57 protein-coding genes and 1 pseudogene (2 of these 58 running past the window's edge) are annotated in these 55739 nt (G+C 73.1%); 26 read left to right on the plus strand and 32 right to left on the minus strand.

The window, feature by feature from the left end; all coding sequences use genetic code 11:
• Window positions 1–456: the 3' portion of a hypothetical protein gene (locus tag ABZ809_RS17650; RefSeq protein ID WP_357563559.1), read on the plus strand. It extends 2175 nt beyond the left edge of the window; 456 of the gene's 2631 nt are visible here — the last part of the coding sequence; the start codon falls outside the window, past its left edge; it ends in the stop codon at window positions 454–456.
• A 49-nt stretch (window positions 457–505) separates the two neighbouring features.
• Here ABZ809_RS17650 and ABZ809_RS17655 read toward each other — a convergent pair whose 3' ends face one another.
• The 7 genes from ABZ809_RS17655 to fdxA form a co-directional block, all read right to left on the minus strand.
• Window positions 506–1162: a nucleoside/nucleotide kinase family protein gene (locus ABZ809_RS17655; protein WP_357563560.1), complete on the minus strand. Its 657-nt coding sequence runs from the start codon at window positions 1160–1162 to the stop codon at window positions 506–508.
• Window positions 1162–1809, minus strand: coding sequence for an SIMPL domain-containing protein (locus ABZ809_RS17660; protein WP_357563561.1), 648 nt, complete (start codon window positions 1807–1809; stop codon window positions 1162–1164). The genes ABZ809_RS17655 and ABZ809_RS17660 overlap by 1 nt, the downstream gene beginning before the upstream one ends.
• 66 nt (window positions 1810–1875) lie before the next feature.
• The gene (locus tag ABZ809_RS17665) at window positions 1876–2901 is read right to left on the minus strand and encodes a prephenate dehydrogenase/arogenate dehydrogenase family protein (protein ID WP_357563562.1); all 1026 of its coding nucleotides are present in this window, start codon (window positions 2899–2901) and stop codon (window positions 1876–1878) included.
• Window positions 2901–3512 (minus strand): hypothetical protein, encoded by a 612-nt coding sequence (locus tag ABZ809_RS17670; protein ID WP_357563563.1) that lies wholly within the window; start codon window positions 3510–3512, stop codon window positions 2901–2903. Before ABZ809_RS17670 ends, ABZ809_RS17665 begins: the two co-directional genes overlap by 1 nt.
• A gap of 1 nt (window position 3513) precedes the next feature.
• Window positions 3514–4494, minus strand: coding sequence for a prephenate dehydratase domain-containing protein (locus ABZ809_RS17675; RefSeq protein ID WP_357563564.1), 981 nt, complete (start codon window positions 4492–4494; stop codon window positions 3514–3516).
• 156 nt (window positions 4495–4650) lie between these two features.
• Window positions 4651–5757: a succinyldiaminopimelate transaminase gene (dapC, locus tag ABZ809_RS17680; protein ID WP_357563632.1), complete on the minus strand. Its 1107-nt coding sequence runs from the start codon at window positions 5755–5757 to the stop codon at window positions 4651–4653.
• The gene (gene fdxA, locus ABZ809_RS17685) at window positions 5754–6080 is read right to left on the minus strand and encodes a ferredoxin (protein WP_091078915.1); all 327 of its coding nucleotides are present in this window, start codon (window positions 6078–6080) and stop codon (window positions 5754–5756) included. The genes dapC and fdxA overlap by 4 nt, the downstream gene beginning before the upstream one ends.
• A gap of 79 nt (window positions 6081–6159) precedes the next feature.
• Here fdxA and ABZ809_RS17690 point away from each other — a divergent pair, with 79 nt between their 5' ends.
• Window positions 6160–7119 (plus strand): GNAT family N-acetyltransferase, encoded by a 960-nt coding sequence (locus tag ABZ809_RS17690; protein ID WP_357563565.1) that lies wholly within the window; start codon window positions 6160–6162, stop codon window positions 7117–7119.
• Window positions 7120–7542: 423 nt separating this feature from the next.
• On the opposite strand, the gene ABZ809_RS17695 is transcribed toward ABZ809_RS17690, so the two are convergent.
• The 3 genes from ABZ809_RS17695 to mshB all read right to left on the minus strand — a co-directional run bounded on the left by ABZ809_RS17695 (window position 7543) and on the right by mshB (window position 9479).
• Window positions 7543–8010, minus strand: a complete 468-nt coding sequence (locus ABZ809_RS17695; RefSeq protein WP_357563566.1) for a hypothetical protein — start codon at window positions 8008–8010, stop codon at window positions 7543–7545.
• Window positions 8011–8091: 81 nt separating this feature from the next.
• Complete coding sequence (locus ABZ809_RS17700; RefSeq protein WP_357563567.1) at window positions 8092–8541, minus strand: hypothetical protein; 450 nt, start codon at window positions 8539–8541, stop codon at window positions 8092–8094.
• A gap of 11 nt (window positions 8542–8552) precedes the next feature.
• On the minus strand, window positions 8553–9479 hold the full coding sequence (gene mshB, locus ABZ809_RS17705) for an N-acetyl-1-D-myo-inositol-2-amino-2-deoxy-alpha-D-glucopyranoside deacetylase (RefSeq protein WP_357563568.1): 927 nt from the start codon (window positions 9477–9479) through the stop codon (window positions 8553–8555).
• Between the two features lie 86 nt (window positions 9480–9565).
• Between mshB and ABZ809_RS17710 the strand changes: the two genes are divergently transcribed.
• A complete protein-coding gene (locus tag ABZ809_RS17710; RefSeq protein WP_357563569.1) occupies window positions 9566–11707 on the plus strand; it encodes a prolyl oligopeptidase family serine peptidase in 2142 nt (713 codons plus the stop codon).
• A gap of 245 nt (window positions 11708–11952) precedes the next feature.
• Here the strand turns inward: ABZ809_RS17710 and ABZ809_RS17715 are convergent, their stop codons facing one another.
• The 5 genes from ABZ809_RS17715 to ABZ809_RS17735 form a co-directional block, all read right to left on the minus strand.
• Entirely contained in the window at window positions 11953–13698 is a 1746-nt protein-coding gene (locus tag ABZ809_RS17715; protein ID WP_357563570.1) for an ABC transporter substrate-binding protein, read from the minus strand.
• Between the two features lie 111 nt (window positions 13699–13809).
• On the minus strand, window positions 13810–14796 hold the full coding sequence (locus ABZ809_RS17720; RefSeq protein WP_357563571.1) for an ABC transporter permease: 987 nt from the start codon (window positions 14794–14796) through the stop codon (window positions 13810–13812).
• 12 nt (window positions 14797–14808) lie between these two features.
• A complete protein-coding gene (locus ABZ809_RS17725) occupies window positions 14809–15810 on the minus strand; it encodes an ABC transporter permease (RefSeq protein WP_357563572.1) in 1002 nt (333 codons plus the stop codon).
• Window positions 15807–16883 (minus strand): dipeptide ABC transporter ATP-binding protein, encoded by a 1077-nt coding sequence (locus ABZ809_RS17730; RefSeq protein WP_357563573.1) that lies wholly within the window; start codon window positions 16881–16883, stop codon window positions 15807–15809. Before ABZ809_RS17730 ends, ABZ809_RS17725 begins: the two co-directional genes overlap by 4 nt.
• Window positions 16880–17983 carry an ABC transporter ATP-binding protein gene (locus ABZ809_RS17735; RefSeq protein WP_357563574.1) on the minus strand — a complete coding sequence of 368 codons (1104 nt, stop codon included), beginning with the start codon at window positions 17981–17983 and terminating at the stop codon, window positions 16880–16882. Before ABZ809_RS17735 ends, ABZ809_RS17730 begins: the two co-directional genes overlap by 4 nt.
• Window positions 17984–18696: 713 nt before the next feature.
• Here ABZ809_RS17735 and ABZ809_RS17740 point away from each other — a divergent pair.
• The 6 genes from ABZ809_RS17740 (at window position 18697) to ABZ809_RS17765 (ending at window position 26072) form a co-directional block, all read left to right on the plus strand.
• Entirely contained in the window at window positions 18697–18867 is a 171-nt protein-coding gene (locus ABZ809_RS17740; RefSeq protein ID WP_357563575.1) for a hypothetical protein, read from the plus strand.
• Between the two features lie 110 nt (window positions 18868–18977).
• Window positions 18978–20414 carry a TldD/PmbA family protein gene (locus ABZ809_RS17745; RefSeq protein WP_357563576.1) on the plus strand — a complete coding sequence of 479 codons (1437 nt, stop codon included), beginning with the start codon at window positions 18978–18980 and terminating at the stop codon, window positions 20412–20414.
• A 5-nt stretch (window positions 20415–20419) separates the two neighbouring features.
• Window positions 20420–21847: a metallopeptidase TldD-related protein gene (locus tag ABZ809_RS17750; protein WP_357563633.1), complete on the plus strand. Its 1428-nt coding sequence runs from the start codon at window positions 20420–20422 to the stop codon at window positions 21845–21847.
• Between the two features lie 355 nt (window positions 21848–22202).
• Window positions 22203–23009, plus strand: a complete 807-nt coding sequence (locus ABZ809_RS17755) for a hypothetical protein (RefSeq protein ID WP_357563577.1) — start codon at window positions 22203–22205, stop codon at window positions 23007–23009.
• 12 nt (window positions 23010–23021) lie between these two features.
• Window positions 23022–24971, plus strand: coding sequence for a fumarate reductase/succinate dehydrogenase flavoprotein subunit (locus ABZ809_RS17760; protein ID WP_357563578.1), 1950 nt, complete (start codon window positions 23022–23024; stop codon window positions 24969–24971).
• Window positions 24972–24974: 3 nt separating this feature from the next.
• Complete coding sequence (locus ABZ809_RS17765; RefSeq protein ID WP_357563579.1) at window positions 24975–26072, plus strand: succinate dehydrogenase/fumarate reductase iron-sulfur subunit; 1098 nt, start codon at window positions 24975–24977, stop codon at window positions 26070–26072.
• 76 nt (window positions 26073–26148) lie between these two features.
• On the opposite strand, the gene ABZ809_RS17770 is transcribed toward ABZ809_RS17765, so the two are convergent.
• Window positions 26149–26586: a (deoxy)nucleoside triphosphate pyrophosphohydrolase gene (locus tag ABZ809_RS17770; RefSeq protein ID WP_357563580.1), complete on the minus strand. Its 438-nt coding sequence runs from the start codon at window positions 26584–26586 to the stop codon at window positions 26149–26151.
• 183 nt (window positions 26587–26769) lie between these two features.
• Between ABZ809_RS17770 and ABZ809_RS17775 the strand changes: the two genes are divergently transcribed.
• Window positions 26770–27075, plus strand: a complete 306-nt coding sequence (locus tag ABZ809_RS17775; protein WP_357563581.1) for a 4a-hydroxytetrahydrobiopterin dehydratase — start codon at window positions 26770–26772, stop codon at window positions 27073–27075.
• On the opposite strand, the gene ABZ809_RS17780 is transcribed toward ABZ809_RS17775, so the two are convergent.
• Window positions 27062–27508, minus strand: a complete 447-nt coding sequence (locus tag ABZ809_RS17780) for a VOC family protein (protein ID WP_357563582.1) — start codon at window positions 27506–27508, stop codon at window positions 27062–27064. The genes ABZ809_RS17775 and ABZ809_RS17780 overlap by 14 nt on opposite strands.
• Window positions 27509–27593: 85 nt before the next feature.
• Here ABZ809_RS17780 and ABZ809_RS17785 point away from each other — a divergent pair, with 85 nt between their 5' ends.
• Window positions 27594–28478: a LysR family transcriptional regulator gene (locus ABZ809_RS17785; RefSeq protein WP_357563634.1), complete on the plus strand. Its 885-nt coding sequence runs from the start codon at window positions 27594–27596 to the stop codon at window positions 28476–28478.
• 72 nt (window positions 28479–28550) lie between these two features.
• Window positions 28551–28913, plus strand: a complete 363-nt coding sequence (locus tag ABZ809_RS17790; RefSeq protein ID WP_357563583.1) for a PH domain-containing protein — start codon at window positions 28551–28553, stop codon at window positions 28911–28913.
• On the opposite strand, the gene ABZ809_RS17795 is transcribed toward ABZ809_RS17790, so the two are convergent.
• The 4 genes from ABZ809_RS17795 to ABZ809_RS17810 form a co-directional block, all read right to left on the minus strand.
• Complete coding sequence (locus tag ABZ809_RS17795; protein WP_357563584.1) at window positions 28906–30141, minus strand: sigma-70 family RNA polymerase sigma factor; 1236 nt, start codon at window positions 30139–30141, stop codon at window positions 28906–28908. The two genes, ABZ809_RS17790 and ABZ809_RS17795, sit on opposite strands and share 8 nt — an antisense overlap.
• Window positions 30134–30457: a YciI family protein gene (locus tag ABZ809_RS17800; RefSeq protein ID WP_357563635.1), complete on the minus strand. Its 324-nt coding sequence runs from the start codon at window positions 30455–30457 to the stop codon at window positions 30134–30136. Before ABZ809_RS17800 ends, ABZ809_RS17795 begins: the two co-directional genes overlap by 8 nt.
• Before the next feature lie 91 nt (window positions 30458–30548).
• Complete coding sequence (locus tag ABZ809_RS17805) at window positions 30549–30797, minus strand: hypothetical protein (protein WP_357563585.1); 249 nt, start codon at window positions 30795–30797, stop codon at window positions 30549–30551.
• A gap of 254 nt (window positions 30798–31051) precedes the next feature.
• Window positions 31052–32053, minus strand: coding sequence for a hypothetical protein (locus ABZ809_RS17810; protein ID WP_357563586.1), 1002 nt, complete (start codon window positions 32051–32053; stop codon window positions 31052–31054).
• Between the two features lie 326 nt (window positions 32054–32379).
• On the opposite strand from ABZ809_RS17810, the gene ABZ809_RS17815 reads away from it, so the two are divergent.
• Both ABZ809_RS17815 and ABZ809_RS17820 read left to right on the plus strand, forming a co-directional pair.
• Window positions 32380–32502 (plus strand): hypothetical protein, encoded by a 123-nt coding sequence (locus ABZ809_RS17815; protein WP_357563587.1) that lies wholly within the window; start codon window positions 32380–32382, stop codon window positions 32500–32502.
• Window positions 32503–32634: 132 nt separating this feature from the next.
• On the plus strand, window positions 32635–32970 hold the full coding sequence (locus ABZ809_RS17820; RefSeq protein ID WP_357563588.1) for a YnfA family protein: 336 nt from the start codon (window positions 32635–32637) through the stop codon (window positions 32968–32970).
• Between the two features lie 52 nt (window positions 32971–33022).
• On the opposite strand, the gene ABZ809_RS17825 is transcribed toward ABZ809_RS17820, so the two are convergent.
• Window positions 33023–34672 carry an FAD-binding dehydrogenase gene (locus ABZ809_RS17825; protein ID WP_357563589.1) on the minus strand — a complete coding sequence of 550 codons (1650 nt, stop codon included), beginning with the start codon at window positions 34670–34672 and terminating at the stop codon, window positions 33023–33025.
• A 90-nt stretch (window positions 34673–34762) separates the two neighbouring features.
• Between ABZ809_RS17825 and ABZ809_RS17830 the strand changes: the two genes are divergently transcribed.
• Window positions 34763–35983, plus strand: coding sequence for a helix-turn-helix domain-containing protein (locus ABZ809_RS17830; RefSeq protein ID WP_357563590.1), 1221 nt, complete (start codon window positions 34763–34765; stop codon window positions 35981–35983).
• Between the two features lie 5 nt (window positions 35984–35988).
• A complete protein-coding gene (locus ABZ809_RS17835) occupies window positions 35989–36927 on the plus strand; it encodes an MBL fold metallo-hydrolase (protein ID WP_357563591.1) in 939 nt (312 codons plus the stop codon).
• Between the two features lie 14 nt (window positions 36928–36941).
• Here ABZ809_RS17835 and ABZ809_RS17840 read toward each other — a convergent pair whose 3' ends face one another.
• On the minus strand, window positions 36942–37166 hold the full coding sequence (locus ABZ809_RS17840) for a hypothetical protein (RefSeq protein WP_357563592.1): 225 nt from the start codon (window positions 37164–37166) through the stop codon (window positions 36942–36944).
• Window positions 37167–37541: 375 nt separating this feature from the next.
• On the minus strand, window positions 37542–37763 hold the full coding sequence (locus tag ABZ809_RS17845; RefSeq protein WP_357563593.1) for a hypothetical protein: 222 nt from the start codon (window positions 37761–37763) through the stop codon (window positions 37542–37544).
• 462 nt (window positions 37764–38225) lie between these two features.
• Between ABZ809_RS17845 and ABZ809_RS17850 the strand changes: the two genes are divergently transcribed.
• Entirely contained in the window at window positions 38226–38435 is a 210-nt protein-coding gene (locus tag ABZ809_RS17850; RefSeq protein ID WP_357563636.1) for an undecaprenyl diphosphate synthase family protein, read from the plus strand.
• Here the strand turns inward: ABZ809_RS17850 and ABZ809_RS17855 are convergent.
• The 4 genes from ABZ809_RS17855 to ABZ809_RS17870 form a co-directional block, all read right to left on the minus strand.
• Window positions 38421–38897 carry a hypothetical protein gene (locus ABZ809_RS17855; RefSeq protein WP_357563594.1) on the minus strand — a complete coding sequence of 159 codons (477 nt, stop codon included), beginning with the start codon at window positions 38895–38897 and terminating at the stop codon, window positions 38421–38423. The genes ABZ809_RS17850 and ABZ809_RS17855 overlap by 15 nt on opposite strands.
• A 47-nt stretch (window positions 38898–38944) precedes the next feature.
• Window positions 38945–40030: a redox-regulated ATPase YchF gene (gene ychF, locus ABZ809_RS17860; RefSeq protein ID WP_357563595.1), complete on the minus strand. Its 1086-nt coding sequence runs from the start codon at window positions 40028–40030 to the stop codon at window positions 38945–38947.
• A 145-nt stretch (window positions 40031–40175) separates the two neighbouring features.
• Window positions 40176–40943 carry a peptidase E gene (locus tag ABZ809_RS17865; RefSeq protein ID WP_357563596.1) on the minus strand — a complete coding sequence of 256 codons (768 nt, stop codon included), beginning with the start codon at window positions 40941–40943 and terminating at the stop codon, window positions 40176–40178.
• 46 nt (window positions 40944–40989) lie between these two features.
• Window positions 40990–41493 (minus strand): MarR family transcriptional regulator, encoded by a 504-nt coding sequence (locus ABZ809_RS17870; protein ID WP_357563597.1) that lies wholly within the window; start codon window positions 41491–41493, stop codon window positions 40990–40992.
• Window positions 41494–41585: 92 nt separating this feature from the next.
• Between ABZ809_RS17870 and ABZ809_RS17875 the strand changes: the two are divergent.
• Window positions 41586–42404 (plus strand): annotated as a pseudogene (locus tag ABZ809_RS17875) (EamA family transporter); the annotation flags it as partial.
• A 53-nt stretch (window positions 42405–42457) separates the two neighbouring features.
• Here the strand turns inward: ABZ809_RS17875 and ABZ809_RS17880 are convergent.
• The gene (locus ABZ809_RS17880) at window positions 42458–42940 is read right to left on the minus strand and encodes a hypothetical protein (protein WP_357563598.1); all 483 of its coding nucleotides are present in this window, start codon (window positions 42938–42940) and stop codon (window positions 42458–42460) included.
• Window positions 42941–43082: 142 nt separating this feature from the next.
• Here ABZ809_RS17880 and ABZ809_RS17885 point away from each other — a divergent pair, with 142 nt between their 5' ends.
• The 8 genes from ABZ809_RS17885 to valS all read left to right on the plus strand — a co-directional run bounded on the left by ABZ809_RS17885 (window position 43083) and on the right by valS (window position 54260).
• Complete coding sequence (locus tag ABZ809_RS17885) at window positions 43083–43592, plus strand: SigE family RNA polymerase sigma factor (RefSeq protein WP_357563599.1); 510 nt, start codon at window positions 43083–43085, stop codon at window positions 43590–43592.
• Window positions 43589–44020 carry a hypothetical protein gene (locus tag ABZ809_RS17890; RefSeq protein ID WP_357563600.1) on the plus strand — a complete coding sequence of 144 codons (432 nt, stop codon included), beginning with the start codon at window positions 43589–43591 and terminating at the stop codon, window positions 44018–44020. The genes ABZ809_RS17885 and ABZ809_RS17890 overlap by 4 nt, the downstream gene beginning before the upstream one ends.
• A 99-nt stretch (window positions 44021–44119) precedes the next feature.
• Window positions 44120–45619, plus strand: coding sequence for an AlkA N-terminal domain-containing protein (locus ABZ809_RS17895; RefSeq protein WP_357563601.1), 1500 nt, complete (start codon window positions 44120–44122; stop codon window positions 45617–45619).
• Complete coding sequence (locus tag ABZ809_RS17900) at window positions 45616–46116, plus strand: methylated-DNA--[protein]-cysteine S-methyltransferase (protein ID WP_357563602.1); 501 nt, start codon at window positions 45616–45618, stop codon at window positions 46114–46116. Before ABZ809_RS17895 ends, ABZ809_RS17900 begins: the two co-directional genes overlap by 4 nt.
• Before the next feature lie 48 nt (window positions 46117–46164).
• Entirely contained in the window at window positions 46165–47979 is a 1815-nt protein-coding gene (locus tag ABZ809_RS17905) for an ABC transporter ATP-binding protein (RefSeq protein ID WP_357563603.1), read from the plus strand.
• A complete protein-coding gene (locus ABZ809_RS17910) occupies window positions 47976–49844 on the plus strand; it encodes an ABC transporter ATP-binding protein (protein ID WP_357563604.1) in 1869 nt (622 codons plus the stop codon). Before ABZ809_RS17905 ends, ABZ809_RS17910 begins: the two co-directional genes overlap by 4 nt.
• 178 nt (window positions 49845–50022) lie before the next feature.
• Entirely contained in the window at window positions 50023–51609 is a 1587-nt protein-coding gene (locus ABZ809_RS17915) for a trypsin-like serine protease (protein ID WP_357563605.1), read from the plus strand.
• An 86-nt stretch (window positions 51610–51695) separates the two neighbouring features.
• On the plus strand, window positions 51696–54260 hold the full coding sequence (valS, locus tag ABZ809_RS17920) for a valine--tRNA ligase (RefSeq protein WP_357563606.1): 2565 nt from the start codon (window positions 51696–51698) through the stop codon (window positions 54258–54260).
• Between the two features lie 36 nt (window positions 54261–54296).
• On the opposite strand, the gene ABZ809_RS17925 is transcribed toward valS, so the two are convergent.
• The 3 genes from ABZ809_RS17925 to ABZ809_RS17935 all read right to left on the minus strand — a co-directional run.
• Window positions 54297–54947, minus strand: coding sequence for a hypothetical protein (locus tag ABZ809_RS17925; RefSeq protein WP_357563607.1), 651 nt, complete (start codon window positions 54945–54947; stop codon window positions 54297–54299).
• Window positions 54948–55018: 71 nt separating this feature from the next.
• Entirely contained in the window at window positions 55019–55729 is a 711-nt protein-coding gene (locus ABZ809_RS17930) for an ABC transporter permease subunit (protein WP_357563608.1), read from the minus strand.
• 4 nt (window positions 55730–55733) lie between these two features.
• A protein-coding gene (locus tag ABZ809_RS17935; protein WP_357563609.1) for an ABC transporter ATP-binding protein crosses the window boundary here: on the minus strand, window positions 55734–55739 show its end. It continues 951 nt past the right edge of the window; 6 of the gene's 957 nt are visible here — the last part of the coding sequence; the start codon falls outside the window, past its right edge; the stop codon is at window positions 55734–55736.

Here is a 55739-nt window from a genome sequence, read left to right on the forward strand (position 1 = left end):
CGGGCCGTGGACGGGATCATCCTCTCCGGGCACAGCCAGGGGACGGTGATCTGCGCGGCGGTGCTCCTCCAACTCCCGGCCCGGGTCCGCCGACGGATCTGGTTCTTCTCCTACGGCTGCCAGCTGACCCGGCTCTACGGGCGGGTCTTCCCCGGATACTTCGGGCCGGACCGGCTGCCGGCGCTGGCCGAGGCGCTGACCACCCCCGGCGACCGGACCCGCTGGACCAACTTCTGGCGGGACACCGACCCGCTCGGCTGGCCGGTGACGGCGGTGGAACGGGACGTCGCCGTCCGCGACCCGGAGGCGCTGCACCCCGGTGACGGCGAGGTGGCCGACCCTCCGATCCGCAACCACAGCGGCTACCCGGAGGCGCCCGAGTTCCACCAGGAGCGCTCGCGGGTGGCCCGGTTGCTGCGGCAGAGCGTGCCGGCGCCCCGGCGCGGAACCGGCTGACCCGCGCGCCGCATGGGCTGTCAGGAGGGGGCTTTTCCTGACAGCTCGGTCAGCCCGCCTCGACCGGCGGTGGCTCGGCGAGCCGGACGACCAGGTCGGCGCGGTGCGCGGTGCCGGCCACCAGGATGGCGTTGGTCTCGTCGCTGCCCGTCGCCCACGCCCGGGCCTGCTCCGCCGACCGCCCGTAGGCCTCGTGCCGGGCCGTCAGCCGGCGCCGCCGAAGCTCGGCGTCGAGGTCGAGGAACCACACCTCGTGCAGGAGCTGCCGCACCTCGTCCCAGGGCGGCTCGGACATCAGCAGGTAGTTGCCCTCGGTGACCACCAGCCGCACCGACGGCGGCACCTCGATCGAGCCGGCCACCGGTTCCTCCAGGTCCCGGTGGAAGGCCGGAGCGTATACCGCCGTCGGCTCCAGCCGGCGCAGGCGGCGCAGGATCGAGACGTACCCGTTGGCGTCGAAGGTGTCCATGGCACCCTTGCGCTCCACCCGGCGCAGGCGGCGCAGCTCGGCCTGGGCCAGGTGGAAGCCGTCCATCGGCACCAGCCGGGCGGCGGGACCGACCGCCTCGACGATCCGTTCCGCCAGCGTGGACTTTCCCGCCCCGGGCGGCCCGGCGATGCCGAGCAGTTGCCGGGGGCCGGCCTCGGCGAGGGCCCGGGCCCGCGCCACCAAATCGTCGGTCCCGACGACCCGGGCGGCCACCATCAGCCGAGGACCGGCTCGCTGATCGCGAACCGTGCCCGCACCGCTGCGTGCACGGTCTGCGGCTGCGGGTCGAGGGCCAGCTCCGGCGTGCCGCCCTCGGCGCCACCGCCTGCCGCGAATGCCATCCGGCTCATCATCGGCTGCTCCGCCGCGCCCTCGTCGGCCAGCTCGATCAGGGCGGTCACCCGGGCGCCGAGTGCCTCCGCGTACTCGCGGGCACGCAGCAGCGCGTCGGCGATCGCGGCGTGCCGGGCCTCCCGGTGGGCCGGGCTGCCCGGCCGCAACGACCACCACGGCCCGGCCACCTCGACCTGGTCCTGGTCGGCCAGGCGCAGCATCAACTCGCCGAGCGCGGTGAAGTCGCTGACCGTCACGGTCGTGGTCACGCTGCCGTGGTACGCCACCACCCGCTCGCCGGAGCGCCGCGTCTCGGGCCAGACCCGCAACTCGCCGGTCTCCCGCCGCTCGATGCCGGGATCCTCGGCGTCGAGCAGCACCCGGACGGCGGCGGCCCGCTCGGCGAGCCGGGTCAGGGTGGCCTCCCGGTCGCGGTCGCGGGCCGTGGCGGTCACCGTGAACCGGGCGAGCTCCGGAGCGACCTCCTGGTACGCCTCACCGCGCACCGCCACCACCGGCCCGTCCACCATGCCCTCACCCTAGTGGTACGCCCGCCCCGCCCGGGCCTGGTGCGTGGGGGATGAGGCCGCTCGGGCTCAGGTCGCGTCGGCTGTCGCCGGGAGATGGCCCGTATAGCCCACCCGGTCGCCACCGACCTGGCACCTGGTCAGGTAGCCGCCGGCGGTCCCCAACTCCAGCAGGTACGCCAGCTCGGCACCGTGGTCGCCGCCAGCGGGGAACTCCCGCCGGTGGGCGAGCAGGTCACGGTCGAGGAGGGCGGTGCGCAGGCCCCGCGCCCGCTGGAAGAGAGCGACCAGGGCGGCCAGGTCCTGACCGCGCAGCGCGGACGCCAGCTCGTCGAGGAACGCGCTGACCTGGTCGAGCTGCCGCAACACCTGCTCACGGTTGTCGAACAGCATGTCGGCCGTACGCCTCGCCGGGGTGCCGGCGACCCGGGTGCCGTCCCGGAAGCTGCCCGCGGCGAGGCCCAGCACGGCGTCCCGGACGTCCGCCCCCGCCACCGCGCCCGCGAGGCTGCCGGCGAGCAGATGGGGGATGTGGGACGAGAGCGCCACCACCGAGTCGTGCACGGCCGGCGACATCGGCACCACCCGGGCGGCGAAGACGTCCGCGATGAGGCCCGCCAGCATCCGGAACGGCCCGATGCCGTCGGCCGCCGGGCAGAGCACCCACGCGGCCCCCTCGAAGAGCGCCGGCACGGCGGCGGTGAGCCCCGACCGCTCGGTGCCGGCCATCGGATGCCCCGGGACGAACCGGTCGGTCAATCCGTGGGCGACGGCGAAGGCGGCCACCGCACCCTTCGTGCTGCCCACGTCGGTGAGGACGCAGCCGTCGGTGGCGTGCTTCGCGACGGTGAGCAGCGTCTCCGGCAGGCTCGGCAGCGGGCCGCAGAGAAACACGACGTCGCGGTCGCGGACCGCCTCGCCCAGGTCGTCGGGGAACGGCACCCCGCGTGCGCGCCCCTCGGCCCGGGTGGCCTGGTCCGGATCCCAGCCGACGACGTCCAGCCCCGCCTCGTGCAGCCGGAGCAGGACCGAGCCGCCGATCAGGCCGGTGCCCACCACGGCGGCCCGGGGCTGCCCGGCGGGACTGTCCACCATCACGCACCTCGGCGGTTCGGTCGGTACATGTCGAGGAAGCCCCGACTCGATTCGGCGCCGAGGATATCGCTTTTCCAGTATCCCTTCATCGCGTCCGCGCGCAGCGGCCGCAGCGTCAGCATGCCGCTACGCGTAGGGTAGTCCTCGTGCGCGTCGCTGATCTTGTAGATCAGCTCGACCTGGCCCTTCTCGTACGTCACCCCGACGGAGGAGACCGTGGCGAAGCAGCGGGTCACGAAGCCCGGCTCGCCGCGGACCGCCGCCTGCGCGTCCTGCTCCGTCCGGTAGAGCTGGACCGAGTACGTCAACTCGCCGCCGCGCAGGTCGATGCGGGCCAGACCCCAGTTGCCCGAGGACGACTTGTAGATCCACTCCCCGAGCACCGGATGTGCCCAGATCAGCAGGAACAGCCGCTGCACGAGACCGGCGAGGAGGGCGAGACTGAGCGCCGAGAGCAGCACGGTGGCCGCCTTGGTCTGCGTGCCCCGCAGGTCGGCGTTCTGCAGGACGATCACGTTGAGCACGCCGAAGATCACCGCGGCGGTGGCCAGCGATGCCTGCCGTACCCCGTCGATGTTGCGGTCCCGCAGCAGGGGATGGAGAAAGCGCACGTCAGACCGTCCGCCCGCCGCCGGGGAAGAGCTGGGTGATCTCGTCGTCGTGCGCCAGCCCGAGGCTGCCCGGTGGTGGCACCAGCGCCCGCCCGGCATCCGCACCGGCGGTGGTGTGGTCGGAGAGGTAGCTGCCCAGGTGCTTCACCCGGATGCCCTGGTGCATGAGGCTCCGGATCGCCCGGGCGAGGCTGGCCGAGCGGCGCTCGCGGTCGACCGTGACGACGAAGACGTACCGGCCGGCGAAGCCGGGCAGCGGCCGGGAGGCCAGCGAGACGATGTCGATTCCCCGGTCGGCGAACTGGGTGCACAGCTCGGCGAGGACCCCGGGGCGGGACCAGCCGGGCGTCAGCGCGACACTCGTCTTCCAGGTCAGCCGGGAGGTGTCCGCGACCGGTGGCTCCGGCCCGCCGGCCAGGCCGAGGCAGACGAACCGGGTGTACGCGCCGGGATGGTCCTCGACCGCGCGGTCGTGGACCCGCACGGGGTAGGCCTCGTCGAGGCCCTGGGCGCCGATGGCGATCAGCCCCGGTCGCCCGGCGGCGGCCCGCACCGCGGCGGCGGTGCTCGGGAAGTGCTCCACCGGCAGGCCCGTGCGGCTGACGTACCGCGCGCACTGGGCGAGCCCGTGCGGGTGGCTGCCGATCGCGGTGGGCGGGGAGTCGCCCGCCGCCGAGACGTACGCGTCGAAGGAGATCCGGACGGAGGCCTCGCGCATGATCTGCACCGGGTCGGCGCGGAAGACGATCCCGTCCAGGCTCGCCGTCACGATGCCCTCGACCGTGTTCTCGATCGGCACGACGCCGAAGTCGTAGCGCCTCTCGGCGACCCCGGCGATCACGGCCGGGACGCTCCCGTCGGCCCGCAGCTCGGCGGCCGTTCCGTGCAGGAGTCGCGCGGCCTGGTGGGTGAAGGTGCCCTCCGGCCCGAGGAACCCGATCACCGGCCGCCCGCCACGGGCTCCCTCGTCGACATCGTCCACCGCCCACTCCCCACCCTCGACCGGCCGGCCACGCCCGCCCGCACAGCGGGTCGGCCGGCGCAGGGGTGCAGACTATCGCCCGAGGACCGCCGAACGGACCCCCGGCCCATCGAAGCTCGTCGACGGTAAGCGGGCTCCTGCCCGCCCGACGGTCGGTCAGCCGCGCAGCCGACCGGCGACGGCCGCCACGTGCTCGTCGGACTCGGTCAGCGCCACCCGGACGTGCTGCCGGCCGCCCGGTCCGTAGAGTGCGCCCGCGGCGACCAGGATGCCGCGTCGGGCCAGCCAGTCGACCGTCTCCCAGCAGTCCTCGCCCCGGGTCAGCCAGAGGTAGAGCCCGGCCTCGGAGTGCTCGACCGTGAACCCCGCCCCGGTGAACGCGGCGTGCAGGACGTCCCGCCGGGCCCGGTAGCGCTCCCGCTGCTCGTCGGCGTGCCGCTCGTCGCGCAACGCGGCCACCATGGCGGCCTGCACCGGCGCGGGCACGATCATGCCGGCGTGCTTGCGGATCTTGAGCAGCTCCGCCACCAGCGCCGGGTCGCCCGCCACGAACCCCGCCCGGTAGCCGGCCAGGTTGGACCGCTTGGAGAGCGAGTGGACGGCCAGCACGCCGTCGTACGATCCGCCGCAGACCTCGGGCGAGAGCACCGAGACGGGCTCGGCGGCCCAGCCCAGCGGCAGGTAGCACTCGTCGCTGGCGACCACCGCGCCGCGCTCCCGGGCCCAGTCGACCACCTTGCGCAGGTGGGCCGCCGGCAGCACCCGCCCCGTCGGGTTGCCCGGGGAGTTCACCCAGACGAGGCGGACCCGGGAGGTGGGGCCGACCGCGGTCAGCGAGTCGGCGCGGACGACGGTGGCACCGGCGAGCCGCACCCCGTCCTCGTAGGTCGGGTAGGCGATCGGCGGCACCACGACGACGTCGCCGGGGCCGATCCCGAGCAGGGTGGGCAACCAGGCGACGAGCTCCTTCGAGCCGATCGTCGGCAGCACGCCGAGGCCGTCGACACCCGCGCCGCAGGCCCGGGCGACCCAGGCCGCGATCGTCTCGCGCAGCGCCGGGGTGCCGGCGGTCAACGGGTAGCCCGGCGCGTCGGACGCGTCGGCCAGCGCCTGCCGGATCACCTCGGGCACCGGGTCGACCGGCGTACCCATGGAGAGGTTGATGAGACCGTCAGGATGCGCCGCGGCCAGTCCGGCCGCGGCCTCCAGGGTGTCCCAGGTGAACTCGGGCAGCCGTGACGAGACCGGCACGGGCCGGTTCAGTGGCCCTCGCCGCGCGGCGGCTGCGCGGCGACGAAGGACGCGTCCTTCTCCACCTTGCCGATCTTCGAGGCGCCACCGGGCGAGCCCAACTCCTCGAAGAACTCGTAGTTGGCGCCGGTGTAGTCCTTCCACTGCTCGGGCACGTCGTCCTCGTAGAAGATCGCCTCGACCGGGCAGACGGGCTCGCACGCACCGCAGTCGACGCACTCGTCGGGGTGGATGTAGAGCATCCGGTTGCCCTCGTAGATGCAGTCGACCGGGCACTCCTCGATGCAGGCCTTGTCGAGCACATCCACGCACGGTTCGGCGATGATGTAGGTCACCGGTCTTCTCCTCCGCAAGACACGCCGCGATCACCCGCGACGGTAAGAGCCTAGTATCTCGCCGGGGAGGGGGTCGATCGTGCTCCGACAGCAGGATGTGGGACACCGGATCGTGGTCCGCCGGGTCGTGGGGGTCCGCGAGGGCCGGCCGCTCTTCTCGGACGCCCTCGGTGAACTGGTCGAGCTGAGCGACACCCACCTCACCATCGCCACCGCGCAGGGCCGGCTCCGGGTTCCGGTGACCGAGGTGCACCGGGCCAAGCGCGTGCCGCCGGCCCGCCGTCCCACCGCCGGCGCCGTGGTCGAGCTGGAACTGGCCGCCGACGAGGCCTGGCCCGCCGCCGTCCGGGGGCGGCTCGGCGACTGGCTGCTGCGCTCCGCCGACGGCTGGACCGGCCGGGCCAACTCGGCGCTGCCCGTGGGCGACCCGGACCGGCCGCTGTCCGCCGCACTCGACGCGGTGGAGCGCTGGTACGCCGACCTCGGCCAACGGGCGCTGGTCAACACCCCGCTGCCGCTCGCCGCCCCCGTCGGCGCCGAACTGGACACGCGCGGCTGGGCCAGCGGCCCCCCGGTCCTGGTGCAGACCGTGCCGCTGGCCGCGCTGCCGCCGGCCGCGCCGGAAGTCGCCGGGTCACCACCGGTCGAGCTGGCGGGCGCACCGTCGGACGACTGGCTCACCGTCGCCGCCGGCCGCAAGGGCGGGCTGCCGGACGCCGCCCGACACGTGCTCACCGCCGTGGACCAGGTCCGCTTCGCGCACGTGTACGTCGACGGCGAACTGCGCGCCATCGGCCGGGGCACGGTCACGGGGCAGGGGCGGTGGCTCGGCCTCAGCCTGATCGAGGTGCTGCCCGAGGCGAGGCGGCAGGGCCTGGCGGGCCGGCTGATCCGCGCGCTGGCCGACTGGGGTCTCGCCGCCGGCGCCACGCACGCCTTCCTCCAGGTCGAGCAGCGCAACACCCCCGCCGTGGCCCTCTACCGCACTCTCGGCTTCACCACCCACCACACCTACCTGACCCGCACCGCCCCCCACTGACCCCCGCACCCTCACACCCACCGCCCACCCTCGTGCCCCCGCACTCCCGCACGGCCGCCCGCACCCCGCCCGCCCGCACGGCCGCCCGCACCCCGCCCGCCCAGCTCGTCGATCTTGCAGATTCCGCCCCGACAATCTCCACAGATGCCCCACACCCGGGGCCGCAAGTGCAAGATCGGCGCCCCGCGAGGGCACCCCTTACCCTCCCCCTCCCGCCGTCGCCGTCGCCGTCGCCGTCGCTCTCGCCCGCGCCCGCGCCCGCGCCCGCGCCCGCGCCGATCTTGCACCTGCAGCCCCGGCGAAACCGGCATTCGCCACATACTGTGGGCGCAAAGTGCAAGATCGTGAGTGGGAGAGGGGGCGCGGGGGCCGGAGGGCCGGAGGGCCGGGGGCCGGAGGGCCGGGGGCCGGGGGCCGGGAGGGTTAGCGGCGGACTATGCGGCGGGGTTTGGTGGCCCTGAGGTCGGCGTAGCGCTTGAGGGACTGCGAACGGTGGTCGAGGCCGAGCGCCGTGAGGAGCAGGAAGCCGAGCAGTACTCCGACGCCGGCCGCCGCGAGGTAGAGCCAGATCTGCGCGAAGAAGGTGCCCGCACCCCCGCCGAACGGGTTGTCACCGACCAGCAGCGGCCCGACCAGCACCGTCAGCAGCAGCGCGATGCCGACCGCGGCGGCCACGTCGGCCAGCCAGGTGGCCACCGGCCGACGCCGGCCCCAGACGAAGGCGACCGCGGCGAGGCCCAACCCGATCACCACGAACATCCCGAGCGACACCTGGTCGGCGGCGCCCGTGTCGTCGCCGTCGAAGCCGAACCGGGTGACCAGCCGGGCGACCACGTTGACCGCGAACAGCGCGACCGCGAGTATCCCGATCGCGCGCCACCGCTCCCTCATCGCACGCCTCCCGCCGTACCGCCGCCCGCCGGGTCGACGGGCTTCCTGGCAGGAATGTCTACCACCGGAAGCGGTGTCCCGTCAGTCCCCCGACCGGACCGGTGGTGGCGGTGGCGCCAGGATCTGCCGGAAGCCCATCACCGCGAAGGTCATCGCGCCGGCCACGATCATCGCCAGGCCGACCCAGTTGTCGCCGGTGACGAGCAGATCCCCCTCGGCCGTCCGGACCGCCGCGACCGCCATCAGGACGAACCAGGGGGTCGCGGGCAACGCCACCGCCCAGCGGCGGCCGACCGCCTCGTGGGCGAACCAGCTCAACGCGATGTTCGCGCCGACGGCGATCAGCACCGAGACGCCGATCAGGTGCCCGCCGACCCGGAGCGTGGCCAGCAGCAATTCCAGCACGGCGGTGAGCGCACCCGCGAGCACGGCGACCAGCCCACCGGCCACCCGCAGGGCGAGGTCGAGCAGCGGTCGGTGCCGCCCCGACGGGGGTGGGGCGGTCTCCTCCGGGGCGGTCGACATCGACACGGCAGGCAGGGTCACTGGAGACCGGCCGCCCCGACCGGCGACCGATCTGGGCCGTCGGCGACGTCGAGCCCGGCGAAGAGGTCGTCCTCCCAGCCGTACGGCCCGCTGCCCGGGCCCTTCTCGCCCACCGCGAGGGTGTAGTACTCCATGCCCATGAACTCGCCACCGAAGCTGCCGGCGATCGCGTAGAGCCAGGAGGTGTCGGGGATCTGCGTGGCGTGCGCCCGCATCGCCGCCTCCTTGGCGGCGTGCTGTTCGGTGGCGTCGATCCGGGCGGCGATCTGCGCGTCGGGGGTGCCGAAGGGCAGCTCGGAGATGTCGTCGATGCCGGCGAAGGGATTGTCCGAGGACTCGACGAAGTGGCCCATCCCGGCCTCCAGCACGCTGAGCGGCATCGCCGTCCAGTAGACCTTCGCCGGAGCGAAGCCCTCCGCCTGGGCGAGCTCGTGCGCGCGCATCGCCACCCGGTGCGCCTGGATGTGGTCGGGGTGGCCGTAGAAGCCGTTGTCGTCGTACGTGATCATGACCTGCGGGCGTACCTCCCGCATGATCTCCACCAGGTGCCCGGCGGCCTCGTCGAGGTCGGCCTGCCAGAAGGCCCGGGGGTGCTCGTTGGTGGCGAGGCCCATCATGCCGGAGTCCCGGTAGCGGCCGGCGCCGCCGAGGAAGCGGTGGTCGGTGACGCCGAGGGCGGCGCAGGCGGCGCTCAGCTCGGCGATCCGCCAGCCGCCGAGCTGGTCGGCCTCGGCCGCGCCGAGCTGGGCCAGCGCCGGCACGTGGATCTCGCCTTCCTCACCGAGAGTGCAGGTCACCAGGGTGACGTGAGCGCCGGCGGCGACGTAGTGCGCCATCGTCGAACCGGTGCCGATGGACTCGTCATCCGGATGCGCGTGGACCAGCAAGAGGCGGCGGTCGGGCAGCGTCGTCACGCCGGTCACTCTAACCGGCGGTTCTCCCCCGCCGGCTGTGACGCGTCCGCGTAGGTACGCCACATCACCCCCCGACGTCGCTCTACGATCTGCCTGTGGACTTTCCGGAACTGGCCGCCCGTACCCGCCGGTTCAGCCGCGGGGCGCCGCGGGCGGTTTCCGTGGCCGACGACGGCGCCCGGGTCGTCTTCCTGCGTTCCGCCGGCCCGGAGGACCCGGCCGACGCCCTGTGGCTGCTCGACGTGGCGGCCGGCGAGGAGCGGCTGGTCGCGGATCCGGCGGCGCTGCTCGGCGCCGACGCCGACGCGGGCGCGCTGAGCCCCGGCGAGCGCGCGCTCCGCGAGCGGCTGCGGCTGAGCGCCTCCGGCATCGGCTCGTACGCGCTGGACGGGGCCGGTCGGGTGGCGGTGTTCACGCTGGCGGGCCGGCTGTTCCGGGCCGACCTGGTGCACGGGGACGTGGTCGAGGTGGCCACCGTCGGCCCGGTGATCGATCCCCGCCCCGACCCCACCGGGCAGCGCCTGGCGTACGTCACCGACGCCGCCGAGGGGGTCCTGCGGGGGCAGTTGCGGGTGATCGAGGACGACGGCACGGACACCCTGCTGGCCGGCGAGGACTCCGGGGTGACGTGGGGGCTGGCCGAGCACATCGCGGCCGAGGAGTTCCACCGGTTCCGGGGCTACTGGTGGGCGCCGGACGGGCGCTCGGTGCTGGCCGCGCGGGTGGACGAGTCCCGGCTGGACCGCTGGCACCTGCACGACCCGGCCGATCCGGCGAGCCCGCCGACCACCGTCGCGTACCCCCGGGCGGGCGGCCCGAACGCCGAGGTCAGCCTGCACCTGCTGGATCTCGACGACGGCTGGGTCGACGTGCACTGGGACCGGGAGACCTACCCGTACCTCACGGCCGTGCACTGGGCCGAGGGCGGGCCGCTGATCACCGTGCTGCGCCGTTCCCAGCAGCACGGTCTGGTGCTCGCCGTCGACCCGCGCACCGGTGAGACCCAGGTGCACGCCGAGTTGGCCGATCCGCGCTGGGTGGAGCCGGTCCCCGGCACCCCGGCGCACCTGCCCGACGGCCGGGTGCTGGTCGGAGGCGAGCTCGCCCATGACGGGTACGACGCCCGCTGCCTCTTCGCCGACGGGACGCTGCTCACCCCGCCGTCGCTCTACGTGCGGCGGGTGGTGGGGCGGCTCCCGGGCGGCAACGGCCCGGCCGACCTGCTGGTGGAGGCGAGCGACGGGGAGCCGAGCGAGCGGCACCTGTTCCGGGTCCGTACCACGATCGGCGGCGGCGTGGACGCCCGCCGGATCACCACCGACTCGGGCTGGCACACGGCCGCCGTGGGCGGGGACGTGCTGGTGGTGGGGAGCGCCTCGCTCGACCATCCGGGCACCCGGTGGACGGTGTGGCAGGGCGACCGCGAGGTGGCCGTGCTGCGCTCGCTCGCCGCCACCCCGCCGTACTCGCCGCTGCCGCTGCTGGAACGGGTCACCGACCGGCGGCTGCCGACGGCGGTGCTCTACCCGGACAACTACGTCACCGGCCGGCGGCTGCCGGTGCTGCTCGACGTCTACGGCGGGCCGGGCCACCAGGAGGTGCTGGCCGCCCGTGGGGCGTGGCTGGAGCGGCAGTGGTGGGCCGACGCCGGCTTCGCGGTGGTCACCATCGACAACCGCGGTACGCCGGGCGTGGCCCCCTCCTTCGAGAAGGCCATCCACCGGCGGGTGGCCGACGTCGTCCTGCTCGATCAGGTGGACGCGCTCACCGCGCTGGCCGACAAGCATCCCGACCTGGATCTGGACCGGGTGGCGGTGCGCGGCTGGTCGTTCGGCGGCTGGCTCGCCGGGCTGGCCGTGCTGCGGCACCCGGAGCTGTTCCGGTGCGGCATCGTCGGGGCACCGGTCACCGACTGGGCGTTGTACGACACCGCCTACACGGAGCGCTACCTGGGCCTGCCGGACGACGGCACGGACATCTACGCACACCACTCACTTGTGGAACTGGCCGGCGAGCCGGTGCCGGCCGGGGAGGCCGCCCGGCCACTGCTACTGGTGCACGGCCTGGTCGACGACAACGTGGTGGCCGCGCACACGCTGCGCCTGTCGGCGGCACTGCTGGCGACCGGCCGCCCACACTCGGTGCTCCCCCTGACCGGAGCCACCCACATGGCCGCCGGCGGCACGGCCGAACGCCTGCTCAAACTAGAACTGGACTTCATCCGCCGCCACCTGTAACCCCCGCCCCTGCCCTGCCCCTGCCCCTGCCCCCGCCCTGCCCTGCGCGGCGATCTTGCACTTGCTGCCCCCACAAAAGGAACATCCGGCCCATCTCAGGGGCACAAACTGCAAGATCGCGGCACCGAGCGGGGGCGGGGAGGGGCGGGAGGGAGTGCGGGGTGGGAAACAACGGCGACCCCCGGTCGACGACGTTGTCGGCCGGGGGTCGGTCCGTTGCCGTTGTCACGGCTGGACGGGTGGCGTCACTGCTTGACGTAGGCGTCCACGAAGCTCGGCCAACCGAAGATGCTGCCGATGAAGACACCGCCGGCCTTCTCGCCGTGGGCGATGGAGACCACCTCGGTGTACAGCGGCACCGCCGGCGCGGACTCCTTCATCAGCCGCTCGTCGATCTTGCTCCACTCGTCGGCCTGCTTGGCGGGGTCGAGCGCGAGCACCCGGTCGAACTCGGCGTTGAGCGCGTCGTTGTTGAGCTGCGAGGTGTTGCTGTTGCCCTCGGCCTTGATGCCGCGGCCGTCGAAGAGCACCGGCAGGATCGAGGCGCCGCTGGGCCAGTCGGCCGCCCACGAGTCGACCCAGAGGTCGTACGGGTTGTCCTTCTTCTTCACCGTGTCGAGGTAGCCGTCCTCGGGGATCGTCTTGATCGTGACGGTGAAGCCGGCCTTCTCCAGCGCGGTCTTGATCTGGGTGGCCCGCTCCTGGGAGCTGGTCACGTCGGAGGTGAGCAGCACCAGGTTCTGGGTCTTCCCGGCGAGCAGCTCCTTGGCCTTCTCCGCGTTGCCGCTGTCGCCGGCCGGGTACGCGTCGAACTGCTTGTAGCCGAGCGTGGTGGGCGGCAGCAGCGTGGTCAGCGGCACGGCGCCGTAGGGGCCGCCGAGGCTCTTGGTGATGCTGGTCCGGTCGATCGCGTGGTTGATCGCCTGCCGCACCGACAGGTCGGTGACCCGGGTGGTGTTGATGCTCAGCCGGTACGCGTTCGGCGTGGCCGCGACGATCATCCGCTGCTTGAGCGCGGCGTCACCGGTGACCTTGGCGATCAGCTCCGACGGGACGCCGCCGGTGGCGACCGCCGCGGCGTCGTTGCCGGTGCCGGCGAGCACCCGGTTGGTCTGGGTGGCCTGGTCCGCGCCCAGGGACCAGATGAACTTGTCCGGGTACTGGTGGCGCACGGCGTCGGTGGCCGGGTCCCAGTGCTCGTTGCGCTCGAGCACGATCTCGACGCCCGGCGTGTGCTTGGTCATCTTGTACGGGCCCGACGAGAACGGCTGGTTGTCCAGGTTGACCCCGGTGTCCTTGTCGGCCGGCAGCGGCGCGGTGGCCGGCAGCGAGACGGCGAAGGGCAGGTCACAGCGGGGCTTGTTGAACTCGAAGCGCAGCGTCTTCTCGTCCGGCGTGGTGAGCCCCGGCGGCAGCGAGGCCTTGTTGGCCTTGAAGTTCCACTTGGTGTCGTACTGCGGGTCGTCGACCAGCCACTCCTGGAGGTAGGTCGGGCCGCCGGTGAGGTCCGGGTCGAAGGACCGGGCGATGCCGTACGCGATCTCCTTGCTGGTGATCGGGCGGCCGTCCTCGAACTTCACCCCCTGCTTGACCTTGAACTCCCAGACCTTGCAGTCGTTGTTGACGTTGGTGCCGGGGGTCTCGGCCAGGTCGCCGACCAGGGTGACGTTGCCCTTGCCGTCGTCCTTGAAGGTGGTGAGGAAGCGGGCGTAGAGCTGGCTCCCCATCAGGCCGGCGAACGAGTAGATCCGCTGCGGGTCCATGTGGGAGATCTTGTTCTCCCGCAGGATGTAGAACGTCCCGCCCTTGGCCGCGCCGGGCACCTCGGGCGCGGGACCGAGCGAGTCCTTGGGGTCCGTCGCGATGGCGCCGGTACGCGGCTTGCTGGTGTCCACACCGCCGGTGTTGTCACCGGTGTTTTCGCTGCACGCACCGAGGGAAACCACCAGTGCGATCGCACCGCCCACGGCGGTGACGAGTCTTGCTCGCATCCTCACTCCTCCGGATCGCCTCAATGAAGGAAAGCTTCGCGCAGCTTTCGACTTTGGTAAATTTCGATCAGGTAACGGGGCCACAACGATCGGCACCCGTCGGGCCGGGGGTCAGCCGAGGCGCACCCGGGGGTCGATGAACGCGTAGAGCAGGTCGACGACCATGTTGGCGATCACCACGAAGAGCGCGGAGATCAGCACGGTGGCCATGATGGTCGGCAGGTCCCCCTGCCGCACCGCCTCCACCGCCGTGCGGCCCAGCCCCTGGATGCCGAAGGTGGTCTCGGTGATCACCGTGCCGCCCAGCGCCGCGCCCACGTCCAGACCGGCGATGGTGACGATCGGCGTGATCGCCGCACGGAGCGCGTGCCGCCCGTACACCTGCCGCTTCGGCATGCCCTTGGCCCGGGCGGTACGGACGAAGTCCTCCGAGAGGGTCTCCAGCATCTGCGCCCGGGACAACCGGGCGTAGATCGCGGAGAAGAGCAGCGCCAGGGTCACCCAGGCCAGCACCAGCCCCCGCGCCCACTCGATCGGATCCTCGAACGGGGACGTGTAGCGCGGCGTGGGCAGGATCTTCAGGGTGTAGACGAAGATCAGCAACAGCACCGCGCCGACGAAGTAGAGCTGGAGCGAGGCGAAGGTCAGGGTGAGGCCGATCGAGATCCGGTCCAGCAGGGAGCCACGGCGCAGCGCCGAGACCATGCCGAGCCCCACCCCGATGGCGAGCCACAGCACCGCCGCCGGCAGGACGATGCTCAGCGTCACCGGCAGCACCCGGGCGAAGGTGTCGCTGACCGCCTCGCTGTTGACGTACGAGTAGCCCAGGCAGGGCACCGCGCACTCGCCGCCCTGGGCGCTGCCCAGGTCACGGCCGACGAAGATGCCCTTCATGTAGTTGGCGTACTGCTCCACCTTCGGGTCGTTGAGCCCCAGCTCGGTCCGTACCCGCTCCAGCCGCTCGGCGTTGCAGTTCTTCGGGCACATGCCGGTCACCGGGTCGGCGGGCAGCGCGAAGAACATCAGGAAGCTGACCACGCTCACCGCGAACAGCACCGAGATCGCCAGCAGCATCCGCTTCACCAGGAAGCGCACCATGCGCAGTACCCCTTACCGTGACGACTTCGGGTCGAGCGCGTCCCGCAACGCGTCGCCGAAGAGGTTGAACGCCAGCACGATCAGGAAGATCGTGATGCCCGGAAAGAAGACGTAGGCCGGGTCGGTCTCCAGGTAGCCGATGCTCCGGTAGATCATCCGGCCGAAGCTGGGCACCGACTCGGGCAGCCCGACGTTGAGGAAGGACAGCGCCGCCTCGCTGGTCACGTACGACGGCACCAGCAGCGAGAACGACACCAGGATCGGCGCCCAGATGTTCGGCAGCAGTTGCCGGAAGAGCATGTGCCCCAGCCCGGCACCGCTGGCCCTGGCCGCCTCCACGAACTCGCGTTCGCGCAGCGACACCACCTGCCCGCGCACGAGCCGGGCGGTGCTGGTCCAACCGAAGGCGGCGAAGACCGCGATCAGGGTGGCCACCGCGAACCAGGTCGGCACCGCGTCGCGCGGACCGTAGAAGCGCAGCGAGAACGTCGGCACCACGGCCAGGGCGAAGATCAGGAACGGCATCGCCAGGGCGACGTCGGTGACCCAGCTGATCACCGCGTCCACCTTGCCGCCGAGGTAGCCGGCGAGGATGCCGAGGACCACGCCGATCGTCGTGGTGATCAGGGCGGCGCCGAGCGCGATCAGCAGCGAGGTGCGGATTCCGTAGACCATCCGGATGAAGATGTCCCGGCCCACGCCCGGCTCCAGACCGAACCAGTGGTCGCCGCTGACCCCGCCGGCGTATCCCAGCGGCATCCCGGTGCTGTCCAGCAGGTCGCCGAACACCTCGCCCGGCGAAGCCCCGTAGAGCCGCTGCACCAGGGGCGCGGCCAGTGCCAGCAGCACGAAGACGACAAGCAGTACGCCGCTCACCAGGGCGGTACGGTCGCGCCGCAGCCGGCTCCAGACGAGCTGGCCCGGCGAACGTCCGGCCAGCTCCGGCTTCTTCTCGGCGGCACCGGCGGACTCGATCTCGGCCAGTGCCACGCCCTCGCCCGGGGACAGGCTCACTTCGCCACCTCCTCGACGGTCGTGCCGGCCGCGGCCGTACCGGGATCCGCCGGCCCCGCGTCGTCAGCGACCGGCCCGGGGACGGCCCCGGCCGGGCCGGTCTCCGGGAAGTGGCAGGCGGTGGCCTGGTCACCGCCGCGCGGCACCAGCGCCGGTTCCTCGGTGGCGCACCGCTCCTGTGCCTTCCAGCAGCGGGTGCGGAAGCGGCAGCCCGACGGCGGGTCCAGCGGCGTCGGGACGTCCCCGGAGAGCCGGATGCGGCCCGCCGCGCCGAGCTGGGTGACGTCCGGGATGGCCGAGAGCAGCGCCCGGGTGTACGGGTGCTGCGGCCGCTCGTAGATGTCGTCCCGGTCGCCGATCTCGACGATCTTGCCGAGGTACATCACGGCGACCCGCTGGCAGAAGTGCCGCACCACGGCCAGGTCGTGGGCGATGAAGACGAACGCCAGGCCCAGGTCGCGTTGCAGGTCGCGGAGCAGGTTGACCACCTGCGCCTGGATCGACACGTCCAGGGCGGAGACCGGCTCGTCGGCGACGATCAGCTTCGGCCGCAGGGCCAGCGCCCGGGCGATGCCGATCCGCTGGCGCTGACCGCCGGAGAACTCGTGCGGGTAGCGGTTGTAGTGCTCCGGGTTCAGCCCGACCAGCTCCAGCAGCTCCTGGACCCGCTTCTTCACACCGCCCGGCGGGTCGATGCCGTTGACCTGCAACGGCATCGCCACGATCCGGCCGACCGTGTGCCGGGGGTTCAGCGACGCGTACGGGTCCTGGAAGATGATCTGGAGGTCCTGCCGCAGCGGGCGCAGTTCCCGGCGCCCGGCGTGGGTGATGTCGCGCCCCTCGAACTCGATGCTCCCCGTGGTGGGCTCCAGCAACCGGACCAGCATCCGCCCGGTGGTCGTCTTGCCGCAGCCGGACTCCCCCACCAGGCCGAGCGTCTCGCCCGGGCGCACGTCGAAGTCGAGCCCGTCCACCGCCCGCACGAAGCTGGTGCTGCGGAAACCGCTCCGCACCGGGAAGTGCTTGGCCAGGCCACGCACCCGCAACAACGGCTCGCCGGTCCCGGTGCTCATCGGGCCACCCCCACTTGTGCGACGTCCTCCGCGTACAACCGCGTCCGGTCGTCGGCGGAGAGGTGACAGGCCACCAGGTGGCCGGGCGCGCCCGCCGGGCGCAGCTCCGGGACCTCGGTGCGGGACCGGTCGCCGTTGCGGTCGGCGTAGCGGCAGCGCGGGTGGAAGGCGCAGCCGGACGGCAGGTTGATCAGGCTCGGCGGGTTGCCCTTGATCGGCACCAGGTCCGCGTCCGCGTCGCCGTGCAACGAGGGCACGCTGGAGAGCAGACCCCAGGTGTACGGGTGCTGCGGCGCGCGGAGCACCCGCTCCACACTGCCGTGCTCGACAGCCCGCCCGCCGTACATGACCAGCACCTCGTCGGCCACCTGGCTGACCACACCCAGGTCGTGGGTGATCAGGATGATCGCGGAGTGGAACTCGGCCTGGAGGTCGGCGAGCAGGTCGAGGATCTGCGCCTGCACCGTCACGTCCAACGCGGTGGTCGGCTCGTCGGCGATCAGCAGGTCGGGGTCGTTGACCAGCGCCATGGCGATCATCGCCCGCTGCCGCATGCCCCCGGAGAACTCATGCGGGTACTGGTCGAAGCGGCGGGCGGGCTGCGGGATGCCGACCCGGCCCAGCATGTCCACCGCGCGCTGCCGGGCCTCGCGCCGGCCGGCCCTGGGGTGGTGCACCCGGTACGCCTCCGCGATCTGCTTGCCCACCGTGTAGTACGGATGCAGGGCCGACAGCGGATCCTGGAAGATCATCGCCATGTCCCGGCCGCGCAACCGGCGTACCTCCTCGTCCGGCAGGCCGACCAGTTGGCGGCCGCCGACGGAGATCTCCCCGGTGATGGTGGCCCGCTTGGCGTTGTGCAGGCCGAGGACGGCCAGCGAGGTGACGCTCTTGCCCGAGCCGGACTCGCCGACGATACCGAGCGTGCGGCCGCGCGCCACCTCGAACGACACGCCGTCGACGGCGCGCACCACGCCGTCCTCGGTGTCGAAGCGGACCCGCAGGTCGCGCACCCGCAGGTAGGGGTCCTGGCCAGAGCGCTGCTCCGGCACGCTGGGGCGGCCCGGTTTCCCGGACGGCGCTGACTCCGGCCTGTCCACGACCGCCTCCCTCAGTGACGAAGAGAACTTACAGGAAAGCACTGAGGGTGAAAATAAGCTACATAGCCGCGGGCTGTCAGCGGGCCACAGCGTAACGACTCTGCAACGGGCGTGAACAGCCCTACCAGCACATCCACCGCCACGACTGGAACCGGACACACGGCGCACGCCGGGTGCGACCACGGCCTCGGCAGTCACGGGAGGATCGGCGCTCAGCGGCGAGACGCGAGACATCACGCGAGCTGGGCAACATCCCCCGAAGCAGCCGCCGAACCCGTCGGGCTGGAACCGTGGCGGGCCGGGCCATCGTGCCCGGGCGTGCCGGGAATCCGGCCGATCGCCGACCTGACAACTCACCGTGACGATGCCGACAGGAGACCGCAGAAGTCACGCAAAGTAGTCAGCCGGGGCAGGCGCTTGAGCGCGAGAGGGGCTGCCGCCCTGCCACACATGCCCGCTGAACAGCGATTCCTTTCCCGCTGTTCGGCCGGCCCAGCCCCGCCCGCACCCTTCGCCTCGTTCGCTTTGCTCTGCAGCCGCCGACGCACCAGACACCCTCGGTAACTGGTGCGTCGGCGGCTGCAGAGCAAAGCGAGCATGGTGAGTGGTTGACGGCGGCCCGACCCGGCTTTTGTCGACTACCGAGGGTTATGCCAGTGGTCATAGTCAGGATGCCCGCGGGCCGACGGCCGTTCGTTGTAGCGGCCGTGACGATGCCTACGTCGAGGCAGCCGAGGTCAGGCTGGTGTGCGACCAGCAGGCTGCGCCTGTACCGCCGTCAGGGCCGCCACTACGTCGAGCAGTCGGCAGCCAAGCGGGGCGAGGCACTGGAGATCGCCGAACCCGTCCGGGCGACGATCCGGCCGGAGCAGCTCGTCCCCTGACCGTTGTCGGTGGGCTCGCCTAGGGTCGGGCACATGAGCGAGCGCCAGCGAGCGAATCACCGACGCAGCCCGGTGCCTCATGACGGCACGAAGCGCAGGGAGGTGCCGTCATGAGCGAGTTCGACGCGGCGGCCGCCGCCGTGCAGGCCGCGCTCGACGCGGGAGCCCGCTACGCCGACGCGCGGGTCATGCACCGCCGCTACGAGTCCATGTCGGCCCGCAACGGCGACATCGAGGAGCTGACCCAGGACGAGAGCATCGGCCTGGGCGTCCGTGCCCTGGTCGGCTCGGGCTGGGGCTTCCACGCCGTACCGGACCTCTCGGACGCCGCCGCCCGCGAGGCCGGCCGGCGCGCCGCGCGGACCGCCGCCGCGAGCGCGCGGGTGCCGGGGCCGCCGATCGACCTGGTGCCCACCGGGGCGGCCACCGCGAGTTGGGCGTCCCCCTGCCTGGTCGATCCGCTCGGCGTGCCGCTCTCCGACAAGGGAGACCTGCTCGTCGGGGCGACCCGGGCGATGACGGAGCACGGGGCCGACGTCGCCGAGGGCCTCTACCAGGTCTGGGACACGGCCAAGTGGTTCGTCTCCAGCGAGGGGCACCGCATCGACCAGCACATCCGGGAGTGCGGCGGCGGCATCTCCGCCACCGCCGTCGGCGACGGCGAGACCCAGCGCCGTTCCTACCCCAGCTACCGCGGCCAGTACGGCACCACCGGGTGGGAGCTGGTCGAGTCGCTCGACCTGGCCGCGCACGCGGCGCGGATCGCCGAGGAGTCCCGGGCGCTGCTCAGCGCGCCGCCCTGCCCCGCGGGTGAGACCGACCTGATCCTCGGCGGCGAGCAGCTCGCCCTCCAGATCCACGAGTCGGTCGGGCACGCCATCGAGCTGGACCGGATCCTCGGCTGGGAGGCCGCCTTCGCCGGCACCTCCTGGTTGGACCTGGCGCGGCTCGGCTCCCTGCGCTACGGCTCCGAGCTGATGAACGTCACAATCGACCCCACCATCCCCGGCGCCCTGGGCAGCTTCGGCTTCGACGACGAGGGCTCCCCGGCCGTGCGGCGCGACGCGGTGCGCGAGGGGCGCTGGGTGGGCGTGCTGGCCGGCCGCGACTCGGCCGCCGTCGCCGGCCTCGACCACGGCGGCAGCGTACGGGCCGACGGCTGGGCCCGGCTGCCGATGGTGCGGATGACCAACGTGGGCCTGGAGCCCGGCCCGCACACACTGGAGGAGATCGTCGCCGCCACCGACGACGGGGTGCTGATGGACGTCAACCGATCCTGGTCCATCGACGACAAACGGCTCAATTTCCAGTTCGGCTGCGAGATCGGCTGGGAGGTGAAGAAGGGCCGGCGGGGGCGGATGCTGCGCAACCCCACCTACACCGGCATCGGGCCGCTCTTCTGGCGCTCCATGGACATGCTCTCCTCGGAGACCGTCGCGTGGGGCACCCCGAACTGCGGCAAGGGCCAGCCGGGGCAGACCGGCCACACCGGCCACCCGGCCGCGCCGGCCCGCTTCCGCAACGTCCGGGTGGGAGTTCGCGCATGAGCGGCATGACCGAGCTGGACATCGCCGGTCAGGTGGTGGAACTGGCCCGCCGGCTCGGCGGGCCCGACGCGCAGGCCGAGGCGGTGGTCACCCGGGCCGACCTGGCACTGACCCGGTTCGCCAACTCCTTCGTCCACCAGAACGTCGCCGAGTCCGGCGTCCGGGTCCGGCTGCGGCTGCACGTCGGCGGGCGCACGGCCACCGGCGGCGGCAGCGTGGTCACCCCCGACGGGCTGCGCGCGCTGGTCGAACGCACCCTCGCGGCGGCGCGGCTCTGCCCGCCCGACCCGGCCTGGCCCGGGCTCACGGCGCCGACGCCGACACCGGCCGCGCCGGCCGTCGACGAGGCCACCGCGTACGCCGAACCGGACGAGCGGGCCGAGCGCGTGCGTGCGTTCGTGGCCGCGGCCGGCGGGCTGGAGACGGCCGGCTACTGCCGCACGGCCCACCGTTCCTCGGCGTTCGCCAACTCGGCCGGGCACTCCGCGCGGGGTCACGCCGCCGAGGCCGCGATGGACGGCATCGCCCGCACGGGCGGCTCGGACGGGGTGGCCCGGCTCCACGCCGACCGGCTGGCCGATATCGACGGTGCCCTGCTCGGCGCCCGCGCCGCGGCCAGGGCTCGCGCCGCGGCGGACCCGGTGGAGCTGCCGCCCGGCCACTACGAGGTGGTGCTGGAGCCGGCCGCGGTCGCCGACCTGCTCCAGAATCTCTCCTGGCACGGCTTCAACGGCAGGCAGCACGCCAAGCGGCAGTCCTTCGCCGAGCCGGGGACGGCCCAGTTCGATCCGGCGGTGACCCTTGTCGACGACCCACTCGCTGGCTCCGGGCTGCCGTTCGACGTCGAGGGCACGCCCCGGCGGGCGGTGACCCTGGTGGAGGCGGGCACCACCCGGGCGGTGGCGCACGACCGGCGCAGCGCCGCCGAGGCCGGCACGGTCTCCACGGGGCACGCGGTGGCCGACGGCGGGTGGGGCCCGATGCCCCGCAACCTCCGGCTCGCCGCCGCGCCGGCCGGGACGGGGGGCGACGAACCAGGGGCGGTCGCCGGAGCAGCGGCGGGCGACGGCACCGTCGCGACCGGCGGCGTGCCGGGTGCGGTGGTCGACGCCGACACCGCCGCGCTGGTCGGGCAACTGCGGCGAGGGCTGCTGGTCAGCGACTTCTGGTACACCCGGGTGCTCGATCCGAAGAGTCTCGTCCTCACCGGACTGACCCGCAACGGCGTCTGGCTCGTCGAGGACGGGGTGGTGACCAGCGCCGTCCGCGACCTGCGCTTCACCGAGTCCTACCCGCACGCACTCGGCCCCGGCAGGGTCCTCGGGCTGGGACGGCGGGCGGTCCGCCAGCCGGACCGGGCCGACGGTGTCTGGTGGGAGGCAGCGCCGCTGCGGCTCGCCTCCTGGCACTTCACCGGCGGCGCCTCCGGCTGAGCCACCGGCGGCGCCGGTGGCGGTCGCGGCGGGTCGGTGCCGGCCTTCCACCGAGGACGCCGGCCGGGAACGCTTCCGGGTGAGGCACTCCACATACGCCGGACAGGCGCCTGGTGAGGTTCTTAACATCCGGACATCGATCATAGTTCAGGGCTTTCCACCCGCCGGAACACACGGGACACTGCCTTGCGCGGACGGCCCGCGAAGATCGGCGTAACGTGTGTCACTTAGCTGCGCCGTATCGCCGGCGCGGTCGTTGTGCGCGTGACGTGGCAAGCGGGTGCGGGTTAGCCGGTCCGCGTGCCGACCGGAACTTGATCCGCCCGTGAGGGCCCCGTCAGGGAGACGACTCAAAATGACATCGACGGCAACGAGGCCGCGAGGAGCGCGTCCGCGCGCCGCCATCGCGGCGAAGACGTTGCGTACCGACCGCTGGTGGCTCGCCCCGCTGATCACCGTCGTCGGGCTCGGCGCGTGGGTAGCGTACGCGACGGTCCGGGTCTTCATGCACGACTACTACTGGGTCGAGGACTTCCACTACCTGACCCCGTTCTACTCCCCCTGCGTGACCGACCGGTGCGTCGAGGGCGCCTCACACTTCGGACAGTTCCTGCCCGGTTGGTGGATCATCCCGGACGCCGCGCTCACGCTGCCGTTCCTGCTGCTGTTCCGGCTCACCTGCTACTACTACCGCAAGGCGTACTACCGGTCGTTCTGGCTGTCGCCGCCCGCCTGCGCGGTGCCGGACGGGCACCAGTCCTACAGTGGCGAGACCCGGTTCCCGCTGCTCGGCCAGAACCTGCACCGCTACTTCTTCTACGCCGCCGCGATCATCTCGCTGATCAACACGTGGGACGCGATCCTGGCCTTCCACTCGCCGAAGGGCTTCGGGTTCGGGCTGGGCAACATCATCCTGCTCCTGAACGTGGTGATGCTGTGGGCGTACACCATCTCCTGCCACTCGTGCCGGCACATCATCGGCGGGCGGCTCAAGCACTTCTCCAAGCACCCGGTGCGTTACCGGGCCTGGACCTTCGTCTCGGCTCTGAACGTCCGGCACATGCAGCTCGCCTGGATCACCCTCGGCACGCTGGCCCTGACGGACTTCTACGTCATGGCGGTCGCGGCCGGCTGGTTCAACGACCTGCGGTTCATCAACTAGAGGGCCCCTGACATGACGAATCCTCACCACGACACGAGTACCACCACCCGAATCGAACGGCACCACTACGACGTCGTCGTGATCGGGGCCGGCGGTGCCGGCCTGCGAGCGGCGATCGAGGCCCGGCTCGCCGGCAAGAAGACCGCGATCATCTCCAAGTCGCTCTTCGGCAAGGCGCACACGGTGATGGCCGAGGGCGGCGCCGCCGCCGCGATGGGGAACGTGAACAGCCGGGACAACTGGCAGGTGCACTTCCGCGACACGATGCGCGGCGGCAAGTTCCTCAACAACTTCCGGATGGCCGAGCTGCACGCGAAGGAGTCGCCGCAGCGGATCTGGGAGCTGGAGACGTACGGTGCGCTCTTCGACCGCACCAAGGACGGGAAGATCTCGCAGCGCAACTTCGGTGGCCACGAGTACCCCCGGCTGGCGCACGTCGGCGACCGGACCGGCCTGGAGCTGATCCGCACCCTCCAGCAGAAGATCGTCTCCCTGCAGCAGGAGGACAAGCGGGAGCACGGCTCGTACGACGCCCGGATCAAGGTCTTCGCCGAGACCACGATCACCGAGCTGCTGCTCGACGGTGACCGGGTGTCCGGGGCGTTCGGCTACTACCGGGAGTCCGGCGAGTTCATCCTCTTCGAGGCGCCGGCGGTGGTGCTGGCGACCGGCGGCGTCGGCCGCTCCTACAAGGTGACCTCGAACTCCTGGGAGTACACCGGGGACGGGCACGCGCTGGCGCTGCGGGCCGGCGCCACGCTGATCAACATGGAGTTCCTCCAGTTCCACCCGACCGGCATGGTCTGGCCGCCGTCGGTGAAGGGCATCCTGGTCACCGAGTCGGTGCGCGGCGACGGCGGCGTGCTGAAGAACTCCGACGGCAAGCGGTTCATGTTCGACTACGTCCCCGACGTCTTCCGCAAGCAGTACGCGGACAACGAGGCCGAGGCGGACCGCTGGTACAAGGACCCGGACAACAACCGGCGCCCGCCGGAGCTGCTGCCCCGCGACGAGGTGGCCCGGGCGATCAACAGCGAGGTCAAGGCCGGGCGCGGCACCCCCGCGGGCGGCGTCTACCTGGACATCGCCTCCCGGCTGCCCGCCGAGGAGATCCGCCGCCGGCTGCCGTCGATGTACCACCAGTTCAAGGAGCTGGCCGACGTCGACATCACCAAGGAGCCGATGGAGGTCGGTCCCACCTGTCACTACGTGATGGGCGGCGTCGAGGTCGACCCGGACAGCGGGGCCGCGTTCGGCCACGTGCGGGGGCTGTTCGCCGCCGGTGAGGTGTCCGGTGGCATGCACGGCTCCAACCGGCTCGGCGGCAACTCCCTGTCCGACCTGCTCGTGTTCGGCAAGCGCGCCGGCGGCCACGCGGCCACGTACGCCGACAGCCTGACCGCGCGCCCGAAGGTGGGCATCGCCGCCGTCGAGGCCGCGGTGGAGGCGGCGCTGGCGCCGTTGCAGCGGGACACCGGCGAGAGCCCGTACACCCTCCAGCAGGACCTCCAGGCGGTCATGGGCGACCTGGTCGGCATCATCCGGCGGGAGGGCGAGCTGGTCGACGCGCTGGCCCGGCTGGCGGAGCTGCGGGAGCGGGTGGCGAAGGTCAGCGCGAGCGGCGGGCGGCGCTACAACCCGGGCTGGCACCTGGCGCTCGACCTGCGCAACATGCTGGTGGTCTCGGAGTGCACCGCGAAGGCGGCGCTGGAGCGGCGGGAGTCGCGCGGCGGGCACACCCGGGAGGACCACCCGGCGATGGACCCGACGTGGCGCCGGGTCAACCTGGTCTGTTCTCTCGAAGGCGAGACCGTGCGCCTGGATCGCAAGCCGCTGCCGAAGATGCGCCCGGAGCTGATCGGCCTCTTCGACCGCGCGGAGCTGGCCAAGTACCTCACGGACGAGGAACTCGCCGAGTTCGACGCTCTCCTCGCCGACGTCGAGACCGAGAAGGAGCGCTGACGAATGGGTAAGCAGAACTCCCCGGGGCCGGGCAAGCCGGGCGCGAAGCGCCAGTTCCGCATCTGGCGCGGCGACGAGAACGGCGGCGACCTCCAGGACTACTCGGTCGAGGTGAACGAGGGCGAGGTGGTCCTCGACGTCATCCACCGGCTTCAGGCGACCGATGCCCCCGACCTGGCCTGCCGCTGGAACTGCAAGGCCGGCAAGTGCGGCTCCTGCTCGATGGAGATCAACGGTAAGCCGCGGCTGAGCTGCATGACCCGGATGTCCACCTTCACGGAGGACGAGACGGTCACGGTCACCCCGCTGCGCACCTTCCCCGTGATCCGGGACCTGGTCACCGACGTCTCGTTCAACTACGAGAAGGCCCGGGAGACGCCGGCGTTCGCGCCGCCGGCCGACGTGGCGCCCGGCGACTACCGGATGCAGCAGGTCGACGTGGAACGGTCGCAGGAGTTCCGCAAGTGCATCGAGTGCTTCCTGTGCCAGAACGTCTGCCACGTCGTCCGGGACCACGAGGAGAACAAGCAGGCGTTCTCCGGGCCCCGGTACTTCATCCGGGCGGCCGAGCTGGACATGCACCCGCTGGACGCGAAGGCCGACCGCAAGGAGTACGCGCAGGCCGAGCAGGGCCTCGGGTTCTGCAACATCACCAAGTGCTGCACCGAGGTCTGCCCCGAGCACATCAAGATCACTGACAATGGGATCATCCCCATGAAGGAGCGGGTCGTCGACCGCAGGTACGATCCCCTTGTGTGGCTTGGTAGCAAGATCTTCCGGAGGGGTCAGGTGCCGCAGACCATCGTGACCAGCGGACACGCCAGCGGTGCGGTGCGCGCCAGCGCGGCTCACGGGGGCGTGCACTCGCACGCGGGCGGCTCCCACGACCCGCACGCCGAGGTGCAGGCGCAGCAGGGCGTCAACTGGCACCGTGAGGTGCCGAAGCCGACCGCGGCGGCCGTAGACGAGCACGGCAGGCTGCCGCTGACGGAGCTCACCTTCGACCGGGCCGCCGCGCCGTCGCCGTTCGGCGACGACGTGACCTTCCCGCTGCCGCCGGAGCACCTGAACTTCGCCCACCCGGAGCAGGACAAGCACTGACAGCGCAGACGATGACGGGGGCCGCGGCGGATGCCGCCGGCCCCCGTACCGTTTCGTCCCGGGTGTCCGCTTCCGCTCAGGGCGCGAGGATCGGACGGAGGGCGGCGACGATGGGTGTGTCCGCGGGGAGCCAGCTGACGCTGTCCAGCTCGGCGGCGGAGAGCCAGCGCAGCGCCGAGTGCTCCAGGGCCTGCGGCTGGTCGCCGTGCAGCAGCCGGGCCGTGTACACCCTGAGCACCGAGCGGCCGTGGGCCATCCGGACGTCGCGGCCCACCCGGTCGCCGATCTCCACGCGTACGGCGAGTTCCTCGGCGCACTCACGGGCGAGCGCGGCGGTCTCGCTCTCCCCGGGCTCCACCTTGCCGCCGGGGAACTCCCACCTGCCCGCCACCTCGGGCGGGGCGGAACGGGCACACGCGAGCACCCGGCCGTCCCTGATGATCGCCGCTCCGACGATCACCCTGGGTTCCCGTCGCTCGGCCTGCCCGCCGCCATTAGCCCGTTCGGTCCGCACGGGCGTCCAGCGTGCCAGATCAATAGGCGGTTTGGGTACCGTGGCCCACCGTCAGGGCAACAGAACCCGGAAGTGTGGGCGTGGACACACCCACCGCACGACGACAGACTAGAGGGCACCGACAAGACACGGGACGGCGACGATTTGGCCACAAGCCGGCAACGGCGTCTGGGAGGTGCGGTGATGCGCGCGCTGTTCAGCGGCCGAGCGAAGCAGGACTACCTCAGCGACGCTCTCACCCTACTCACCGGTTGGATCCGGGAGGGTGAACAGATCAGACGCACTCTTTCCATCGACGACACGCAGCACGCTGCCCTGACCGAACGGGTGCAGGTGGTGGCCGACGCGCTGCACCTGCGCCCAGAGATCAGCCGTCGGGCCGACCAGACCCAGATCAGGGTCGGGCACGGCAACGCGCCGCTGAGCGAGGGCGAGGTCCTGCTGGCCGCCCGGATCGAGGACGCGTACCGCGCGGTCACCGAGCCGTGAGGTCCGCGACGTCCTGCGGGTACCAGCGCAGCTCCACGGAGTTGCCGTCCGGGTCGCGCACGTAGAGGGACGTCGCACTCCCCCGCGCGCCGAACCGGCCCACCGGCCCCTCCAACACCGTGAAGGCGCCGGACCGGACCACCTCCGCCCAGTCCAACGGCTCGACCACCAGGCAGAAGTGGTCGACGTTCGACCCGCCCCGGTCCCCGCGTACGAGGTCGATGATGGTCTCCGGGCTGACGCGGACCGAGGGGAACGGGACGGCCCCGGCCCGCCACTCGCCGACCCGCACCGGGGCCAGGCCGAGCAGGCCGCAGTAGAAGTCGAGGGAGCGCTCGACGTCGGTGACGTTGAGCACCAGGTGGTCGAAGCCCGTGACCCGCAGCGGGGTGTCGAGACCGGTCAGGTAGTCGGTGACTGTCGTCGTTCGCATGCCCTCACGATCCGCCGGACGGCGAGGGCGACCAAGACGCGATCGCACTACCATCGTTGAGCCAGCTTCAACGATGGGACGCGACGTGCTGGAACGCCACGAGCTGGAGACCTTCCTGACCCTCGCCGAGGAGTTGCACTTCGGCCGGACGGCGGAGCGCTTGCGGGTGACCACCGGCCGGATCAGCCACGTGGTCAAGAAGCTGGAGCGCCGGGTCGGCGCGCCGTTGTTCGCCCGTACGAGCCGGGTCGTGCGGCTCACCCCGATCGGGCGGCAACTCGCCGACGACCTGGCGCCGCTGGTCGCCGGCATCGACGACGCGGTACGCCGGGCCGTCGAGGCGGGGCGGGGCGTCACCGGGCGGCTGCGGGTGGCCTTCCTCGGCGAGTGGACCGCGCCGCCGCTGCTCAAGGCGGTCACCCTGTTCTCGCTGCGGCACCCCGACTGCCAGGTCGAGGTGCACGAGGTCCAGCTCTTCAACTCCCGGCAGAGCCTGCTCGACGGCTCGGTCGACCTCCTGATGGCCGCGTACCCCTTCGACGGGATGGCCTGCGGGCCGGCGCTGCTGGAGGAACGGCGGCTGCTCGCGGTGCCCGCCGGGCACCCGCTGACCCGGGAGGACTCCGTCTCCCTGGAGGCGCTCGGCGACCACCCGGTGGTGCAGTACCCGGCGGTGACCTCGGCGGAGTTCAAGCGCGACCGCACCCCCGAGCGCACCCCGTCGGGCCGGCCGGTCCCCAAGGGGCCCACGGGCAACACCTTCTCGGAGATGTTGACGCTGGTCGCCATGGGTCGGGGGGTGCTGCCGGTGGGCGAACACACCCGCCGCTACTACCCGCGCCCCGACGTGGCGTACGTGCCGATCCGCGACGCGCCACCGATCCGGCGCGGCCTCGTCTGGCGGGAGAGCAACGACACGGCCCGGGTACGGGAGTTCGTCCGGGCCGCGACCGACGCGAACGCGGCCTGATTCGCGGAGTGAGTTCCCGCCCCCGCCCGGTGATGATCTTGGGACTGGCGCGCCCCGCCTACCGTGGAGGGCATGGCGAACGCGACGTACGACCGCAAGGAGCAGTTCCAGCAGATCCAGAGCGGCCTGCTCCACGGAGAACAGATCATCGCCGTCTACGACGCCGTCGGCACCGGCACCGGCTTCATCGGGCTGACCGACCGGCGCGTCATCATCCAGGACCGCTCCTTCGTCGGCAAGCGGTACGCCATCACCAGCATCCCGTACTCGAAGATCACCAGCGTCAGCGTGGTCAGCAACAAGTCCTGGGGCGGTTCGTTCTTCTCCACCGGAGCGATCGCGATCCACGTCGGCACGCACACCTACGAGGTGGAGTTCCGGGGCGCCGAGAAGAGCCACCACGTGCACAACGTGATCCTGCACCACATCAGCTGAGCTGGTCGGCGCGGTCGAGCAGGGCCCGGCGTTCCGCCCCGTGGTGCGCGTCGGCGGCCCGCCGGAACAGCGCGGCGGCCCGCTCGCGGTCGCCCTGCCGGGCGGTCAACTCGGCCTCGGCGGCGACGGCGAGCGGGTAACCGTTCAGCGCCCCGCCGGCCCGGGCGGCGGCGAGCAGCGCCAGCCCCGCCGCCGGCCCGTGCGCGTAGCCGTGCGCGACGGCGCGGTTCAGCTCGACCACCGGCGACGGGTGCCAGCCGGCGAGCCGGTCGTACGCCCCGGCGATCACGCCCCAGTCGGTGGCCTCGGCGGACGCGGCGGTGGCGTGGCAGGCGGCGATCCGGGCCTGGAGGGCGTACGGGCCGTCCGCCCGGACCCGCGCGAGGACGGCGACGCCCTCGGCGATGGCGGCGTGGTCCCAACGGGCACGGTCCTGCCGGTCGAGGGTGAGCAGGTTGCCGTCGCGGTCGCGCCGGGCGTCGCGCCGCGAGTGCTGCAGGAGGAAGAGGGCCAGCAGGGCGGCCACCTCGGGCTGGGCCGGTATCAGCCGGTCGAGCAGTCGGGCCAGCCGGATCGCCTCGTCGGCGAAGGCGGGCTCGCCGTCGGCGTCGTAGCCCCGGGTGAAGAGCAGGTACAGCACGGCGAGGACGCCGGGGAGCCGCTCGGCGAGCGCCGGGCCGGTCGGCACCCGGTAGGGAATTCCGGCGGCGGCGATCTTCGCCTTTGCCCTGGTCAGCCGCCGGGTCATGGTCGACTCGGTGACCAGGAAGGCCCGCGCGATGTCGGCGGTCGACACCCCGCAGACCGTACGCAACGTCAGGGCGACCCGCGCCTCCGGTGACAGGGCGGGGTGGCAGCAGGTGAAGACGAGTCGCAGCCGGTCGTCCACGATCTCCCCCTCCCCCGCCGGCCCGGGCTCCGGCTCCGGTTCCGTCAGCGCGAGGGCGGCCAGCTCGCGCAGCTTGCGCCGCTCGACCGAGGCGCGGCGCAGCACGTCGACGGCGCGGTTGCGGGCCACCGTCATCAGCCAGCCGCCCGGGTTGGCGGGCACGCCCTCCGCCGGCCAACGGGTCAGCGCGAGCGTCGACGCCTCCTGGGCGCAGTCCTCGGCCAGGGTCCAGTCGCCGGTCACCCGGATCAGCGACGCGACGATCCGGGCGTACGACCCGGTGCTCGCGGTGGCGACGGCGTCGGCCACCGCGAGCCGGTCGGTGGGCCCGTCAGCCATGCAGGCTGACGATCGGGCGCAGTTCGAGCCGCCCCTCGCGGGCCATCGGGTGGGCGCGCGCCACCTCGATCGCCTCGTCCAGGTCGGCGCACTCCAGCAGGTCGAAGCCCACGATCACCTCCTTGGTCTCGGCGAACGGGCCGTCGGAGACGAGCAGTTCCCCGTTGCGGACGCGGACCGTGGTGGCCGCCGTCGTGTCCGCCAGGGCGTCGCCGGTCAGGCGGCGCCCCCGGGCGTCGTTCTCCGCGACCCACGCCTCGACGTCCGGCCAGTCGGCCCGGTCGGTGTCCGGCTCGCTGTCGGTGCAGACGAACATCAGGTACTTCATGCCGCGCTCCTCGGTGTCGGGTTCTCACCAGGGTGACGAACGGGCTGCCCGGCTCCGGACACGTCGCGGCCGGCGATCTTCAGAATCTCGCCGGGCGGCGGGTGCTGGAGCCGTCGTGGTCGGCCCGGAGCAGGCACCGCCAGCCGTCGGGCAGCAGCGTGTCACAGAAGACCCGATGGCGCAGGTGCTGGGCATCCTCGGCGGAGACCGTGGTCTCGCCGGGGTCGGTCTGGGCGAGCACGCTCGCCCACCGCGCCACCACCCGAGCCAGACGTACGGCGGTGAGCAGGTCCCGCGTTTGGGCGTGCCGGTGCTGGAGATCCGCCACCCGGAGGGCACCACGGAGGTGCTGGCCGGCGACCAGGTCGAGCTGACCCGCCCCGCCGCCGGCTGACCCGCAGCCGACACCGGAGGCACGTCCCGCCGATGCCCGCGAGTGGAACACCATGGGTGTCAAACACGGGCGTTGACACCCATGGTGTTCCACTCGGCGCGTCAGGCAACGGGGGCGAGCCGGGTATGCGTCGGCGCCATGTGACGGCAAGGCCCACCCGTCGTACCTACTCGTCTACGGCTTCCCGCTCATTGCTGGTCGAGCAGGAACGGCGCGTCCGGGCAGCTCAGGCACACGAAGATGCGCAGCGCGCCGTAGCGGCCGACGATCACCTCGGTCGGCTCGTACGAGTCGTCGTCCGGCTCGCCGTCCGCCCGCCTCGGCTGCCACCGCGCGGATCCGCGCTCCGAGGAGTCGATGACGAGAGCCAGCGTGGTGGGGCCGGCGCAGCGGGGGCACGGCGTCGGAAGGACGTCCGTGAGGCTCCACCGGGCGTAGCCGCCGACCTTCCAGCCGGGCGCCATGAACGTGTCGAGGTAGTCCTCGTGCTTGTCGACCAGCCTCCGCAGGTGCTCCGGCAACTCGTCCGGGTACGGGTACTCGACGATCCGCTCCGGGTGCAGCCGGCACGGCCGGGGCACGTACTCGTCGGCGCCGGCCTCGCCGCGCGGCGGCTCGGCGCGGAGGTCGGTCAGGTCCGCCTCCCGCCACCAGCGCAGCTCCACCGTCGGCCCCCACGGCGGCACGGTGTGCTCGAACGGGCACCACAGCACCTGCAACAGGTCGGCACCACCGGGGCGGGGCAGGTCGGGGACGTCCACCGCGCGCAGCTGCGCCAGCGGGATCATCGGGTTCGGCCCGGGGTGCGATCGCGGACCGTACCGGTAGCCGACGACCTGACCGCCGTCGACCGAACCCCAGCCGCTGAAGCCCGTGCCGACCAGGCGGGCGATCTCCTCGTGCAACTCCACCTCGCCGTCGGCCAGGACATGCGCCTGGGTACGACGGCTCTCCGCCTCCCGCAGCCGGGCCACCAGTTCGGCCGGGAGCGGCACCTCCTCCTGCACCATGTACGGCAGGTCGCAGGTGGGCCACGGCTCGTCGGCCGGCCACCGCAGCGGCCCGCCCACGTGGCTGCCGGCGGCCGTGACCGACCCGGGCCGCGGGTGCAGCCGCGTCGCTGTCCGGCCGAGGTTCTCCAGCCCGGGATAACGAGCGAACACATCGGGCGAGAGGGACGGAGTGATCATGGGCGAGATCGTAGGCGCTCGACACCCGCCTGCCGCGCCGGCGCTCCGGCGGGTCGGAGATCCGACCAATCGGGATCGATCAGCCCCAGCTAGGTGACGGACGGCGTCACCCGGCGGCACGCGAAGGGCGCGCCTCCACAGGTGATCATCGCGGCGCGGAGGCGCGCCCTGCCGACGCAGGTCGGCCACGGCGGGGAGGCGTACCCGATCCCCCCCCGACTGCCAATCCTAGGTAGTTGCCAGAACTTTGCAATAAGGCGTACTGGCTGGAGACGATCTCGATCTCGCGGAAGGGCTCCCCCGTCGCCGTCTACCCGCTTCCCGACATGCCCTACGACTACGACGCCCTCGAACAGCTCGCGGAGGCCCGCGACAAGGGCGACTACTCGGCGCTGGTCGGCCTGGAGAAGACCCTGGCCGCCGGCAACCCGATCATCCTGGCGCCGTGACACCGGCCGGCCCGGCGTCGGCCCGCACCTGCGCACCACCCGCCGCCGGGGTCACGCACCACGGTGACCCCCGCGGCGCGGAGCGACGCCTCGCCGCCACAGCCGGCTGACGCTCCCGCTACCGTCCAGCTCATGACGGTGGCCCGCTCGATCCTGTTGTTCCTGCTCGCCGCGCTCGCCGAGATCGGCGGGGCCTGGCTCGTGTGGCAGGGCTGGCGGGAGAACCGGGGGCTGTTGTGGGTGGCGGGCGGGGTCGTCGCCCTCGGCGCCTACGGCTTCGTGGCCACCTTCCAGCCCGACCCGAACTTCGGCCGGATCCTGGCCGCCTACGGCGGCGTATTCGTCGCCGGCTCCCTGGCGTGGGGCATGGTCGTCGACAAGTTCCGCCCCGACCGCTACGACCTGGTCGGCGCGGCCATCTGCCTGGTCGGGGTCGCCGTCATCATGTACGCCCCACGCGGCAACTGACCCCGGCGCGGGCCGTCTCAGCAGCGCCCGCCCGGCTCGCCCGGTCTCCCCTTCAGGCGACAGCCTGGGCGATCGCGCGGCCGGCCTGGCGGCCGGAGAAGATGCAGCCGCCGAGGAAGGTGCCCTCCAGGGAGCGGTAGCCGTGCACGCCGCCCCCGCCGAATCCGCTCGCCTCACCGGCGGCGTACAGGCCGGGGACCGGGGTCGCGTCGGACCCGAGCACCCGCCCCGACAGGTCGGTCTGGAGGCCGCCGAGGGTCTTGCGGGTGATCACGTGCAGCCGGACCGCGATGAGTGGGCCGGCCTTCGGGTCGAGGATCTTGTGCGGGGTCGCCGTACGGATCAGCTTGTCGCCGCGGTACCTGCGGGCGTTGTGGATGGCGGAGATCTGGCCGTCCTTGGTGAACGCGTTGTCCAGCTCCCGGTCGCGGGCGACGACCTCGCGCCGGATGTCCTCGACGTCCAACAGGGGCGTGCCGGTCAGGGCGTTCATGCCGGCGACGAGCTCGTCGAGGGTGTCGGCGACGACGAAGTCCTCGCCGTGCCGCTTGAACGCCTCGACGGGGGCGGGCGCGCCGGGGCGGACCCGGCCGAGGGTCTGCACGACCGACTTGTTGGTGAGGTCCGGGTTCTGCTCGGAGCCGGAGAGGGCGAACTCCTTCTCGATGATCTTCTGGGTGAGCACGAACCAGCTGTGGTCGTGCCCGGTGGTGCGCAGGTGCGCCAGCGTGCCGAGGGTGTCGAAGCCGGGGTAGAGCGGCCCGGGCAGTCGCCTGCCGGTGGCGTCGAACCACAGCGAGGAGGGCCCGGGCAGGATGCGGATGCCGTGGCCGGCCCAGACGGGGTTCCAGTTCTGCACCCCCTCGACGTAGTGCCACATCCGGTCGGGGTTGATGACGGTGCCACCGGCGTCCTCGGTGATCCGCAGCATCCGCCCGTCCACGTGGGCGGGGACCCCGGTGATCATGTGCTCGGGTGGGGTGCCGAGCCGGGCCGGCCAGTTCCGCCGGACGAGGTCGTGGTCGGCACCGATACCGCCGGAGGCCACCAGGACGGCCTGGGCGGTCAGCTCGAAGTCACCGACCACCGTGCGGCTGCTGGCCACTCCGCGAGCGGAGTCGCTCGGCTCCAGGACGGCACCCCGGACGCCGGTCACCGCCCCGTCGGTCACCACCAGCTCGTCGACGCGGTGCCGGAACGCGAGCGTGACCAGCCCCTTCGAGACCGCCTCGCGGACCCGGTGCGCGAACGGCGCGACGACCGCGGGCCCGGTGCCCCAGGTGACGTGGAATCGCGGGACCGAGTTGCCGTGCCCGGTCGCCAGGTATCCGCCGCGCTCGGCCCAGCCGACCACCGGAAAGAACCGTACGCCCCGGGCGTGCAGCCAGGACCGTTTCTCCCCGGCGGCGAAGTCCACGTACGCCTCGGCCCACCTGCGCGGCCACTCGTCCTCGGGCCGGTCGAACCCGGCGGTGCCCAGCCAGTCCTGGAGGGCGAGTTCGCGCGAGTCCCTGATTCCCATCCGGCGCTGCTCCGGCGAGTCGACCAGGAACAGCCCGCCGAAGGACCAGAACGCCTGCCCGCCCAGGTTCGTCTCGGGCTCCTGGTCGAGCAGGATCACCCGGCGGCCCGCCTCCGCGAGTTCGGCGGCGGCAACCAGACCGGCCAGGCCGGCCCCGACAACGATCACCTCTGCGTCCATGACAGGCACTCTCCTCACCGTCGTCTCCGCTGACGACCAGAACCGCCGCAGATGAGGATCTGCCTTGTCATGCAGTGATAAAACAGCGCCATGGGCCTTCCGGAGCGGGTGGCCGTGCAGCGGCGACTCGTCGAGCACGGCGGCGGGGTCGACGAACGCGTCATCGCCGCCGTGCGGCGCGAGGTCCCCGCCTACGCCACCATCAGCCCCACCCAACTGGCCGAGACCCGTGCCATCGCCGCGTGGGCGATCCGTCGGCTGATCGAGATGTGGATCGACGACAGCAGGCTGACCGCCGCCGACCTCCAGCGCTTCCGGGGCATCGGAGCCGCCCGGGCCGCCGACGGTCGCCCCCTGTTCGCGGTGCTGCGCGCCTACCGCGTCGCCGCGGTCGAGATCAGTGACCTGGTCATCGACCTGGCCGCCGGCGGGCTGGCCCTGTCCGACGTGGTGGCGCTGAACCGTACGCTGCTCACCAGCGTCGACCAGCTGTCGGAGTCGCTGTTCGCCGGCTACCACGGCGCCCTCGAACAGCTGAACAGCAACCGGACGCAGATGCTCGCGGGCCTCACCCACGACCTCCTGACCGGCCGGCAGACCTCCGCAGCCGTGCTGGCTGACCGGGCGGCCCAACTCGGCATCGCGGTCCCGGCGACCCTCGCCCTCGTCGTGGTCGCACCGGACAGCACCGGGGCCGTCTTCGCGGAGGGCGACGTCGCGGACCTCGCCTCGTCGATCGCCTCGGCCGGCAGCGGCCAGCCTCTGGACGTCCTGCACGCACTCCGGCGACACCAGGGGGTGCTGCTGGCCGCCACCGTCGGGGACCTGACCGGCGAACTGACGTTCCGCAAGTGGCGTGCCTGCGTGATCCGGGGAGTCACGCCCGCCACGCTTCCGGCGGAGTTCCGCCTCGCCTCCGCCGCGCTCGACCACGCGCCCGACGAGGCGTTCGCCGACTCGCCGATCCTCGACCGGGGCGACGCGATGCTGGTGGCCCTGCTGCGTGGGCAACCGTCCGTCGACCCCGCCGAACTCGCGGCCGAGGCCCTCGGCCCCGTCGCCGAGGCCAAGCACGCGCACCTGCGCGAAGGGCTCAGCGGCTATCTGCGCTGGGGCTCGTCCACCGAGGCGGCCGACCGGCTCGGCCTGCACCCGCAGACCATGCGGCACCGGCTACGCCGGATCACCGAGCTCTCCGGCCGCGACGTCCGTCTCTCCTGGGACCGCCTGATGCTCGACATCGCCCGGACCGTGGACGAGGTCGCCGACCGCGACCGTACGACGACCGGTCGACCACCCGTCAGGAGGTGACGCCCATGCGCATCAAGCTCGGCCGCCCCGACCTGGGCGCCTACGCCGACCGATTCGACGTCCCACCCGCGACGGCCGACTTCGGCGTCACGTTCCTCGGCGTCTCCAGCCTGCTGTTCGACGACGGCGACACGGCGGTGCTGACCGACGGCTTCTTCTCCCGGCCGTCCCTGCTCAGGGTCGCCCTCGGCAGGCTCGCACCCGACGACACGCGCATCAACTCCGCACTCACCCGGCTGGAACTGGACCGCGACGACGGTGGACGCCGGCTGGCCGCCGTGCTCCCGGTGCACACCCACTTCGACCACGCCATGGACTCCGCGACCGTCGCCCTGCGCACCGGCGCGGTGCTCGCCGGTGGCCGGTCCGCAGCCAATGTCGGCCGAGGGGCCGGCCTCCCCGACGACCGGATCCACGTCGTCACGCCGCACGAACCGATGCCCCTGGGCGCCTTCACCCTCACGTTCGTCGAGTCCGGGCACTGCCCACCGGACCGCTTCCCCGGCACGATCACCGCACCCGTGGTGCCCCCGGCCAGGGCGTCCGCCTACCGGTGCGGTGAGGCCTGGTCCGTGCTCGTCGAGCACGCGAGCGGCCGGACCGCCCTGGTCCAGGGCAGCGCCGGCTACCGGCCAGGAACGCTCGCCGGACGGCGGGCCGACGTCGTCTACCTGGGCGTCGGCCAACTCGGCGTGCGGGACGAGGACTACATCCGCACGTACTGGGCCGAGACCGTACGGGCCGTCGGAGCCCGTCGGGTGGTCCTCGTCCACTGGGACGACTTCTTCCGCCCGCTCGACCGCCCGCTGCGCGCCCTGCCCTTCGCGGGCGACGACCTCGACGTCACCATGCGCGTCCTCGCCCGGCTGGCCGACCAGGACGGGGTCGCCCTCCACCTGCCGACCCTGTGGCGTCGGGAGGATCCCTGGGCGGGGCTGAGGTGACCCGGCCTTTCGTGCTACCACCTCCGGCGCCATTCGAGACGACCTCGATGCGGCACAGCCGGGGAGTCCCCCCGCCGGACGTAGAGCACCTCGTCCTCGATCCACCAGACGTCGCCGAAACGAAGGCAGACCGGAACGTCCAACGTCAGGGCGAGAAGACAGCCGCCGGAACTGCCGGGCAGTCCCTCCAGGTCGTCCACCAACTGCATCCGGCCTGCGGTGACGGGCTCGGTCGACACTCCATCATCCTGCCGGCGCCCGGGTGGCCAGACGAGTCCCTGCCTCCGGGCCATCAGCATGACGGCCTGACCTGCGTCCGGCGCAGACGGCTCTGACCAAGCGCCTACCATCCAGCCGTATGGAGGGGTTCTTATGGATGGCCGCCATGCCGCTGTGCGGCCTGTTGGGCTGTCTGGCGCCGTGCGCCGTCCTGGCGGCGTTGGCCACCTTGCCCGAGAAGAACGACCGCGGGTAGCTGGTCCTCGCAGAGCTGCCATCGACGCGGCGGTTGGCGCGGCTTTTCCGGCTGCCAGGGCTGACCGTTGCCTGACGGCGTTCGACGATGGCTTGTGACCTGTGCGCCCTGTGGGCTGACTCGACGCCAGCGTGAGCAGCTACTGGCCTGAGCGCTGTCGTTGGCGCAGCAGCAGGGCCGTCACCACGTAACAAGCACCAAGAAGGGCTGTCAGCCCGCCGAGGACCAGGCGCCAACCGATCGGCTCGCCGATGGCGGCCAACCCGTGCGTCAGCGCCACAAGGAGCCAGATGCCACCCAGGATGAACCCCTGCCTGGGCGTCTTCGCCACCTGCCACCAAGGGTGCCCCGCCTGCTTCACCCAACAGATCCTGCCATCGATGCGGGGCCGCGGCACACCGAGCCGGCAGGCAGCAGACCGCCGGGGCGCCCGGAGCGCGGCACTACCTCGTGGCCGGTGGGAGCGGGGTGGATTCCAAGCGTCGAAGCGGAACATCGACGGGCCTTCCCCTGAGCCGGTTGACTGTCCCGGCACGCTGCCTCTCGTGTCTGCACCCGACGACCCCGTCGCTTGTGAGTTCTGGCCGCTGTGTCCGGCGAGTTCCATTCGCGTATGCGACCTCGGGCAATTGTCGACTCCGGCCGCCGGTAGCTGTCTCTGTTCTGGCTCCTTGCTGTCGACAGTCCGCCTCGGCCGCGGGCAGGCGGGCCAACGTCAGCGCCACCGGGGTGATTTGATTCGATCATGATGCGTCCCGTGCGCCGTGCCGTCTACCGGCTCCGCACGCAGCTGGCCGGCGCGTCGCTGCCACGGCATGTGGCAATGGTGATTGACGGGAACCGCCGGTGGGCCAGGCAGGCGGGCTTCGCTGACCCTCGGGTGGGCCACCGATACGGCGCGGAACACATCCACGAGGTATTGGGCTGGTGCGCGCTCCTATTCGGCCCGCAGCCGACGATTCGGAGCGTGACAACAACGTTCCGGATTCGGTTGGCGAGCAACATCAGGCGCTACTGGTCAGCGACGCCTTAGCCAGTCCGGGGCGAGGGGAGACGAGATTCGCAACGGTCCGCGTCGGTCCCGTATGTATGTCTCATAGTCCACGAAGTGCTGACGGCGACCCAGGTAGTGCGGGTAGTGGTCGAAGTGCCACCGGCAGGCCTCGATGAACTGTGCGTGGTCATCGAGTCCGAGGCGAGCGCAGACACGAGCAAACTCGCTCAGGCCGTCCAGCATCTCGGCGCACTGTGCGGGCGTCGCGCCGTCGGGTCCCCAGAGCACACCTGCCGGAAGCTCGTGGATCGCATGGTCGAGCCATTGGCGGTCATGGAGGTAGCGGGCCCGATCCGCGTCAGCCGAGGCGACCACCAGGCTCCGCCTACCCTCCGTCGTCTCCATCCCGTCCGGCAGAATCACGACGATCTCACCGCCATCGGCGCTCTCGCTCCCCGCCTCGATCCAGGAGTCGATCGGAAAATGCGGGTCAGCCGTCACGTCAAGCGTCGTAAGGCGGAGCCCAGGCGGCAGACGTCGAACGGAAATCAGACATTGAATCTGAATTCCACGACGTCGCCGTCCTGCATGACGTACTCCTTGCCCTCGATCCGGACCTTGCCGGCGGCCTTGGCCGCCGCCATCGATCCGGCCGCGACCAGGTCGCCGTAGGAGACCACCTCAGCCTTGATGAAGCCGCGTTGGAAGTCGGAGTGGATGACCCCGGCGGCCTCCGGCGCGGTCGCGCCCACCGGGACGGTCCAGGCCCGCGCCTCCTTGGGGCCGGCGGTCAGGTACGTCTGGAGCCCGAGCGTGCGGAACCCGACCCGGACGAGCTGGTCCAGGCCGGGCTCGTTCTGCCCGATCGACTCCAGCAGCTCGCGGGCCTCCTCCTCGGGCAGGTCCACCAGCTCGGATTCGATCTTGGCGTCCATGAAGACGGCCTCGGCCGGGGCGACCAGGGCACGCAGCTCGTCGAGGAACTCGGCGTTGCCCAGCTCGGCCTCGTCGACGTTGAAGACGTAGAGGAAGGGCTTGGTGGTGAGCAGGTGCAGCTCGCGCAGGTGCTCCAGCTCGATGCCCGCGTCCTTGGCGCCCGCGTAGAGGGTGACGCCGGTGTCGAGCAGCTCGACGGCCTGCTTGGCGGCGGTCACGGCGGCGGCCCGGTCCTTGCGGAGCTTGGCCTCCTTCTCCAGCCGCGGCACCGCCTTCTCCAGGGTCTGCAGGTCGGCCAGGATCAGCTCGGTGTTGATCGTCTCGATGTCGTCGGCCGGGGAGACCTTGCCGTCGACGTGCACCACGTTGGGGTCGGAGAAGGCCCGGACGACCTGGCAGATCGCCGAGGCGTCGCGGATGTTGGCCAGGAACGCGTTGCCCCGGCCCTGCCCCTTGGAGGCGCCGCGCACCAGGCCGGCGATGTCGACGAACGACACCGGCGCGGGCAGCACCTTCTGCGAGGTGAAGATCTCGGCGAGCTTGTGCAGCCGATCGTCCGGCAGCCCGACGACGCCGACGTTGGGCTCGATGGTGGCGAACGGGTAGTTCGCCGCGAGCACGTCGTTCTTGGTCAGCGCGTTGAACAGGGTGCTCTTGCCGACGTTGGGCAGGCCGACGATGCCGATGGTGAGACTCACGACGAGCCAGCTTACGCCGATGCCCCACGCCCTCGGTAAGGCAGGCCGCCGCGTTTAGCCGATCTTGGTACGAGACGGCCCCCCAAGGGGCGCTCCCGTACCAAGATCGGCCCCGCAGGGCCACGCGGCCCGGCGGCCCGGCGGCTCAGCCGAGCAGGCGGGGGCCGATCGGGGTTTCCCGCACGCTGCCGTCCGGGGCGCGGCTGACCTCGTACGCCGAGGGGCCCTCGCGGTCCGCGACGGCCTCGACCAGCCGCTCGCCACGGTAGAGCAGGCCGGTGCCGTCGTCGGTGCAGTGCGCGGTCGGCAGCGTGCCCTCGCCGACCAGCCGGTGCATCAGCGGCCGGCGCTGCTCCTCGCTGTCGTAGTGCACGCCGTTGCCGTAGGGCAGCCAGCCCAGCCCGTCGGTGAAGCCGCGCAGCGTGGTGCCGAAGCTGTCGGTGGCCCCGCCGGTGTGCCAGCAGATCGAGCCGGCGGAGACGCCGCCGAGCACCACGCCGGCCTCCCAGCACTCGCGCAGGATCTCGCCGAGGCCGTGCACCCGCCAGACCGCGCAGAGGTTGGCGACGCTGCCGCCGCCCACCCAGACCACGTCCTGGGCCAGCAGGTGGGCGCGGACGTCGTCGATGTTGGGCATCGGGAACAGCGCCAGGTGCGTCATCCGGAACCGGCTGCCGGCGAACGCCTCGTAGACCCGGGCGATCGTGGCCGGCTGGTCCCCCTCGGCCTGGTTGAGGAAGCAGATCCTCGGCTCCGGCCCGGCGTCGGCCAGCTCGGCGGCGAGGTCGAAGACGGGGTTGACCCGCCGGGCCGCCCCCTCCCGGCGCGGCGCGTAGATGCCCATGCTGGTGGCGAGGATGGTCGGTTCACTGGCGGGCACGGTCGTCCTTCCGTCGGGGTCGGCGATGCCCATCCTGCCCGAGGCCCACCGCCGGGCGCTGGCCACCCGCTTGCCGGACTCACCGCCCGCTGTCGGTCACCGCGCCGAGCAGCGTACGCAGCAGGTCGGCGAGCCGCTGCTGGTCCCCGGCGGGCAGCGTGTCGAGCAGCCGGCGCTGGACGGCCAGCCCCGCCTCGGCGGCCTCCTCGACCAGTTCGCGGCCGGCGGCGGTGAGGGTGACCTGGAGCCCGCGCCGGTCGGCCGGGTCGGGCGAACGGCGGACCAGCCCGGCGCGTTCCAGCCGGTCGAGCCGGCCCGTCATCCCACCTGAGGTGAGCATCAGCGAGGCGGTGAGCGCCTTCGGCGCCAGCGTGTAGGGGGCCCCGGCGCGGCGGAGCGCGGCGAGCACGTCGAACTCGCCCCGGCTGATGGACCAGCGGGCGTAGACGCGCTCCTGTTCGTCGCCGACGAGGCGGGCCAACCGGTAGATCCGGCCGAAGACCGCCATCGGCTCAGGGCCCATCCCCGGCCGCTCCCGCTGCCACTGCTCGACGATGCCGTCGACCTCGTCCCGCTCGGTCACTCCCGGATTGTGCCGCACCTCGCACTCCCACTTTGACTCGCCGCAAAGTAGCTTAGCGCTAAGATAGTTAGCATCGAGAGGAAGAGGGAGCCGTGCACCGACGCCGGGTCGACATCCTGCTCACCGCCGCCGCGCCGGCCATGTGGGGCACCACCTACCTGGTCACCAGCGAGCTGCTGCCGCCCGACCGGCCGTTCTGGTCCGGCGCGATCCGGGCCCTCCCCGCCGGCCTGCTGCTGCTCGCGCTGACCAGGCGCCTCCCCCACGGCGCCTGGTGGTGGCGCGCGGCCGTCCTCGGTGCACTGAACATCGGGGCGTTCTTCCCGCTGCTCTTCTTCGCCGCCTACCACCTGCCGGGCGGCACCGCCGCCGTACTCGGCGCCACCGGGCCGCTGCTGGTGGCGGGGCTGACGGTGCTCGTGCTCCACGAACGCCCACACCCCCGGGCGCTCGCCGCCGCGCTCGCGGCGCTGGCCGGCGTCGCCCTGGTCGTGCTGCGCCCCCACGCCGGGCTCGACCCGGCCGGAATCGCCGCGGGGCTCGCCGCCACCGCCGCCATGGGCGCCGGCCTGGTGCTGACCCGGCGCTGGGGGCGCCCACCGGACGTCGGCACGCTGACCGCCACCGGCTGGCAGCTCACCGCCGGCGGGCTGCTGGTGACACCGGCGGCCCTGCTGGTCGAGGGGGCGCCGCCCGTGCCGGACCCGCCGGCGCTGGCCGGCTACGCGTGGCTGGCCCTGGCCGGGACGGCGCTGGCGTACGCGCTGTGGTTCCGGGGCGCGGCCCGGCTGCCGGTCACCCAGGTCTCCCTGCTCGGCGCGCTCAGCCCGCTGACGGCCGCCGCGCTCGGTTGGGCCGTGCTCGGGCAGGCGATGACCGGCTGGCAGCTCGCCGGCTTCGCCGTGGCGGTCGGCGCCACCGTGGTGGGGCAACTGCCGGCCACGGCGGCGGCCCGGCCGGTGGGTCAGTCGCGGGGCCCGCGCTGGCGCGGGACGACCGGCTCGATGCGCAGGGTGCCGGGAGCCAGCTCCCCCGCGGCGGCCAGCGGCAGGGTGAAGCGGGCCTCGGCGGCGGGACCGGCGGCGTACGACTCACGGAGCATCCAGCGCGCCTCGTCGGCCGTCCAGCCCAGGCCGGCGCGGCCGGCGATCTCGCGCACCAGACGCAGCGCCACCCGGGTGTCGTCGTCGTAGAAGCGCATGCACCAGTGGTGCACCCACATGCCGAGCGCGCGGAGGCCGTCGGCGTCGAGCGAGCGCACGAGCCGGCCGCAGGCGGTGTCACCGAACGCCCGCCCCGGATCGCCGGCGCGGTCCCGTTCGATCGCGCCGACGGCGGCCGGGGCGACCGCGCGCATCCGGTCGTAGAAGCCCTGCACCACCACGCCGTCCAGCGCGGGGTGCTCGTCCCGTGTCGACGCCGCTCCCCGACCCGCCAGGCTCGCCATCACCGCACCCCTTCTTGAGTTGGTGGCCGGACCGTACCGACCACAACCGACACTTTCCCGCGCCGGAGACTCCCCCGGATCACGGATAGCTCGGCACCGCCCGGAGCGTCTGTACCGGTGACAGAACAACGGGGGTGCGCAAGTGGACGAGGACGATCGGGCCCGGCTGGCCGAGTTCGTGGCCAGCCGGACCCCGGCGTTGATGCGGGTCGCGTACCTGCTCACCGGGGACCGCAGCGCCGCCGAGGATCTCTTCCAGTCGGCTCTGGCAAGGACGATCCCGCGGTGGCGCAGGATCCGGCACGCGGATCCGGAGGGCTACCTGCGCACGGTCATGTACCGGGAGCGGGTGAGCTGGTGGCGACGGTGGGGCCGCCGCGGGGAGACACAGCTCACCACCGCGGCCGAGCCGGCGGATCCGGATCCGAGCGACGGCACGGACGTACGTCTCGCGATGCGCACGGCGCTGCGGCGACTACCGCCGGCGCAGCGCACGGTGCTGGTCCTGCGCTACTACGAGGACCTCACCGAGTCCCAGGTCGCCGAGCTGTTGGGCTGCTCCGTCGGCACCGTACGGAGCCGCACCCACCGCGCGGTCACCCGGCTGCGCCAACTCCTGCCGGACGTCGAGTTCCTGGAGGTACGGCAGTGACCGATCCACTCGAACACCTCATCCGCGCCACCCTCTCCGATCTCGCCGAGGAGGCACCAGTCGTGCAGGACCAGTTGAACCCGGCGGAACGGCGACTCCGCGCCCGCCGCCGCACCACCGCGGTGACCGGCGTCGTGGGCGTCGTCGCGGCCGTCCTGATCGCCGCCCCGTTCGCGGTCGCCGGGGCACGCTCGGACGCCCCGCCGGCCCGTCCGGCCGCCCCGACAGCCCCGCCCAGCCCCAGCGGCACCGCCGACCAACCGCCCTACCCCACGGCGCCGCCCACCCCTGCCCCCACCGCACCGCCGCCCCCTTACCCCACGGCGCCGCCGTCCCCTGCCCCCACCACACCGCCGCCCCCTTACCCCACGGCGCCGCCCACCCCCACCCACCCCGCGCCACCACCCGCGGCCACGAGCATCCGCTGACACGCGCCGACGTGGCCGTGCGGTGGCCCTGCCGCCACCCGCACGGCCACGTCCGATTTCCGCGAGCCGGAGCCGCCGGGCAGGGGCATCATCGGTGACGTGGAGTTGGACTTCGAGCGGTGCTACCGGGCCGTCGACAGCCGTGACCAGCGGTTCGACGGCTGGTTCTACACCGGCGTGACCTCGACCGGGATCTACTGCCGGCCGTCCTGCCCGGCGATGACGCCGAAACGGCAGAACGTCCGGTTCTTCCCCTCGGCCGCCGCCGCCCAGGGTGCCGGGCTGCGGGCCTGCCGGCGCTGCCGGCCGGACGCCGCCCCCGGCTCCCCGCAGTGGGACGTCCGGGCGGACGTGGTCGGCCGGGCCATGCGGCTGATCGCCGACGGGGTGGTCGACCGGCACGGCATCCCGGGACTGGCCACCCGGCTCGGCTACACCGAACGGCACCTGCACCGGATGCTGCGGGCGGAACTGGGCGCCGGTCCCCTGGCCCTGGCCCGGGCGCAGCGGGCGCAGACCGCCCGCACCCTGATCGAGACCACCGGCCTGGGCATGGCGGAGATCGCGTTCGCCGCCGGGTTCGGCAGCGTCCGGCAGTTCAACGACACGGTCCGCGAGGTGTTCGGAACGGCGCCGTCCGAGCTGCGTACCGCAGGCAACCGGCGCCCGGCGCCGGGTGGGGCGGGCACGATCACGCTGCGGCTCGCGTACCGCCCGCCGCTGCACGCGGCGGCGCTGCTGGACTTCCTGGCGTTGCGCGCGCTGCCCGGCGTCGAGGAGGTGCGCGACGGGACGTACCGCCGGGGCCTGCGGCTGCCGCACGGCCCGGGCGAGGCGGCCCTGACCCCGGCGGACGGGCACGTGACGGCGACGCTGCGGCTGACCGACATGCGCGACCTCGCCCCCGCCGTGGCCCGCTGCCGCCGCCTGCTCGACCTCGACGCCGATCCGACCGCCGTCGACGGCGTCCTCGCCGCCGACCCGGCGCTGGCCGGGGCGGTCGCCGCCGAGCCGGGGGTCCGGGTCCCCCGCTCGGTCGACGGCTTCGAGATGGCCCTGCGCGCGATCGTCGGCCAGCAGGTCTCCGTCCGGTCGGCCCGCACCACCCTCACCCGCCTGCTGACCCACCTGTCCCGTCCGCACCTCGACCGGGCGGCGGAGGATTCCGGGGAACGCCCCCCGGGTGACGAAGCCCTCGACCAACCGGAGCAGCCCGCCTGGCTGCGGGGGTTCCCCACCGCCGAGGAGGTGCTCGACGTGCCGGACGAGGTGTTCGGGATGCCGGCCGGCCGGCGGGAGACGATCCGTGCCCTGGCGCGGGCCGTCGCCGACGAGGCGCTCGACCTGGCCCCCGGCGGGGACCGGGAGGAGACCGTCCGGCGGCTGCTGGCGCTGCCCGGGATCGGGCCGTGGACCGCCGGCTACGTCGCGATGCGCGCCCTCGGCGACCCGGACGTCTTCCTCCCCACCGACCTCGCCGTGCGCCGGGGCGCCGCCGCCCTCGGCCTGGCCGACGACTCGAAGACCCTCGACGCGTACGCCGACCGCTGGCGCCCCTGGCGCTCGTACGCGGTGATCCGACTCTGGAGAGCAGCATGAGCATGAACGACAGCACCGTCATCGGCACCCCCGCCGGACCGCTCAGCATCGTGGCCGGCCCGGACGGCGACGTGCGGGCGGCGGGCTTCACCGGCGACCCGGAGAACCTGCTCCCCCTCGTGCACCCGACCCTGCGGGCGCCGCTGCGGCACCGCGCCGACCTCGGCCCGGTCTCCGCCGCCGTGGCGTCCTACCTGGCCGGCGAGCTGACCGCGATCGACACCGTGCCGGTACGCCAGCACACCGGGGGCGTCTTCATGGCGCACGCCTGGCAGGTGCTGCGCGAGGTGAAGCCAGGTGATCCGGTCACCTACACCGGGTTCGCCGGGCTGGCCGGCCGCCCCGCCGCCGTACGCGCCGCCGCGGCGGCCTGCGCCCGCAACGCGGCCGCCCTCTTCGTCCCCTGCCACCGGGTGCTGCGCACCGACGGGACGCTCGGCGGCTACCGCTGGGGGCTGGACGTGAAGAAGTGGCTTCTCGGTCATGAGCGGCGATGACGACAAGCCGACACCTGCGCCGCCCCCGTTGAGGTCTACCGTCGGGTAGTGCCTCCGGACAGCGACGGCAACCCGGCTTCCCGGGTGGAGGCCGGCCGCCGTCCGCCGCACAACCTCTGGCGACTGCGTCACTACCTGCGCCCCCACGCGGCCGAGTTCGGCTGGCTGCTGCTCGCCGGGCTCGCCGGCACCGGGGCGGGCATCGCCGTACCGCTTGTCGCGCAGCGGGTGGTGGACGGCCCGGTCGCCCGGCAGGACCCGGCCGGGCTGTTCCGGCTGGCCGGGCTGGCGCTGCTGCTCGGCCTGGTCGAAGCGCTGCTGATCTTCATCCGGCGCTGGGTGCAGTCGTCGTCCTCGATGCGGATCGAGGCGGCGATCCGCGAGGACGTCTACGCGCACCTGCAACGGCTGCCGGCCAGCTTCCACGACCGCTGGCAGTCCGGCCAGTTGCTCTCCCGGATCACCAGCGACCTGTCGGTGCTGCGCCGGTTCCTCTCCTTCGGCCTGTTCTTCCTGGTCCTCAACCTGGTGACCTACCTGGTCGTGGTGGCGCTGCTGATCCGGCTGCACCCCGCGCTGGGGCTGCTGGTGGCGGCCAGCGCGGTGCCACTGTTCCTGATCAGCCGCCGCTTCGCCCGGCACTACCACGCGGCCTCCCGGCGGATGCAGGACCAGCAGGGCGACGTGGCCACGCTGGTCGAGGAGACCGCGCAGGGACTGCACACGATGCGGGCGTACGGGCGGGGGCCCGAACTGGCCGCCCGGTTCGCGGCCGGGGCGCGGGCGCTGCACGACACCGGGGTCGGCAAGGGCCGGCTGCTGGCCCGTACCTCCGCCCTGCTCGACCTGGTGCCCAACCTGACCCTCGGCGCGGTGCTGGTCGCCGGCGCGGCGGCCGCCGCGGGCGGGGTGCTGACCATCGGCGAGCTGGTCGCGTTCGTCAGCCTCCAGCTCATGCTGATCTGGCCGGTGCAGTCGCTGGGCTGGATCATCGCCAACGGCCAGGAGGCCGCGACCGCCGCCGACCGGGTGCTGGAGGTGCTGGACAGCCCGCCGGCCATCGTGGACGCGCCCGGCGCGGTCGCCCTGAGCCGCGCCGAGGTGCGCGGCCGGCTCCGCTTCGAGCGGGTCTCGTTCCGCTACCCGGGCGGCGCGGCGCCGGTGCTGCGGGAGGTCGACCTGACCGTCGAGCCGGGCGAGACCGTGGCCCTGGTCGGGGCGACCGGCTGCGGCAAGAGCACCCTGCTCTCCCTGGTGCCCCGGCTGCACGAGGTGACCGGCGGGCGGATCACCCTGGACGGGCGCGACCTGCGGGAGCTTCGGCTGTCCGCCCTGCGCCGGCTGGTCGGGGTGGCCTTCGAGGAACCGACGCTGTTCTCCATGTCGGTCTGGGAGAACCTCACCCTCGGCCGGCCGGAGGCCGGGGAGGACGAGGTCCGGGCCGCGCTCACCCTCGCCCAGGCCGACTTCGCGTACGAGCTGCCGTGGGGGCTGGCCACCCGGGTGGGTGAGCAGGGGCTGACGCTCTCCGGCGGGCAGCGGCAGCGGCTGGCGCTGGCCCGGGCGGTGCTCGGCCGGCCGGCGCTGCTCGTGCTGGACGACCCGCTGTCGGCCCTCGACGTGCACACCGAGGCGCTGGTGGAGACCGCGTTGAAGCGGGTGCTCCGCACCACCACCGCGCTGCTGGTCGTGCACCGGCCCTCCACGATCGCCCTCGCCGACCGGGTGGCGCTGCTGGAGGACGGCCGGATCACCGCCGTCGGGCGGCACTGCGACCTGCTCGCCGACGTGCCGGCGTACCGCGCGGTGCTCTCCGCCGAGCCGACCCCCGCACCACCGGGTCGCGGCCTGGTGCGTTCGTGACCGGCGGGGCCGCCCATCCGGACGGGACGGGCCTCACCCGGTGGCGCGGCATCGCCACCGACCCCGACGCCGACCGCAGCCGCGCCGAGGACACCGCGCCCGAGGCGGTGGCCCGGCTCCGGGCCCGGAGCCGGGTGCTGCTGCGCGACCTGCTGCGCCCGCACCGGCGCCGGCTCGGGCTGGCCGTCGCGCTGCTGCTCGGCCAGAACGCCGCCGCCATGGCCGGGCCGTACCTGGTGATGCTCGGCATCGACCGGGCGATCGCGCCGCTGCGGGCCGGCGCGCCCGGCCCGCTGCTGGCCGTCGCCGCCGCGTTCGCCGCCGCCACCGTCGTCGAGTACACCGCCCGCCGAGGTTTCCTCACCCTCTCCGCGGGGATCGGCCAGGCCGTCCTGCTCGACCTCCGCCAGCGGGTGTACGCGCACTTCCTGCGCCTGTCGGTGGCGTTCCACGAGCGGTACACCTCCGGCCGGATGGTGTCCCGGCTCACCAGCGACCTGGACTCGATCGGCGAACTGGCCGGCGGCGGCATCGACGGCCTGGTGCTGGCCGTGCTGTCGATCCTGTCGGTCGCCGGCATCCTGCTCTGGCTGGACCTGCCGCTGGCCGCGGTGACCCTGCTCGCGTTCCCGTTCCTGATCTGGCTGACCCGCTGGTTCGCGCGGGCTTCGGCGGACGCCTGGCGGCGCACCCGGGAGACGGTGGCCCTGGTCATCGTCCACTTCGTCGAGTCGATGCGCGGCATCCGGGCCGTGCAGGCGTTCCGCCGGGAGCCGCGCAACCAGCGGATCTTCGTGGCGGTCAGCGACGACTACCGGCGGGCCAGCCTGGACGCGTTCCGGCTGATGGCGACGTACTCACCGGGGATCAAGGTGATCGGCAACGTCACCGTCGCGGTGGTGCTCTGCTACGGCGGCTGGCGGGTGCTGCACGGGGCGACCGGGATCGGGGTGCTGGCGGCGTTCCTGCTCTATCTGCGGCGGTTCTTCGAACCGATGCAGGAGCTGAGCCAGTTCTACAACTCGCTCCAGTCGGCCACCGCGGCGCTGGAGAAGCTCGCCGGGGTGCTCGACGAGCGCCCCTCGGTGGCCGAACCGGCCCGACCCGTGCCGCTGCCCGCCGGGCCGGGCCGCGGGGCGGTCGCCTTCCGGGCGGTCACCTTCGGCTACCGGCCGGACGCGCCGATCATCGCCGGGCTGGACCTCGCCGTCCCGGCCGGGCAGACCGTGGCCCTGGTCGGGCCGACCGGCGCAGGCAAGTCGACAGTCGCGAAGCTGCTCGCCCGGTTCCACGACCCGGTGTCGGGGGCGGTCACCCTCGACGGGGTCGACCTGCGCGAGGTCGCCGACGCGGAGCTGCGGCGCGCGGTGGTGCTGGTGACCCAGGAGACCCACCTGTTCGGCGGCACGGTCGCGGAGAACATCCGGTTCGGCCGTCCCGGCGCCGACGACGCCGCCGTGCAGGCCGCCGCGCGGGCGATCGGCGCGCACGACTTCATCTCCGCCCTCCCCGACGGGTACGCCACCGAGGTACACCGGCGCGGCGGCCGGCTCTCCGCCGGGCAGCGGCAGCTGGTCGCGTTCGCCCGGGCGTTCCTGGCCGACCCGACGGTGCTGATCCTGGACGAGGCCACCTCGTCGCTGGACGTGCCCACCGAGCGGCTGGTGCAGCACGCCCTCGGCACCATCCTGGCCGACCGCACCGCCCTGGTGATCGCGCACCGGCTCTCCACGGTGGAGACCGCCGACCGCGTGCTGGTGCTCGACGGCGGCCGGATCGTCGAGGACGGTCCACCCGGGCGCCTCGCCGCCACCGGTGGCCGGTATGCAGCCCTGCACCGGCAGTGGCGCGACTCCCTCGCGTGAGCCGCGGAAGCCCGCACCGCCCGTAGTGAAAGGAAGGGCCCCTTGTTAACGCTATGCGTTAACAAGGGGCCCTTCCTTTCACCAGCCCCCACGATGATCGTGGATGCCACTAGACTCACCGCGCCGAACGGAGCGGTCCACCGGGTCGTCCCGACGGCGCGACGGGGGAGGTTGCGAAGTGCGGTTCGGACGAAGAGTGATGGTGGCCGGAGTGGTCACCGCCTGCGCGCTGGGTGCGACGGCGGTCGCCGGGATGCCGTTCGGCGACGCCGGCCGGACACCGGCCACGCTCACCGCCGAGAGGATCCCGGCGTCCCCGGGCGACGACGCCGCCCCGACGGGCGCGCAGGTCCGCGCCGACAGCGGGCGCGGCAGCCGCCCCGGAGGCGGCGCCACGCCGGGCGCGGCGGCGACCCTCCGGGCCCGGCCGGCCGCCGAGGTCGCCGCCGGCAGCCCCGCCTCGGTCTCCTACCTGCGCGACCGCTACCGGATCGACGCCGACGAGGCGGCCCGGCGGCTCGCCCTCCAGGAGCTGTCCGCGCCGCTGGCCGCCCGGCTCGCCACGGAGTTTCCCGCCGCGTACGGCGGGATGTGGCTGGACCAGGCCGCCGGCGGCGTGCTGACCGTCGCCGCCACCGGCGTCGAACCGGTCCGGGCGGCGCTGGCCGGCATGCCGGACGCGGCACGCGTGCGGGTGGTGCCGGTGCGCCACCCGCTGCGGCAGCTCACCGAGGCGGCGACCCGGCTGGCCAGCACGCTCGACGCCACGGTCGGCGCCGACGTGCTGGTGGACGAGCGGGCCAACGAGGTCGTCGTGCTGACCGGCGACCGGATCGCCGCCGACGACCCCCGGTTGGCCGGGGCGCTGCGCGCCGCCGGGGTGCCGACCCGCGCGCAGGCCCGGATCGCCGGGACCGTGGTGCAGAAGGCCTGCGACCCGCGCTACTGCGCGCAGGCGCCCATGCGCGGCGGGATCCGGCTGGACGTGCCGCGCGACGACGACACCGTGGGCGGCTGCACGACGGGCTTCAACGTGGTCGGCGGGCTGCGCGACCCGTACGTGCTGACGGCGGGGCACTGTGTCGTCGGGGGGCGGCACCAGTTGGTGGACCGCACCTGGCACCAGTTCCTCGGCCCGAAGGTGCCGGTGAACGTCGAGTCGTCGAGGCCGGGGCTGGCCGAGAACGCATACCCGTACGACTACGCGATCATGCCGTACCAGGCCGGCGCGATCGGGCTGTGGGCGTACCCGGCGGGGGCCACGCAGGTGCCCAGCCTGGTCAACTACTGGTGCGTGCCGGACAGCACCGGATGCGCCACCCGGGGCAGCCGCGACGTGGCGATCACCGGGCACGTGCCGTGGAGCGCGATCCAGACCGGCTGGGTGGTCTGCGCCACCGGAGCGGCGTACACCCCGAAGGCCGGCGAGCAGTACGTCGACTCGGGCGCGGGCGCCGGTTACGTGCCCGGCACCCGCTGCGGGGAGATCATCGGCAAGACCAGCGGCGGCATCGACGTGCGCATCTGCGCCCGCCCGGGCGACAGCGGCGGCCCGCTCTTCACCGAGGCCGACGGCAAGGCGCTGGGCATCCTGTCGCACGGCGACCCGGGACAGGGCCCCTGCACCAACCCGAACGAGCGCAACTCCTACGCCCCGGTCTCCACGATCCTCGATCGGGCGAACGCCCGCACCGACGGGACCCTGCGGCTCCGGATGGCCACCCAGGGCCCGGTCCCCCCGTTGACCCGGCCGGCCATCCGCTGACCCGCCGGCCGGGGCGTGTCGGCACGACATCGTGGCACGCCGGTTAACCCGTGGCCCGGCCCTTGGCCGGCACCTACCATCGGCGGATGACTGATACGGCGAGGACGGCCCGCGCCGACGTCCCCGAGCGTCCGACCCTGGACGGGCTCGAAGAGACCTGGGCGCGCCGCTGGCACGAGGAGGGCACGTACGCGTTCGACCGCTCGAAGAAGCGGGCCGGCGTGTACGCGATCGACACCCCGCCGCCGACCGTATCCGGCGAGCTGCACATGGGACACGTCTTCTCGTACACCCACACCGACATCGTGGCCCGGTTCCAGCGGATGCGCGGTCGCACGGTCTTCTACCCGATGGGCTGGGACGACAACGGCCTGCCGACCGAGCGCCGGGTGCAGAACGTCTACGGCGTGCGCTGCGACCCCGCGCTGCCGTACGACCCGGGCTGGCAGGCCCCCGGGACCCCGGTCAGCGAGGCGGCCCGCCGCGACCCGGCCCCGATCGCCCGGCGCAACTTCATCGAGCTGTGCGAGCGGCTGACGAACGTCGACGAGCAGGCCTTCGAGGCGCTCTGGCGGCGGCTCGGGCTGTCCGTGGACTGGTCGCTGACCTACACCACGATCGGCCGGGTGGCCCGGGCGGCGTCGCAGCGGGCGTTCCTGCGGAACCTGGCCCGGGGCGAGGCGTACCAGGCGGAGGCCCCGACGCTCTGGGACGTCGGCTTCGCCACCGCCGTCGCCCAGGCGGAGCTGGAGGACCGGGAGCGGCCCGGGGCGTACCACCGGCTGCGGTTCGCCGGGGCGGGCGGGCGCGAGGTGCTCGTCGACACCACCCGCCCGGAGCTGCTGCCGGCCTGCGTGGCGCTGGTCTGCCACCCCGACGACGAGCGGTACGCCGACCTGGTCGGCGGCACCGCGCGTACGCCGGTCTTCGGGGTGGAGGTGCCGGTGCGGGCGCACCCGCTGGCGGACCCGGCCAAGGGCACGGGCGTCGCGATGGTCTGCACGTTCGGCGACCTGACCGACGTGACCTGGTGGCGGGAGCTGCGCCTGGACACCCGGGTGGTGATCGGCCGGGAGGGTCGGCTGCTGCCGGAGGCGCCGGCCGGGGTGCCCGCGGGTCCCTACGCGGCGCTGGCCGGGCAGAGCGTCAACGGCGCCCGGCGGGCGCTGGTGGAGCTGCTGGCCGACGCCGGCGACCTGGTGGGCGAGCCGCGACCGATCACCCACCCGGTGAAGTTCTACGAACGCGGCGACCGGCCGCTGGAGATCGTCTCGACCCGGCAGTGGTACCTGCGCAACGGCGGGCGCGACGAGGGGCTGCGCGACGAGCTGCTGGCCCGGGGCGGGGAGCTGCGCTGGGTGCCGGAGCACATGCGGCACCGCTACGAGCACTGGGTGGGCGGCCTGAACGGTGACTGGCTGGTCAGCCGGCAGCGGTTCTTCGGCGTGCCGGTGCCGGTGTGGTACCGGCTCGACGACGCTGGCGAGCCGGACTGGTCCCAGCCTCTCACGCCGGAGGAGTCCGCGCTGCCGGTCGACCCGTCCAGCGACGCCCCGCCCGGGTTCGAGGAGTCCCGACGTGGGCTGCCGGGCGGCTTCGTCGGCGACCCGGACGTGCTCGACACCTGGGCCACCTCGTCGCTGACCCCGCAGATCGCCGGCGGCTGGGAGACCGATCCGGAGCTGTTCGCGAGCGTCTTCCCGATGGACCTCCGGCCGCAGGGGCAGGAGATCATCCGCACCTGGCTGTTCTCCTCGGTCCTCCGCTCACATCTGGAGCACGGGGTGCTGCCCTGGCGGGACACGGTGCTCTCCGGCTGGATCCTCGACCCCGACCGGAAGAAGATGTCCAAGTCCAAGGGGAACGTCGTCACCCCGCTGGCGCTGCTGGAGCAGCACGGCTCCGACGCGGTCCGCTACTGGGCGGCCAACGGCAGGCCGGGTATGGACCTGGCCTTCGACCCGGCCCAGATCAAGGTCGGACGGCGGCTGGCCACCAAGCTGCTGAACGCGTCGAAGTTCGCGCTCGGGCTGGGCGCCGCGGACGCGTTGCGCTCCCCGGCGACCGAGCCGCTGGACCGCGCGATGCTCGCCGAGCTCTCCGGCGTGGTCGCCACCGCGACGTCCGCGCTGGAGGCGTACGACCACACGGCCGCGTTGCAGGTCGCCGAGAGCTTCTTCTGGCGGTTCTGCGACGACTACATCGAGCTGGTGAAGGAGCGCGCCTACGGCTCCGGGCCGGGGGCGGACTCGGCCCGGGCGGCGCTGGCCGGCGCGCTCTCGGTGCAGTTGCGGCTGTTCGCGCCGGTGCTGCCGTACGCGACCGAGGAGGTGTGGTCGTGGTGGCGGTACGGCTCGGTGCACAAGGCGCCCTGGCCGACCACCCACGAGGTGGGCCGGGCGGTCCAGGGCGCCGGTCAGCCGGAGCTGCTGCGGCTGGCCGGTGAGGCGCTCAGCCAGGTCCGGCGGGCCAAGTCGGAGCGGAAGCTGTCGATGCGGGCCGAGGTGCCGCTGGCCGAGGCGCTGGGCCCGGCGGCCCTGCTGGACCAGCTCGCCGTCGTCGCCGACGATCTCCGGGCCGCCGGCCGCATCGGCAAGCTGGACCTGCTCCCCGACCGCACCCCGGAACTCGTGATCGCCTGCGCCTTCTGACGGCCGGTGACCCGCCGTCGGATCGCGGGCGGCGGGTCACCAGCCGCGCAGGAGGCGGAGGCCGAGCAGGAACGCGACGACGGCCGGACCGACCAGCAGGGTGATCGCCTGGAGGCGGTACGGCATCCGGTGCCGGGTCAGCTCCACCGCGTTGCCCAGCACGATCACGCCGGCCAGCATCAGGAAGGCGCCCCACATCGGGGCGGCCCCGACGTCGACCAGGCCGACGCGGGTCAGCTGGAGCGTCCCGCCGAGCAGCAGGGCGCCGGCCAGCGCCAGCAGGGACACCGCCCGGTGCAGCCCCGAGGCCAGCGGGTGGACCGGCCGCCAGTGGTAGGTGCCGGCGACCGCCAGGCATGGCAGGACCACCATCAGGGGCCAGCCGCGGCCGACCACGCCGAACATCAGCAGCGCCCCGACAGCGAAGACCAGCGCGCCGACACAGACGACCACGTAGCCGGCGAAGGCCCGCCCGCCGCCGCGGGCCAGCAGCGGCCCGCCGGCGGCGCCGATCAGCGCGCCGGGGATCAGCACGAAGCTCGCCCACCAGTGGAAGTGCCCGGTGGACTGCGCGGCCGTGGTGGTCGCCGCCGCCGCCAGCCCGGCCACCGCCAGGCTGACCATCCAGTGCCGCCCCGCGTCCGGATACGACTCCCGCGACATCGTCAACCCTGTCTCCGCGCTCACGCCGTCAGCCTCGCCCAGCGGCCCGGGGCCGGTCCATCCGGCCAGCCCTACCTTCCGCCCGGGGGCCGGCGTCAGCTCGTCTCGCCGGCCACGCTGAAGGAGCGGAGCCGGTCGATGGCCAGCACGGTGAAGCCCACGCTGATCAGCGCGGCCATCACCGCCGCCACCGGCACGGAGACGCTGGTCTCCAGCAACCCGGTGGGGGCCAGCCGGTCGGCGAGGGTGATCACGTACTGCTGGACGGAGAGCACCTGGGTGCCGGTGACCACGTTGCCGAGCAGTCCCTCCCAGATCAGCACATAGACCAGGCCGAGCAGCACCGGCCGCCGGGTGACCAGGCTGAGCGCCACGAACAGCGCCGAGTACGCCAGTGCCCCGACCGCCGCCGCGGCGGCGAGCGCCAGGCCGAGGCGTACGGAGTGGGCCAGCACGCCCGCGACGTAGATCGGCACGGCGACGGTGGCCGCGGTGACGCCGGCGGCAACGGCCAGCTTGGGCAGCACGATCTGCCAGCGCGGCAGCGGCTTGGTCAGGATGTGCACGATCGTGCCGTCGTCGATCTCGGCCCCGAGCACGCCGGTGCCGACGATCAGGGCGACCACCGGGAGCACCACGGCCAGGCCGAGGCCGACCAGCACCGGCGGGCCCCACTCGCCCGGGTCCACGCGGAGCGCGCGGGAGAGCACGGCGAGCAGGATCAGCACCACGGGCAGCGGCAGCAGCAGGAGGAACCGGCGACGCCCGAACAGCCCCCGCACGGTGATCCAGGAAACGGTAGACATGGGTTCAGGC

The organism is Micromonospora sp. NPDC047074, assembly GCF_040643815.1.
Classification (GTDB): domain Bacteria; phylum Actinomycetota; class Actinomycetes; order Mycobacteriales; family Micromonosporaceae; genus Micromonospora.

Excerpts from the sequence above, each read along its gene's own strand:
- ABZ809_RS17655 (WP_357563560.1), bottom strand. The coding sequence starts at position 1,162 with ATGGTGGCCGCCCGGGTCGTCGGGACCGACGATTTGGTGGCGCGGGCC.
- ABZ809_RS17660 (WP_357563561.1), bottom strand. The coding sequence starts at position 1,809 with ATGGTGGACGGGCCGGTGGTGGCGGTGCGCGGTGAGGCGTACCAGGAG.
- ABZ809_RS17665 (WP_357563562.1), bottom strand. The coding sequence starts at position 2,901 with ATGGTGGACAGTCCCGCCGGGCAGCCCCGGGCCGCCGTGGTGGGCACC.
- ABZ809_RS17695 (WP_357563566.1), bottom strand. The coding sequence starts at position 8,010 with ATGAGGGAGCGGTGGCGCGCGATCGGGATACTCGCGGTCGCGCTGTTC.
- ABZ809_RS17715 (WP_357563570.1), bottom strand. The coding sequence starts at position 13,698 with ATGCGAGCAAGACTCGTCACCGCCGTGGGCGGTGCGATCGCACTGGTG.
- ABZ809_RS17720 (WP_357563571.1), bottom strand. The coding sequence starts at position 14,796 with ATGGTGCGCTTCCTGGTGAAGCGGATGCTGCTGGCGATCTCGGTGCTG.
- ABZ809_RS17730 (WP_357563573.1), bottom strand. The coding sequence starts at position 16,883 with ATGAGCACCGGGACCGGCGAGCCGTTGTTGCGGGTGCGTGGCCTGGCC.
- ABZ809_RS17740 (WP_357563575.1), top strand. The coding sequence starts at position 18,697 with ATGCCTACGTCGAGGCAGCCGAGGTCAGGCTGGTGTGCGACCAGCAGG.
- ABZ809_RS17745 (WP_357563576.1), top strand. The coding sequence starts at position 18,978 with ATGAGCGAGTTCGACGCGGCGGCCGCCGCCGTGCAGGCCGCGCTCGAC.
- ABZ809_RS17750 (WP_357563633.1), top strand. The coding sequence starts at position 20,420 with ATGACCGAGCTGGACATCGCCGGTCAGGTGGTGGAACTGGCCCGCCGG.
- ABZ809_RS17755 (WP_357563577.1), top strand. The coding sequence starts at position 22,203 with ATGACATCGACGGCAACGAGGCCGCGAGGAGCGCGTCCGCGCGCCGCC.
- ABZ809_RS17760 (WP_357563578.1), top strand. The coding sequence starts at position 23,022 with ATGACGAATCCTCACCACGACACGAGTACCACCACCCGAATCGAACGG.
- ABZ809_RS17765 (WP_357563579.1), top strand. The coding sequence starts at position 24,975 with ATGGGTAAGCAGAACTCCCCGGGGCCGGGCAAGCCGGGCGCGAAGCGC.
- ABZ809_RS17775 (WP_357563581.1), top strand. The coding sequence starts at position 26,770 with ATGCGCGCGCTGTTCAGCGGCCGAGCGAAGCAGGACTACCTCAGCGAC.
- ABZ809_RS17780 (WP_357563582.1), bottom strand. The coding sequence starts at position 27,508 with ATGCGAACGACGACAGTCACCGACTACCTGACCGGTCTCGACACCCCG.
- ABZ809_RS17790 (WP_357563583.1), top strand. The coding sequence starts at position 28,551 with ATGGCGAACGCGACGTACGACCGCAAGGAGCAGTTCCAGCAGATCCAG.
- ABZ809_RS17795 (WP_357563584.1), bottom strand. The coding sequence starts at position 30,141 with ATGGCTGACGGGCCCACCGACCGGCTCGCGGTGGCCGACGCCGTCGCC.
- ABZ809_RS17800 (WP_357563635.1), bottom strand. The coding sequence starts at position 30,457 with ATGTTCGTCTGCACCGACAGCGAGCCGGACACCGACCGGGCCGACTGG.
- ABZ809_RS17810 (WP_357563586.1), bottom strand. The coding sequence starts at position 32,053 with ATGATCACTCCGTCCCTCTCGCCCGATGTGTTCGCTCGTTATCCCGGG.
- ABZ809_RS17815 (WP_357563587.1), top strand. The coding sequence starts at position 32,380 with ATGCCCTACGACTACGACGCCCTCGAACAGCTCGCGGAGGCCCGCGAC.
- ABZ809_RS17820 (WP_357563588.1), top strand. The coding sequence starts at position 32,635 with ATGACGGTGGCCCGCTCGATCCTGTTGTTCCTGCTCGCCGCGCTCGCC.
- ABZ809_RS17825 (WP_357563589.1), bottom strand. The coding sequence starts at position 34,672 with ATGGACGCAGAGGTGATCGTTGTCGGGGCCGGCCTGGCCGGTCTGGTT.
- ABZ809_RS17830 (WP_357563590.1), top strand. The coding sequence starts at position 34,763 with ATGGGCCTTCCGGAGCGGGTGGCCGTGCAGCGGCGACTCGTCGAGCAC.
- ABZ809_RS17835 (WP_357563591.1), top strand. The coding sequence starts at position 35,989 with ATGCGCATCAAGCTCGGCCGCCCCGACCTGGGCGCCTACGCCGACCGA.
- ABZ809_RS17850 (WP_357563636.1), top strand. The coding sequence starts at position 38,226 with ATGGTGATTGACGGGAACCGCCGGTGGGCCAGGCAGGCGGGCTTCGCT.
- ABZ809_RS17865 (WP_357563596.1), bottom strand. The coding sequence starts at position 40,943 with ATGGGCATCGCCGACCCCGACGGAAGGACGACCGTGCCCGCCAGTGAA.
- ABZ809_RS17880 (WP_357563598.1), bottom strand. The coding sequence starts at position 42,940 with ATGGCGAGCCTGGCGGGTCGGGGAGCGGCGTCGACACGGGACGAGCAC.
- ABZ809_RS17900 (WP_357563602.1), top strand. The coding sequence starts at position 45,616 with ATGAGCATGAACGACAGCACCGTCATCGGCACCCCCGCCGGACCGCTC.
- valS (WP_357563606.1), top strand. The coding sequence starts at position 51,696 with ATGACTGATACGGCGAGGACGGCCCGCGCCGACGTCCCCGAGCGTCCG.
- ABZ809_RS17930 (WP_357563608.1), bottom strand. The coding sequence starts at position 55,729 with ATGTCTACCGTTTCCTGGATCACCGTGCGGGGGCTGTTCGGGCGTCGC.